Origin of the sequence: Candidatus Arthromitus sp. SFB-turkey (assembly GCF_001655775.1) — a bacterium.
In the GTDB taxonomy this organism is placed as follows: domain Bacteria; phylum Bacillota; class Clostridia; order Clostridiales; family Clostridiaceae; genus Dwaynesavagella; species Dwaynesavagella gallinarum.
The window spans coordinates 1-57,671 of the sequence record NZ_LXFF01000016.1; the positions used below are offsets into that span (position 1 = coordinate 1).

The window sequence follows — 57,671 nt, forward strand, 5'->3', positions numbered from 1 at the left end:
TGTTTTATGTAGTCCATGGTTATCGTAATTTTATTAATTTAAAACCATTTAATTTAGGAGTAGACTTTCTATAAGTAGTTTTTTTAAATAATTGTATTATTCTAAAATTAATTATTTTACACATTTATTTTCCTTTTTGATTTAATTTAATATAATACCAATCATTGAATAATTTAAAGGCTTCATCTGTATCTTTTATTGTTCTAGGACTCCAGTATGCTTGTTCGTTCCATTCAGATTTATTAATATTTTCATGTCCTTCATACGTAAAATATAAAGGGATATTTTTATTATGAATAATTGAAAATATTAGACCACCCAATATACAAAATACTTTATCTGATGAACATGCACTTCCTTCTGTTTTATATATGTACTGTTCGAAAAAGTGTTCATAAGTACCTTTAAAGAGATTTTCAATTATCATTAAATTTAGAGTAATATTTAAGGTAACACATATAAGTTTAGCAATTTTAGGCAGTAATAAAAATCTAAGAGATTCTATAAATGTATAATTTGATTTATATTGTTGTTTTAATTCTTCAAATTTTTGAATAATATCTTTATTAGAATTTAGAAATTCTTCACCTTCATTTGATGATTGGTCTAGGAGTAGGTCAATAACTTTTTCAAGTTCTTTTGTTATCTCTTTACTCATTTTAAATTTCCTTTCTATAACTATATTTCAGCATAATTTATAATCTTAAATTTTCTATAATATCGAACAAATTATTACTTGAATAAACTTTTGTTATTTCAGTAATAAAATTAGTTACAAACCATAAAGAGCCATATTTGTTTATGATAAATTCATCAAGTTGTTTGTTAAAATACTCTTTTAATCTTGGCATTCGTTCTATTTCTTCAATACTATAAAAACACCAGAAATCATATATGTTTAAATATTTTTTTATTTCATTTTCTATGTAGTTGATCCAATCGTTTTTAGAATATTTGTTTAGAAGTTCGATTGAAAAATTTAAATTAGGCGTTTTATAAAGAATACCTATATATTCATGACTACATGTGTTGAAAAAATCCTTTAATTCCCTAAAAGTAGTTATCATATCTATTATTCCTTTGTTGGAGAATTTAAGAGATAGTCTCTAATATCAAGAACAACAATACACGCCAATAAAATGGATATATAAATTCTGTTATATAAAAATTCAAGAAATGGATTATCTAAATATAATAATTCAGATATATCATTAACAAATTGATTAAAACTATCAAACGTTTCTGTATTTTCCTTATATTCTTTTATTATAGATTTAATTTTGTTAAATAATTTTTCAAATACAATTTCATCGCATTGTAAGTCTGATAATATCCAAGTATATTCATATGCAAACCTACATTCTTCAGCTTTACATTCAAACTCAAACATTCTTGATATTTCTCTGAATGTTGGCATAGAAATAAACATTGTTACCTCCTATGTAAAGTAATATATTAAGTATTTATTCAATCTAAAAATATCAAGATATTTTTATAATTTTAAATGTTTATTTGTAAAATCAATTTCTCTTTCTTTTAATTTTCTAAGTTGTTCTAAAAGTATAATACGTTCTTTTATATTTTTAAGAAATTGCTCCAAAATAGGGTATTCCTCTGTCTTTATATTTAAATATTCTTTATTTTTTTATCATTTAAATAAACAAGAGTAATGGTTAATTTATTAATTGTATTGAGTTTATTCATTCCTTTATTTAACATTTCTCGATTCATTTCTAAATTTATATCAATACTTCCAAGTTCTTTTTGTAATGATTTTAAAAATTTATGGTTAAACAATATAAATAAGTTCCTTTCTATTATTCTATTGACGTCAACAAAATGGTTCATATACAAATATATCAATATGGTTTTTAAGTGGAGTTAATTTATTAATTATTACTAATTTAATTATTTTCCAATTTAAGCCACCATTACCACAACATAATGCAGGTATTGCAATATTTTTAATATTTAATATTTTTGTAAGTTCGACTAATTTGTTTAAACCAGTTATTATATATTTTATATCAGATTTTTGTGTCCATTTATCTTTAGTAGGGAAGTTAATTATTGTTTTGTTATTTTCTTTATAACAATGTAATTTACCAATGGTTAAAGTTCCATTTTTACAAGCCCTTCTATAATCTTCGTACATTTTAGGGAATTTAAGTTTAAATTGATAAGCTAATCCTTTCCCCATAATACCTTCACAGTTTACAGCATTAACTAAATATTCAGCAGATGAATTTAATAAATTACCAGTGGTAAAGTGTATCATGTAAATACTCCTTTATGTATTTTGAAAACCATTTTGCTGATGTTGGCAAAATGGTTTTTATTTTTAGAATATGAAATATCATTTTCTTAGCGTTGGTAAAATGATATTAAACATAAGCAAATGATCTTGGTACAATATCTAAATTGAAATCTTTAAGGGATTTAGGAGTTTTATATATTTTGATATTTCCTAATTCGTAGGCTATAGCTACGTTTTTATCGCGATAGTAAACATCAAAATCTTCTTTAGACATTCCTGCAAACTTTTTAGTTATTTTCCATACATTTTCTGGAGTGTTTTTTATAATATTAAGTATTTTAGCTTCTCCGACTATTGCTTTTACTGGATGTTTTACATATAACAAAATTGTTTTGATTAATGCTTTACAATAAAATTTTCTGAAATCATATTTCTTCTTACCTTTAATTATAAGTTCTATATATTCAGGGTATATAGGTAAAATCATTTTAAACATTTTGTTCACTCCATATTTTATAAACTGTCTAAAATCAAATCTATAAACTTTATTTTTTCATTTATCTGTTGTATTTCATAATTGATTTTTTTTAGTTCATATTTTGATTTTGCTTTCTCTAATAGGGATTTATGGTTATTTAATCTATTTATTAAAGATTGTTTTTCTTAGGTTAAAATTGAAACTCTATTCATATGACCCTTTTAATAAATCAAATATTGAGATTTGTCCAGGACATTCTAAAACAACTGCATTGGTATCGTCATTATAAAAATTCATGGTAACCTCCTAATCAAATTTATTGACTAATAATTTTTCTAAATCATCGTAATCATATTCTCTTTGTTTAAAATTAAAAAATCTATCTTTAGGTTTATGTGATTCAAATACCTTAGAAAAGTATTTGAGTGGTGCATACATATATTTATCGCTGCAATATTTACAGGTTTTTATAAATTTGTCTTTTGATGTTTCATACATCTTTATGTAATATTTGATTTCATATTTTTTGAAGTTAATGTTATATGTATTGAGTAAATTAATTACAGCTTGTACATTTTCTTTATTTGAAAAATCATTGTTATTCAAAGATTTTCTATTATTTTCTACAGTATTCAACAAATTTCTTATTTTCGCGTGAATGTTAAGCATAGTAGTATTTAATTTCTTACTGAAATATGATACAATAGCAGTAGAAAGTTTAAGGATTTTGGCATTCTTGATATTGCTGCAAAATACTAGAGATTTACTTATAAGTTTTCTAGGCACGGTTTTTAGAACTACCGTTAATTGTCTATTATGGTAGTTTCTACGTTGGTTAGTTTTGGTAGTAAATTTTGTTAAAATGTCTATTAATCCTAAAGACTGAAGAGTTTTTTTATATCTGTAAATGCTAGTTAAACCCATGTTTAATTTTTCAGAAACATAAGTATCTGTGGCGATTACAAAGTTGTGATCTTTATATTTACCATCACTTATTTTCCAGTTTTTAAACTTGGACATTTTAGTTAGATTTACTAAATATTTGTAATAGCGTTTACATCCATTGGACATAAAATTAGATTTTATAGCCAAATTTAAAAAACTCACTTAGACAAGCTCCTTTCTTTAAGATTAAGTAAATATTGACGTGAAGTGAAAGGGTATTGAAATATTAATTTGTTTTAATGCTTTTGATATTTGAGTTATTGCCATTTAGATAGTGGTATTTAATTATATTTGATATTGGTGCTATAGATTGGTACTAATGCTAGGTAAACAAATTCAATCGCCTGGGAAACTTTTGAATTTGTTTTGGTTTTGTTTTAAGTATATCTAATCATTTCGGGATTGTCAATACAATGTTTAAGAAGGAGTTTGTTTTTATGGATAAGTTTAGAGTCAATTTAAAAAATAAAATAGATAAATATATTAAACTTAATGGAATTTCTTATGCTTATTTTAAAAAAAATACGGGTAGTATTTATAATGTAGTTGAAAAAGGCAGTACAAAATTTAAAACTCTCTTTCAAGCATCTAAAATTTTAGATGTAGATATAAGGAATTTATTAATGTTTGATAGTTATACATATGTTTTTAAAAATTCCTTTGAAACTTTTGAGGAATTTTTTGTGTTTTTAGGTAAAAAATTAAAAGAAATTAGATTAAGTAATAAATTAACATTAGTTAATGTATCAGATAAAATTAATATAAATTATAAAACAATATCAAGACATGAAAGTGCAAAAATAATAATGTCATTAGATACTTTCTATAAATATTTGGATGTGTTAGAAATTACACCAGAAGAATTTTTCTTAAAGAATGAGATATATGAGACTAAAGGAAATGATATAAAAAATCAAATAACTATTGATGATTTCAATAATAGAATTTATGAATTGGAGGAAATTAAAGGGAGAATTGTTGGAGGAAATATTGCTATAAATCCTAATACATTTCCAACATTACACGGATTTTTAAAGATATGTAAAAGCTTGGGAGTAAGTCCTAAGGATTTCTTTAATTTTGAAAAGAAAAATTTTGATTATGATTCAGTGGTTATTGATCTTAAGGAGTCTATTCAAAATATAAAACATATCCTTGAACCTAAAGGAAGTAAGATTCCAAGATATGTTAAATTGGATACAATTTTCCTTTTTTGCAATGAGCGTTCAATAAAAATTGCAGATTTTTTTGATGAACATTGCATTGAAGGATATTTAAGTCAATTGTTTTTGAGTATATCATAATCAAAATAAATATAGTCAACATTTTCATTAAAATGGAATTTAAATTTATAATTTGTGTTAAAATTGTCCAAAATTTGTTGAAAATTTTCTTTTGAGGGAGTATGTCCTTCTATATCTATAGGAAAAATTTTAAATCTTATTTTTTTAAGTGATGAATCTGAAATAAATAAATTAATTTGAAAAAATAAATTAAAATTTTCAAAAGACCCAGTGTGTAAAATGGGAATATTTTTTGAAGAAGAAATTGAAAAATTATCATCTAAAACTATAAATAAGCTTTTTTTATGTGAAATACTTTTTAATAAATTTTCATTTAAATTTGATTTATCTATTAAAACAATTGGTATGTAAAAATTGTTTTCTAAAATATGTAAATATTTATATATAGATAGAAGGTTTTTGTTATTTAAAAGTTTTGGTTTTAAATATGCAATTGAAAAATCATTGTATTTAAAAAATCTATATAAATTTTCATTTAAAGTTTGAAAATCTGGATTGTTATTAGAATTAGTTTCGTTTTCTATTATTAAAAAATCCTCACGTCTTAAAAATTTAAGAGAATTTTTTAAATCTTCATGGAATTCATTTTCTTTTAAATTTAAAATTGAAAAATTTGAAGAATTTAAAGTTTTATACATATTATCATTTGCACAATTTTCATCGAAAATAGTTATGAAATGTTCATTCATAAGCTCTGAAGTATTAGTTTTTGTAGTTGAGTTGTTAATATGTTTATTTTGTAGTACAATATGGTTTATATATTCTTTAGTATTTTCAATACAGAATGCTGCTTTGTATAGAAATTCCGAAAAATAGTTATCATAAGTACAAAGATAGTACCCTGTAAAAAGTGAAATTATTATTGATAGTTTAATTAAAAATTTCATGGTGAAATCCGCCTTGTAAGTAGTTTGTTTGAAAAGTTTGTATTTATTATTCTCAAACTAAACATTAAAAATGTAGTTAAATGAGGTTTTTTTATATGATGAAAAAATTTGAGGGCAATAGTGAGGAAATGCAGTTTGAACGATTTGAACGGTTCGAAAAGCTTTTGAAAAAAAATAAGAATAAGCCCAATTTTGAAGAAATGTCACCGTATGAGATAATTAACTACTTGAGAGAAGAAGATGTTAGAAAAAATTATAAGGTATTACCTTCGAATAGATTTTTTAAAAAGATGATGTTCTCTTCTTTTTTTGCAATATTTTTGGTATTTTTTTATGTGATTACAGGCAGTGGAGATATAGTTCAGAGAAATGTAGATGTGTTTGTAAATAAAATTGATAACAAGAAAGAAGTATTAAGTGCAATAAACAATTCTTTAGATTATATAATAGAAGGAGATTTTAGAACTTTAATCGACGCGTATAGATCAGACTCTAGTAATTCTTTTGAAAATCATTTTGAACTTGTTATTATGTTAAGTAGTATTAATAATTTTTCTCAGGCACAGGAAGAACTGTTAAAATTAAAAGGTAGGGTAGAGCAGATTACTCTTATAAGAAATGATGAAGAACATAAAAATAATGTTTATGGATTGCTAGATAATTTTCTTTTGTTAAATAATTTAGAGGAAGCAAAAAATATTTTAGATAAAAATAGGCAAAGTTTAGGAAATGATATATTATTCTTGGAAAGAGAAATAATATATTTTCTTTTGATGGAAAATAAAGAGGAAGCCATAAATATTTATTCTTCAATTATGCTTGATAATATTGAAGATGTGAATTCTATTTTATGTTACGCAAAATTAAGTGTAATTTTCAATAGATTTGATAGAGCTATAGAGGCTTTAGATAAAGTATTAAGTAAAGATATTAATAACATTAATGTGTTAAGTGTTATAGATATGATGGTTTCTTATGACCTTAATGAATTAAATAGGACTTTAGATTCGTATATTGAGCAAAGCGGAGGAAATGAGCGATTAAGATTATTAAGAGCAAAAGCTAATAGTAAAGATTTATCAAGAACGCAGATAAATATTGAAGATATAGATGAGTTTATGAAGAAATATCCAAATCAAAATTTGCCTAAAATCGTAAAATTAGAAATTTTGACTGATTCTTCTAGATTTGAAGAAGCTACAAGATTGTATAATGAACTTAAAAATATGCAGGATAAAACTTTTGATGTGTATTATGCTTTGGCAAAATATAGTTTAAGTGTGAATAATTTTAATGATGCTTTAAATTATGTTAAACAAAGTATTGAACTTAATAATAAGTTTTATGAAAGTTATGATGTTTTATTAAATATATTGCTTAGTCAAAATAAATCTTTAAACATAAATTATTTTTATTTAAAAATGAAATTACTTGATTTAATAAATACAAATATAGATAAAAATTTTGTAGTTAGGTATACAGATAGTTTAAATGATGGAAATAAAGCAATCGAAGTTTTAGAGTTTGCAAACAAAATTTCTATATTTGAATCTGATTTAAGGTATAAATTAGCAAAAATATATATAGATCAGAGAAGAGACAATGAGGCAAAAGAAAAACTTTATGAGGCAATAAGTTTAAATGAAAAATCTGTTTATTATAGAACACTTGGAGTTTTATTAGTTGGAATGGGAGAAGTTGAAGAGGGAATTAATAATATTAGAATGGCGTATTCAATAGATCCTGAAGATATTTTAAATCTAAATAATGCAGGTGCTTATTATGCAAATGTTGAAAAAGATATTCAAAGAGCTTTTTCAAATGTGAAAGCTGCTTATGAGGGACTTAATGAGAGTTATAGCGAATATGAAGCACTTATAATAAGAGAAAATTATTTTAAACTTGATTCTATATATGATGAAGCTTCAGGAACATCTACAAGTGAGGAGATTCCATTTATAGATTATTTATACTAATTTGTGTGAATTTGTGTGAAAACTTTAAGCTTATTTATAAAAAAAAGCTTAAAGTTTTTTTTTATTTAACATTATTAAATTCATTAAAGTGGTAATATAATTATTGTGTGTTATAGAGAAAATTTTTAAGGGGGAAATGTTTTGGAAATTTTATTAATTTTAAAGTCCGTAATTGTTGCAATTGTTGAGGGAATAACTGAATTTTTACCAGTATCATCAACAGGTCATATGATAATAGCAAGCGATATAATAAATTTTTCAGAAACTGCAGGTATTGACTTTGTGAATATGTATGAAGTTGTAATTCAATTGGGAGCTATACTTGCAATTATGGTTTTGTATAGGAAAAAAATTATAGATTCCATAATTCATTTAAGAGAGTACGGGTTTAAAATGTGGTTTTACATATTTATAGCATTTTTACCATCAGCTATTGTTGGTGTTTTAATAAATGATTTTATAAAGAGTAAATTGTTTAATTCATTTAGTGTTTCTATTGGGCTGATTGTTGGAGCTATTATTTTGCTTTTGGTTGAAAAATATTTTTCAAATAGAAACTTAGATAAGAAAACAAAAGATATTAAAGATATTAATTTAAAACAGGCAGTTGGTATAGGGTGTTTTCAAATATTATCTCTTTGGCCTGGAATGAGTAGGTCTTCTTCTACAATATCTGGGGCATGGGTATTTGGATGTTCAACAAAATTAGCAGCAGAGTTTTCATTTTTTTTAGCAATTCCAACTATGCTAGGAGCATCAGTTTATGAACTTTTAGGAATGGATTATACAAATTTTACTACAAATCATGGAATAGCTCTTGTTGTTGGGTTTTTAGTAGCATTTTTAGTGGCGATTTTAGTAGTAGATACATTTATAAAGTTTCTTAAAAAATATCCTATGAAATATTTTGCTTATTATAGAATATGTATTGCTATTTTATTAATAGTTTTAGTTGTTTTTAATATTATTAAGGTTTAGATAATAAATGAGTTACAATGTATTTACATGAATTAATGTTTGTGTTAGAATTGATGATAGTTGTACTCAAATATTGGGAGGATTACTATGAATCAGATTAAGAAAATTGCTTTACTTACAGGTGGAGGAGATTGTCCAGGACTTAATGCGGTTATAAGAGCGGTAACAAAGACGGCTATTTTAGAATATGGTTATGAGGTTATAGGATATAGATTTGGGTATAGGGGTTTATATAATAATGATTATATAAACTTGGACATAAATACGGTTGATAATATTTTACATAAAGGTGGAACAATCCTCTGGAGTTCTAATAAGGATAATCTTTTTGATTATATAGTTGAAGAAAACGGGAAAAAAGTAAAAAAAGATGTTTCAAATGTTGCTATAGAGAATCTTAAAAAAGAGAATGTTGATGCTATAGTTATAATTGGTGGAGATGGAACTTTAACATCAGCTAGAGATTTTTCACGTAGAGGTATTAATGTTATAGGTGTACCTAAGACTATAGATAATGATTTAGGTTCTACTGATTTTACATTTGGTTTTAATACAGCAATTGGTATAGTTACTGATTGTTTGGATAGACTTCATACAACAGCTGAATCACATCATAGAATATTGATTGCTGAAGTTATGGGGAGAAATGCAGGTTGGATTGCTCTTCACGCTGGAATTGCTGGAGATGCACATGTAATTTTGATTCCAGAGATACCATATAGTATAGATAAGATTGTTGATAAAATTAATGAAAGAAAGGCAAAGGGGTATAAGTATACTTTAATTGTTGTTTCTGAAGGAGCTAAGTCTATTACAGGTGAAACTGTTGTTGCAAAAGTTGTTGAAGATTCACCAGATCCAATAAGATTTGGAGGAATAGCAAATAAGATTGCTCATGATTTAGAAGGTAGGGTTTCGGACCAAGAAATAAGATCTACAATTCTTGGTCATATTCAAAGAGGTGGAAACACTTCTACGTATGATAGAGTTTTATCTACGAGGTATGGAGCAGCAGCAGCTAGACTTATTAGCGAAGGTAAATTCGGTAACATGGTTTGCTTAAAAGGTGACGAAATAAGTTGCGTTAGTCTTGAAGATGTAATTGGTAAGGAAAAGTATGTTGATCCTAATCATGAATTAGTTGAGATATCAAAGAAAATGGGAATTGGATTTGGAGATTAATATTGAACACCGTTTTTTACGGTGTTTTTTGCTATTAAAATAACTTGAATAAAAAAATATTTAATTGAGCAAAATAATATCAATTAAATAAAACGGAGTGTGTTTTTATGAATTTTATAAGAAAAATGTCAGTTTTTTTAGTTTTTGTATTATGTTTAGGAGTTATGACTTCTTGTTTAGGGTCAGGTTCTTCTAGTAAAAAGATATCTTTATCTACAGATGAAATATATGAAAAAGCTATAAGTGGAGTTGAACTTCCAAAGCTACAAAAACTTTCTTCAAGTGAGTTAGAAAGTTTATTTAATTTAAAATCATCTAATGTTGAAGAGTATACAGTTTGTATAAGTATGATGAATGTTCAGGCAAGTGAAATTGCTGTTTTCAAGTTTTCAAGCAAAGAACAAGAAAGTGCAATTGATAAAGCTATAGAGAAAAGATTAAAAGATTTAGATGCTACATGGGGAAGTTATTTACCAGCTCAACATGAACTTGTAAAAAATGTTAAAAAGTTTTCTCATGGTGATGTAAAGGGATATGTTATAGCAGAGGATGCTGATAAGATAATTTCTAACATTGATAAAGCAGTAAAATAAATTTGTATTTTAATAACGGCTTTTTTAAGTCGTTATTTTTTTATGTTGATTACAAAAATATTTTTTGAGATAATTTTTGGGATGAAATTTTTGAAAGAGGATAGTTAGGATGATTTTTAAAAATCTTTTAGATTATGGAATAGATGATTATTTTATTAATGAATCAAAAAAATATGAAAATATGAAAGTTGGTAGAGTTATTTCTCAATATAATGAATTATATAGAGTAGTTACAGAACATGGTGAAATGTTAGCTGAAGTTTCTGGAAAATTTAGATATAATACAGAAAAAGTTTTTGAGTATCCAGCTGTAGGGGATTTTGTTATGCTTGATTATGATGAAAATAATATGGCTGGAAATGGAATTATACATAAAGTTTTAACTCGTAAAAGTGTTTTTAAACGTAAAGGTGTTGGAGATAAAAATCAAACACAAATAGTGTCAACTAACATTGATATTGTGTTTATTTGTACTTCATTAAATAAAAATTATAATTTAAATAGAATAGAAAGATATGTTGCTATTGCTTGGGATAGTAATATTAAACCTGTGATAATATTAACTAAAAGTGATTTATGTGAAAATGTAAGTGAAATTTTATTTGAAGTTTCAAATAGTATACTTGGGGTAGATATAATTATAACATCTAGTTATGATAAAAGTTCTTATGATCAAATATTTAATTATTTAAAACCTGGAGTTACTGGTTGTTTTGTTGGATCATCTGGTGTTGGAAAATCAACTATAATTAATTATTTAATTGGAGAAAATTATTTTTTAACAAATGATATAAGTAACTATGATAAGGGAAAACATACAACAACAAGAAGAGAGCTTATAGTACTTTCAAAAGGTGGAATTGTAATTGATACTCCTGGAATGAGAGAGATTGGACTTGATTTAGTTGATGTAGATAAATCATTTTTTGATATTGAAGAGTTGGCTCTTAAATGTAAATTTAAAGATTGTACTCATACAAGTGAACCAGGGTGTTTTGTACAAGAACAAATAAAATTAGGAAATTTAGATAAGAGACGTTTGGAAAGCTATGAAAAATTAAAAAAGGAATCTTTATATGATGGATTATCTTTTAGAGAAATAGAAAACAAGAAGCTTGAAGTTATGTTTAAAGAATTTGGTGGAATAAAAAATGCCAGAAAATATTTAAAAAGTAAAAAGAAATAAAAAAAGGTATGCAATTTGCATACCGTTTATTTTTTAATATACTCCTTGAGAGATCATTGCATCTGCAACTTTTTTAAATCCTGCAATGTTTGCTCCAGCAAGGAAATTTTTATCAAGAGAAAATTCTTTTGAAGTTTCATAACAAACCTTAAAAATATTTATCATTATGTCTTTAAGTTTATTGTCAACTTCCTCAAATGTCCAAGAATATCTCATAGAGTTTTGAGACATTTCAAGACCAGACACTGCAACTCCTCCGGCGTTAGCTGCTTTTGATGGACCATATAAAACTCCATTTTCTAGAAACATTTTTATAGCTTCAGGAGTAGAAGGCATGTTAGCACCTTCACAAACGCAGAAACAACCATTATTAATTAATATTTTTGTTGAGGATTCATCTATTTCATTTTGTGTTGCACATGGAAGAGCAATATCGCATTTTTCTTCCCAAATTTTTGTGTATCCTTCAATGTATTTTGCGTTTTTATCGTATTCTAAGTAATCTTTGATTCTTCTTTTCTCAACTTCTTTAAGTTGTTTTATTATAGAAAGATTAATTCCATTTTCATTGTATATATATCCATTTGAATCACTCATAGCTATTACAGTAGCTCCAAGTTCTGTTGCTTTCTCAGCTGCATAAATTGCAACGTTACCTGATCCAGAAATTATAACTTTAGAGTTTTTAAAAGATTTTCCATAAGTATTCATCATTTCTTCTGCAAAATAACAAACACCGTATCCAGTTGCTTCAGTTCTGGCAAGACTTCCACCGTAATTTATTCCTTTTCCAGTTAAAACGCCTGCAAAATCATTTCTGATTTTTTTATATTGTCCAAATAAATATCCAATTTCTTTTCCAGAAACTCCAATATCTCCAGCAGGGACATCAATGTTTTCTCCAATATATTTGTATAATTCATTCATAAATGCTTGGCAGAATCTCATAATTTCCCCATCTGATTTTCCTTTAGGATCAAAATCAGATCCACCTTTTCCACCGCCTAGAGGAAGAGTTGTTAGAGAGTTTTTAAATATTTGTTCAAATCCTAAGAATTTAATTATAGATGAGTATACAGTTGGATGGAAACGAAGCCCCCCCTTATAAGGCCCTATTGCATTATTAAATTGTACTCTAAAACCTCTATTTACTTGAATTTTACCATTATCATCAACCCAAGTAACTCTAAATTGAATAAATCTATCAGGTTCAACAATTCTTTCAAGAATGTTATGTTCAATATATTCTGGATATTTTAAAAGTAGTGGTTCAAGAGAAAATAAAACTTCATAAACAGCTTGATGAAATTCAGGCTCTGAAGGATTTTTAGTTACCACTTTTTGATAAACAGATTCAATATAATTTTTGATATTATTCATTAATTCACTCTCCTAAAATCATAATTTATTTGAGAAATATCCATTACTTATTAAATTTAGTTTTATGGACTTTACAATAGCTAGATAGAGTGCTGTTGTGTCAAACCGTGCATCATGAAAATAAGAGTCTTCACTATTAAAAAATTTCTTTGTTGAATCCAATATGTTTTCTTCAGAAATTTTAAGATAAGTTAAAAGTTCTGATAATTTTGGTGATTTTAAAGTTCCAATAGAACTTTTTAGTTTTAATATGTTTTTAAAATAATTCATGGAACAAAATAAATTTTTAGGTTCAAACTCTATATTTATTCTTTCAAATTCTTTTTTTAAAAAACTAATATCAAAATTAATGTTATGTCCTAGTATAAAATCACTTTCCATCAAGTCTTTTTTAAAAAGTTTATAAATGTCTTTAAACTTTAAGTTTCCACTTAAAGTTTTTAATGTCTCTACGTCAAAACCGTGAACGTTGTATGCAGTTTCTGATATGTAATCAACTGAAAAGAAAAAATTTTTTGCTCGTACTTTTTCATCAGGTGAAACTGGATTTGTGTTATAAATTATGTATGTTAGTTGACATATTTGGCCAGGCGATCTATCACTAGTTTCTGTATCTAAAAATACAAGTTTCATTATTTGTTAATCCTCCTAAATAAAAATTCTAATATTTCAAGGCAAAGATTAAGAGTTTGATTATCTTTATCAAGTAGAGGATTAAATTCAACAAAATCCATTGAAACTATATTTATAGCTGATAAAAGTTTATCTAAAAAGCTTTTTATTTCATCTACATATAATCCATTTTTTACAGGAGTACCAGTACCAGGAACATATACTGGGTCAAATACGTCAATGTCAAAGGATAAATGAAAGTTATGTATTTTATTTTTTGATACATATTTTTTTAAAGTATTAATCATTAATTCGGGATTTAATAAATTAAAAGAATTTGTATCGTATATGTGCATTTCATTTTTTATTATAAAGTCTTTTTCACCATCATCAAGGGAGCGAACCCCAAATAAAAATACATTTCTAGGATCGATTTTATTTTTGAATAAAGATAGAAATTTTTCATCTCCATAACCTAAAGAACAAGCTAAAGGCATTCCGTGAGCATTACATGATGGTGATGTTGAAGGTGTATTTAAATCTCCATGAGCATCAATCCATATTACGCCAGTGTTTTTAAAGAAATTTGAAAATCCAGCTAGAGATCCAATTGAAATGGAATGGTCTCCACCTAAAACCAGTGGAAAATTATTTTCAGAGTAGCTTTTACAAATTTGTTCAGATAAAGCTGTAACTGAAGGAATTATTTTATCGAAATATTTTATATATTTATTTTCTTTAAATTTATCATCAAAATTTTGTTCAATTTCTATGTCTATAATTTTATTTATTTTATGATTACAATTTTTAAGAATAGATTCAAGATCATTGTCTATAAGCATCTTCGGTGCCAATTCAACGCCTTTTTTATCACATCCGTAAAATGTAGCCATGTTTATTATATCTAATTTCATTTCAGGTAAAAGTCCTCCAAAATTATTAAAATTAAAAAAATTAGTATAAAATAACAAAAATATTGGAAATATAATACATATTTTTATACTTAGTTAATTTTAAATAAGCTAATTATAACAAAAATTATTATCATAAGAAAGGAGAAAATAAAAAATGAACAAAGAGAGGAATCATTTACAAATAACAAAACCTATTTTAATATTTTGCATAATTTTAATATTGTTTATTTTAATGAGTTGTTCTAAGAGTGAAAACGATAAAGTTAGTTTAAATGTAAATAAAAACAATACAAGTCAAAAAACTTTAATAGATAAAGCTGTAACAAGTATTGATGAGCAAAATGAGGTTCAAGTACAAACTTTTGATAAAAATAATAATGAAGTAAGTAAATATTTTGAAAGTGATAATAGATTTGATGATTTATCTAATATTAAAAATACATATTATGGAAAATATAATTTGCACGGGGAAGAAGTATTTGGAAGTTTTGAAGTTACAAGAAATTCAGTGATATTTACTCCTGATGATGGTAATTCAAAAGAGATAATTCATTTTTCAGGTATAAGAAACATTGATAGAAGAGAGTATCCTAGTGGAAAAATAGATTTATTATTTCAATATGATGGGCATGAAAAGATAATTAAAAATGTTAGTGATGAAATGTTTAGTGATGTTTTATTATATACAACAAAATAAATTTTAAAAATATGAAGCTTTTTATTAATGAGAGCTTCATATTTTTTTTAATTATTTAAAAATTATAAATGTATTAAAAACACCTAAATATACCAAAATATATATACAAAAATTGATACGGAAGGAAAATTTTATATGAAATTCTTAAAATTTAAATACGCACTTATTCCTATAGTTGTATTGGTTTTTTCAACTATAATTCAAGTTCCAATAATTAATTTTGTTAAAGCTGAGTCTTCAAGATATATGCTTACAAATTATAGAGAGAACGTAAAGGAAGATATTTTAAAAGTTGTTGAAGCTAATGTTAAGTCAAAGTTAAAAGAATCTTTAAAAAGTGAGGTTATACAAGAACTTAGAACAGAACTTTTGGACGAAGTAATGGATAATTTGAGAATTGATTTAACAAAAGAGATTAGAGAAGGAAGACAGTGGATTGAATCTTCAGCTTCTAAAGTTAAAAGTGATAGATAAAAAATGTTTTGGAGGTAACTTAAATGTCTAATGAAAATAAAAACGATAAAAAAGATAAAAAAATTGATAAGAAAAATGACAAAAAAAGTTTCTTAAAAAGTGAATGGTCAAAATTTTTGTTTATATCTGTAGTATCTCTTTTAATTGCTATAGTTGGTATAAACAACAACATTGAAAGAGAGAAAGATAAAATATTTAAAGAAATGAAATCAAAAATTAAATTGGAAGTTGAAAAAGAATTGTATAAAGAGTTATATGATAAATTTAAGGAAACAGTTAGAAATGATTTAAAGAAAGAGTATAGAGATTTTGTAAAAATAGAGCTTAAAAAAAGTTTGAGAGATGATACTTTTAGAGCTCTGAAACATCAAATAGATAATGAAGGTATTGATTTATCTTATGAAATATTTGAATCAATAGAGTATAAACAAAATGGAGAAAATATTCACCATTGTGAAGTTGTTGTAAATAATTTGGATAAAGTTTTTAATGAGGAATTAGAGGGACTTTTTAAACAAATATTTGGAAATGAACAAGATAAAAAAGGTGTTTTATTAGTTTTTTCAGAAGAGCCTGAGGAAAATGGATATAGACCTGATTTTAGAATTGAAAAAGGTTTGAATGATCAAATTATGATTATGAAAGACAATAAATTCAGGGATTTAGCGGATAATAATGTGATTTCTTAAAATTTTAGGGAGGTAGGGTTATGAAAAAAGGAAAATTAATTATGTGTTCAGTAGTGGGTGCTATAGTATGTTCAGCGTTGTGTATTGGATATTCAAATAAAAGCACAAACATTGCAACAATAAAGACTGAAGAGTATATTGATAATTTTAATTTCAAAGAGCAAGATAATCAGAGTATGGAAATAAATGATTATTGGGAAAGTGCATCTGTGGAAGAAATTAAAAATTCTATTTTAGGGTACATAGATGACATGATGGAGTCTACAATTATTAAATTGGAAGATTTTAAGAAAGAGAATAATTTAAGTAAAATTAAATTATATGAAAATGAAATCAAACGTTTAAATACAATACTCGATAATGTTAAGTCAGCAGAAACAAAAGAAGAATTAAGGAAAGCTATGCAAGTAAGACACAAAGATAGCGTTTAAAAAAACATTAGCTAGTAATTATTATATGATAATAATTGTAAATATCATCTAAATTTTGTATAATGTTTTATGAAGGAGAGTGAAGATAAATGAAAAATTTAAAGAAAATTTTAATTGGAACTACATCTTTAGTATTTTCAGTAGCTGTTTTGATGCAATGTACATCTTCAGGGTCAAATACAACAAGTGGTAATAATAATACTACTACTCAGACGCAAAGTGTTTCATAAGATAATTCACAGGGGACTTCAGATAATGAGTCTTCTTATGTAAACTTATATGATGGACGAGCTGCTTTTCCAGATTCAGTACATAAATCTTGGCAAGATGGAACTTTAGATGAAGCTAGAGCAAGTGTACTTGAATATATTGATGGAATGATTGCAGGAATTCAAACTGATATAGAAAAATATGAGAAAGAGGCAAATACAGAAAAATTAAACATAGAAATGGGAAAACTTGAAAGAGTTGAGCAACTTAAAGAAAAAATTCTAGCTGCTAAAGAAAAATCTGAACTTAAAAATCTTATGCATGAAGAATTTAGATCTGGAACTTATAAAGATATATATGGGTCAGGTAATTAATGGAACTTTATCAAATTTTAGGTTGGCTTAATGTATGGGTGTTTGTACTTTTAGTAATAAAAGCACCCCTTAAAACTTTGAATAAAAAGCTTAAAAACAAACAATTAATGAAAATAAATTCATTACTTACAAAGTATCATAAATATTTAGGAATATTTATGATTGTTGTCGCGATTGCACATGCATATGTAATAGGTACATTGTTTAGGTTTAATTCAGGAACTTTAATTTTAATAGGTATAATAATTACAGCTATTGTAGGATTTTTAATTCGTGCTACACGTAAAAAAATATTTTTAACAATTCATAGAATTTTATCAATAGTTGTTTTGTTACTTATGATTAATCACATATATTTCTAAAATTTTAAGTGGTCACTTTATTTTTAGTGACCACTATTTTTATAAACATTTTTAAGAGAAATTTCTCCAGAATTAATTGATATGATTTCATTATCCGTTTTTAAAAGAAGATGTCCAAAATTATTAAATCCATAAACGGTTCCATTAATTTCATTTTCATTTAGTTTTATATATATTTTTTTGTTTAGAAGATAAGATTTATCTGTATATTCATGTAAAAAATTTTCAAAATTATTTGAAAGAAAGTAGTTGTAATATTTAAATAAATAATTTGTCAAACTATTTATAAAATAATTTTTAATTATAATTTTTGGTGTATTTAGTTTTAAACTTGTGGCTTTTTTTCTTAGTTCATTAGGAAAATCATTTTCATTGTGATAGAGATTTATTCCAATTCCTGCAATTATGAATTCCCCATATGTATTTGATATTGATTCACATAAAATTCCACATACTTTTTTGTGATTTATTAAAATATCATTAGGCCATTTTATATTTGAAGATATTGAATAATCTTCTAAAAGTTTTGTTATACCTAAGCATATAAAAAGTGTTAAGGTCTCATATTTTAAATTTTCAAATTCTTTTCTAAAAATGATTGAATAATAAAGTCCATTGTTTTTAGAAGATTCCCACGAATTTCCGAATCTACCACGTCCGTTTGTTTGTTCATTTGAAATTATTATTGTTCCAGTTTTAGGATTTGTGTTACAGAGATTTTTTGCATATTTGTTTGTAGAATCTATTGTTTCAAATTCATAGATAGGTGCGTCAAAAGCATTAATTAAATTCATTTAATTTCTCCTTGTTGATAAAATTAAAAGTATTATAAATTATTTCAAAAATTATTTCAAATCGTGTAAAAATTATACATTATGTGATAAAATATGAATTTGTATGACATGATTAGCTAAATTAATTTTATTAGTTGAGGTAGAAAAATGAGATTAAGGAGAAAACCGTGGGCTCGTCCAGAACTTTTGCAAAGTGAATTATTTATAGAGAATCCTAGAGAATTTAAAGGATCTTGGAATAAAGTTTTCAATAATAATAATGAAATTTGTTTAGAGCTAGGTTGCGGAAAAGGAAGGTTTATTTCAAATATTGCTCAGAAAAATAAAGATAAAAACTTTATAGCTATAGATTTAAAAGATGAAGTTTTAGTTTATGTAAAAAGAAAATGTGAAGAACTTAATCTTGAAAATGTTAGAATACTTTCTTTTGATATTAATTACATAAATGAAATTTTTGAAAAAGGTGAAGTTTCAGATATTTATTTAAATTTTTCAACTCCATGGCCAAAAACAAAACACAACAAAAGAAGATTAACTCATCCTAGATTTTTAAATAAATATTTAGAGATTATTAATTCTAATTCAAAAATAATGTTAAAAACAGATCATGAATTATTTTTTTTAGATTCAATTGAATATTTGAACGAAAATGGTTTTGATATTTTATATAAAACAATGGATTTACATAATGAAGAGATTGAAAATATAATGACTGAATATGAAGAGAAGTTTTTAAATAAGGGAATGAAGATAATGTATTTAACTGCAAAATTTAACGAAAGGAAAAAATAAAGATGGATTATAAAAAATTAATTAGTGATCTTATAGAAGAAGTTTTAAATATAAATGTTTATGATTCAATTGAAATACCTCCTGATAGCAATATGGGTGATTTTGCTTTTCCATGTTTTAAACTTGCAAAAGAATTAAGAAAGTCACCACAATCTATTGCGGAAGATTTAAAATCTAAATTATCTCATGAAAGTATTTCAAAGATTGAAGTTGTTGGAGCATATTTGAATTTTTTTATTGATAAGTCTAAATTTTCGAGAGATATATTATTTAAAGTTTTGAAAGGGAAGAGCCAATATGGATATTCAAATTATGGAGAGAATAAAACCATAATTGTTGAATATTCATCTCCGAACATTGCAAAACCATTTCACATAGGACATTTATTTACAACAGTTGTTGGAAATGCTTTGTATAGAATACATAAATCTCAAGGTTACAATGTAGTAGGTATTAATTATTTAGGAGATTGGGGAACTCAGTTTGGAAAGTTGATTTATGCTTATAAAAGATGGGTTAATTTGGATGAACTTGAAAAAAATCCAATTTCAGAATTGTTTAGGATATATGTTAAATTTCATGATGAAGTGGATAAAGACCCATCTCTTGAAGATGAGGGAAGAAAATATTTTAAAATGCTTGAAGAAGGCGATGAAGAATGTAGAAATCTCTGGAAAAAATTTAGAGATTTAAGTTTATGTGAGTTTGAGAAATTATATAAAGTTCTTGGAGTTAAATTTGATTCTTATGATGGAGAAGCATTTTTTTCAGATAAAATCGAAGATGTTGTAAATGAAATTGATTCTAAGGGATTGTTAGTTGAATCCTTAGGAGCTCGTGTTGTTAAACTTGATGATTATAATATGCCACCATGTATTATAAAAAAAGCTGATGGAGCTACTATTTATGCAACAAGAGATATTACAGCAGCAATATATAGAAAGAAGAAATATGATTTTTATAAAAATATATATGTTGTTGGAAATCCTCAAGCTCTTCATTTTAAGCAAGTTTTTAAAACTTTAGAATTAATGGGAAATGATTGGGCGAAAGATTGTGTGCATGTTGGATTTGGATTAGTTAAGTTTAAAGATAAAAAGCTTTCTTCAAGAAAAGGAGAAGTTATACTTTTAGAGGAACTTTTAAATATGTCTATAGAGAAAATAAAAACTGTTATAGATGAAAAGAATCCTAATCTTAAAAATAAAGAGGAAGTTTCTCAAAAAGTTGGTATTGGAGCTATTGTTTTTAATTATTTAAAAATGAATAGAGAAAGAGATATAATTTTTGATTTTGATGAGGTTCTTTCTTTTGAGGGAGAAACTGGTCCATATGTACAATATACTTTTGCTAGAGCGAAATCTATTTTAAGAAAAAGCGGTGTAGATATAGAAAATCTAGAATTTTTAAAATACTTGGAATTATTAGTAGATACTAATGAAATTTCTTTAATAAGAGTTTTAGGAGATTTTAATAATCAAATAAAATCTTCAATTAAATTTTTAGAGCCATCAATAATAACTCGATATGTTATAGAAGTTTCTAAGAATTTTAATAAATTTTATAATTCAAACAATATTTTGAATTTAAATGATGAGAATTTAAAAATTGCAAGACTTATTTTAGTTTATGCTACAACTATAGTTATAAAAAATGCTTTGTATTTAATTGGAATTGAAACTGTTGATGAAATGTAAAAGAGAATACATTAAGTATTCTCTTTTTTATCTATAATTAAATTGTCCTAATATATCTATTTCTTGATTTGTTTCTTTTTCAACTCCAGTAAATGTAATTTGATAAGTTCCTTTTTCTTCAAGTGGATATCTTAAATTAATTCTTATTATTGGTTGTAAAATGTCTATGAATTGAGGCACGATATTTATTAATTGTTTTCCAGATGGGGAAACAAGTGAGAATGGATGAAGATATTTAAATTGATAATTTGATGGAAGTAAAAAAGCAATTTGATTATTACCAAATACAAACATATTTTGTAGATAAATAGACTTTATATTTCTATTACATTCATAATTGAGATAATCTTGTTTTGAATTACATATTTTAGAGTTAGTAAATAAACTAGAGAAAATTATTAGTGATGAGATTAAAATTCGTATTAACAAAAAACCACCCCACAAACTTGTTTTATTGTAGGGTGGTTTTTTTATTCAACTCTTATACCTAAACTTCTAAATAATTGTTTTGGTTCTTCTTCATTTAACATTTTAGCTAATATTATTCTTAATGCAACATCTTGACTATTTACAGATTGAAGTGTTGTGTTAAACTCATTAATCCAAAAGTTAACACCGTTTAAATCTCCTGTTCTATTTACAATTATTGGGTATAAAGCACGAATTTTATCTTGAGCTGTAAGATGAACAGAATTAAATTCATGTGCATCTAAAATTCTATATATAAATTCAGGTCCACTTATTCGCTGGCTACGAAGTGAATCGTACCAATAATTAAATCCAGATTCATCAGCGTATCGTATTTTGTATCTATCAGTTTCATTAACGGGAGTTAAAGTTGAGATATAAACTCTTGCTAAATAATTTTTTAGTGGGTCATTAGATACCTGAGATGTAAAATCATCTAATTTTATATTTTGAGAAGTACCATCTGAAAATGTAACTGTTAAATATAAATTTCTATAAAGTTTGCTAGGTACAAGTCCGCTAAGATATATTCTTCCATTTGAATATGATGCCTTTATCTCAGGAATACTACAAGTAACATTAGTTATTGTTTTATTTTGAGGTGCTGAGTATGTGAAATTAATAGAATCACTTGCGTATGTTAAAGAGCTTGAAGAAACATTTATTTGTGCTGAATTTGAACCACCTTGATTAATAATATTACTTTCTCTAAATGTAATGGTTTGTTTATAAACATCTCCTGTTGTAGTATTTCTAAGTTCAACAACATATCTGTTCCCATCTATGAATTTTTTTCCTGTCTTAAGATCTCTAGTTATAGAGTCTGTCGTGAATTTTTCTCCATAAAAATTCTGACTAAAATTTTCATATAAAACATCATTATTATCATAGTAATCATAAATCTTTAAATTGAAATCATAGTTAGTATATCCAGGAAGAGTACTTAAATTTTTTAATGTGAAAGTAGAAAAACTGTTAAACAGTAAGTCTAAATTAAGGTTATAAAGAGTGTTTCTATTGTAAATAAAACTTGTATTAAAAGTTCTTGTTCCTGTATTGATTTCTATATTATAAACTTTACCAAATAATAATTGACTAGGAGGTTTTATAGAAATTTCTACAACTCTATTATTTCCAATTTGTTTTACAGATGAGGTTGATGTTATATTTGTACCGAGTTCATCTGTTATTTTAATTGAAGTGTGTAAATTAGATTGTAAAAATTTATCGACTATATCTAATCTAAGAATTAATTCTTGTTGATTATTAGTTGTTGGAACTAAACTTTGTATAATGTTAGTTAGTTCAACATTTGATGATGATGTACTTACTAAAAATTCTCCAGTAAAAGAGATTGTGTTTCCGTTAGAAGAACTTTTTATAAATGTGTAGGTATTTGTTCCATTTACAAGCTTATCTTTTGAAATATTAGTTGTGAAACTTCTTTTATCATTTGAAAGTGGAACACTAATTGAATCATTTATTATAAGCAAATCACTATCAGAAAAAGTTTCATTTGAAGGAAGAAGAGAGTTATTTGGTCTAAAGGTTAAAGAAACTTCATTATCAGTAGAAGAGTTTTTTATTACATCAAAAGCAAGAGATTGAGATGATGTTGATGAATTTGAAACGGTAAATGGAAACAATAACGATTTAGTTGGAGTATATACTTTTACATAAATTTGAGCATTATTTGATAAATTCCCAACATTTGAATTTGTTGTAAGTTGAGCTTGAAGTGTTGATGAAGAAATTCTTTTTTCATCAGTAATTCCTATTTCATTTCCAAAATCATCGTAATAAACAAATTTTATATAAGTATTTGGAGTATTAAATCCCGCATTTGTTAAATCATCACCAATTATAGGAACAGTTATTTGTGATCCTTGTTTTAAAACTAAGCTTGAAGCATTTACAAATTTCATAAAAGGAATAGATGTTTCTGTATTTGTAGCCGTACTTGGAACTTTGAAATTTAAAATTTGAGTACCAGTATTATTTTTTATTTCAACTCGAATAATTGTATCAGCAGTAATATTATTTAAAATTACATTTCCATTATTATCATAAGTTGGAACAAATCTAAATCCTAAATTATCTGCATTAAAAAAGTCAATGTTACTTGTGTTTATATTTCCAAAGTTTAAAGTTAGGTTAAGTGTATTGTCAGAATTTTTAGTTGATGTATAGGTAAAATTATTTGTAGAAGCTGAATTTATTTGAATGGAATTTGTTGTGTAAGTAAATGGAATTTTTATAGTTTTATTTTGATTTTCAGAATTTGTTAAGGTGTATTCTATATAATAAACTTTACCTAGTGATAATGGAGATGAACCTAGATTAAATATAAAATTTCTAGGATTAGTAATATTTTCAAGAGATCCGATTTGTCTATTGTTTTCATCTAGAATTCTAGCGCTTGATATAGTGTCTTGTATATTTAGTAGAGTAAAACGAGCATTTAATTTGTATATACCGTTTAAATTTGTAAGAGATATTATAGGATTTAGTGAAGTGACATAGACATCTTGATTTGATAGCTCAGGAAAATCAATATATACAGGAGAATGTAATTCTTTTGATGGTGAGGAACCTGAAATTTTATCATTAAAAATTAGTGAGTATATACCATCTGTTAAATTTTCATTTAAATAGAGTTTAAAATCTGAAGAGTTTTTAGTAAAAGTATATGATTTGTCTGTTAAGGAATTAAAAAGTTTTATACTACTAGTACTGTTATGCACAGAAGTATCTTTAAACTTTAAAGTTATAACTTTATCTTTGTAACTAATATCATAAGTTTCATTTGTTAAAGGGTATATAGTGCTTGATAATGCTTTAGGAGTTTCAGCCCCACCAGTTGATAAAAATAATGCTGAAGCAGTTACACCTAAGGATACAGAAGATATTATTTTCATCTTATTCATTAATAAGTTCCTCCGAATTTATATAAAAACTAAAATTTGTTCCAAAAGAGAAAAAAATAAAAATATTATTAATATTATGTTAATAATACAATGAAATAAATTTAAACTCAATATAGAATTATTAAAAAATTTTTTTTATGTAGATTTTATTAAGTATGTGTGCTATAATTCAAAAGATATATTTGCATGTAGTTTTATAAATTCGGATAAAATTTTTATTTCTTTAGTGTTATGTTGTTTTTATAATTGATGTATTTTTATAATTATTTGATTTTCATTTCTAATGTGTTTTATAGAGCATTTCTTTTTAGTTTCCATTTTGTTTTTATATGTTTAATTTTATTTTAGTTTTTAGAAAGGATTTTTAATGATTTCATTAAAGGATTTGGTTAATGTATTAGTTTCGCATTTTTTAAAATTTGGATCAAAGGTTTTAGACTCAGTTACAAGTTTAGTGATTATATATATCATTTATAAAATTAGTTGTAAAATTTTTAAAAGCATGTTTAGTAAAAAAGTTTTTAATGCGAGACTTGAAAAAGGTCATGCAAATACTATAGAATCTTTGATTTTAAGTATTATTAAGTATTCGTTTATAACGGTTGTTGTTTTGTTGTTTATTCAAAATTTTGTTGGCACTGTGGGAGTAACAATTACAAGTATTATTGGGGTAGCTCTTGGATTTGCATCTCAAAGTGTTATAAAAGATTTATTTAATGGAATTTTTATTACGTTTGAAAATCAATTTACGGTTGGAGATTATATCACAATAAATAAGGGGAGTGATAATTTTTCTGGAATTGTGGATAGTGTTCAAGCGAGAATTACAAAATTGAGAGATTTTAATGGTGATTATCACATAATTCCTAATGGATTTATAAATCAAGTTACTAATCATTCAAGAAAAGATTCGAGAGTTTTGGTTGATATTCAGGTTGATTCAACTCAAAAGTCTGATGATATTTTTAAGATTATAAATGTTGCACTAGAAAAATTTTCACATTCAGATATAACTGTAAAACCATATATTTATGGAATTGTTTCTATAAATGAAATTAGTACAACCTATAGAGTTGTTGGATACGCAAAACCACTTAGTCATTGGAAAATAGAAAATGAATTAAGAATGGTAATAATGGATGAACTTCTAGATAAAAATATAGTTTTACCAGTAACTAGACATTCTATTTTAAGAAATTAGGAGGTAAAGATGCGTTATGCTATATATAAATTAATATTTATTGTAGCAATATTTTTGTCTTTATTATCTTGTGAATCTTCTCATGTTAGTAATTTTAATTCAGGTTACTATGTTGGAGTTATATCTTTTAACAAAACAAAAAAGGTATCTTTTATAAATCAATATAATGAAGATGGGAAAGAGACAAATAAAATAAAGTTTTCTATTGAAGGTATGGGATATTTAGATGATTTTATACCTTCAGATGAAGATAATTTCTATGTTAAATCAAGTAACATATTATCTCGTAATGGGAAAAATTATTTAATAGAAGTTGATAAATTTACAAATAGATATTCAAAGATTGATTTGAATTTAGAAGATATTTATAAAATTTTTAATGATGATGATTATATATACATAACACATTCTATAAATAAATTAAGTAGGTATGATAAAGATAGAGGTAGAATAATAGATACAGTCAAATTAGATGATTACATAGTTAATAAATTTTATGTTGATGAGTCGAAAATTTATTTGTTTAGTCGTAGAGGGAAAGAAAGATCTTTTTTAAATATTCTAGATAAAGAGACTTTAGAATTAATTAAAAATTTTGATATAACACATTTTGGCCTTTATCAAAATGATATTTTTTATGATAATGGTAAGATATATTTTACTAATTATGATGTATCTTCAAATAGTGGTTCGGGTAAAATTGGTATTTATAATATTGAAACGCAAAAATTTACTTATATAAATGTTAATAGTAAAAATTTAGATAAGATACTTGTTTATAATGATAAAATGTATGTAACTATTAAAGGTGATGAAGAAGATATTTTAAAGGATGCAATAATTATTATTGATAAAAATTCTTTGAAAAGCCAGAAAAAAACTTTAGATTATAATGTAAGATTGTTTGATATAATTGACGATAAAATTTTCATTTTATCAGATAAATATCTTGATATTTATGATGCTGACGATTTTAGTTTATATAAAAGAATCAAATTATCTATTGATAGTGATAGTGTTGTTTCTGGAATCATTGTTTATGATTTTTAAAAATTGTAAAAGCGAATGCTTTTACTTTTTTTTTTTATTTTAAATTAGAAAATTAGTATGTAATTATAAATATTTACACAAGATAAATAAAACACTTTGAAATGGAAGTGCATGTTTATATGTTTTTATGTAAGTATGGTTACTTTTCAGATGATGGATATGAATATGTAATTACAAATCCTAAGACGCCTAAACCTTGGAGTAATGTTATAAGTAATGGAAATTATTCAATTTTAATAACTCAAACTGGTGGAGGATATTCTTGGGGGAAAAATTCTATTGAAAATAGAATTACTCGTTTTGTACAAGATTCAGTCAAGGATGATTTTGGAAAATATATTTATATACGGGATGATGATACAGGTGAAATTTGGGGTACTACTTATAAACCAACTGAAAAATGTGGAGATGATTATAAAGTCATTCATGGCCTTGGATATTCTATATTTATACATACTTATAATGAAATCGAATCTAATTTGAAAGTATTTTTATCCAAAGATGATAAAATGGAATTTTTTTATATAATTCTTAAAAATAAATCTAAAAGGTTTAGAAGATTAAGTGTATTTTTTTGTGCTGAATTGTATCTTTCAAATTTTCCAGAAGAAAATAGAGAGTTTGATAAGCTTTTTATGGAAACAGATTTTGATGAAAATTTAAATGTTCTTATTGGAAAGAAAAGTTTTTGGAGTGTAATTGATAAAAATGGAAACTGTAACAATAGAGAATATAAATATTTGTTTTTTATGGGTTCAACTGAGAAAATTATTTCTTATGAAACTTCAAGAGAAAAGTTTATTGGAATGTATAATTCATTTAAAAATCCAGAATCTTTAAAAAATATATTGTTATCAAATACTGTTGGTAAAAATTTAGATGCTATTTCTTGTATTCATAATCGTATTGAATTAAATTCTTATGAAAGCAAAAATTTTAGTTTTCATATGGGGATATGTGAGAGTTATGATGAAGTTTTAAATATTTCAAATAAGTATAAAAATATTTCTAATGTAGATGAGGAGTTTATAAGATTTAAAAATTTTGTAAGAGAGTTTATTGATGATGAAAAAATTAATACTCCAGATATTGGAATTAATTTTATGACAAATATTTGGTGTAAATACCAAACTATAATGTGTAGATTTTTTTCAAAAGCTTCTTATTATCAAAATAATAAGGGGATTGGATATAGAGACCATCTTCAAGATTCATTAATATTTTTAACTAGTAAAGAGGATATAATAAGAAATCAAATATTATATCAAGCTTCTATGCAATTTAAAAATGGAAAAGTTGTACACTTTTTTTTAGATGAGTCAAAATTTTTTATTGAGACTAATTCAAGTGATGATAATTTATGGCTTGTTTATATTTCTTTAATTTACATTAAAGAAAGTAATGATATTGATATTTTAGATTGTAAAGTAAAATATATTGATTTTAATGAGGAAGAAGAATTATATTTTCATTTGAAAAATTCTATTGAATATTCTTTAGGAAATATAAGTTCTAGAGGTTTATCTTTTATGTTAAACCATGATTGGAATGATGCTATAAGTAATTTTAATGGAGAAAGTATTTTTGTAAGTGAGTTTTTATATTTAGTTTTGAAAGAATTTATAGAAATTTGTGAAATAAAAAATGATTATGACTTTCTTAAAAAGATTGAAAATTATATGAGGATAATTAAAAATGGAGTAAATAATTTTGGTTTTTATAAATCTTGGTATTTAAGAGGGGTTTCTGATGATATTACTCTTGGTAGTGTTGATTGTGAATATGGTAAAATTTTTTTACTTCCACAAGCTTTTGCTATTATAAGTGGCATTATAGATGATGAAAATAAAATTAAGGTTATGGATGAAGTTTATAAACATTTAAATACAAAGTATGGATTAAAGATATTGACACCACCATATTCTAAAACAAATAAAAAAATAGGATATATAACTAGATATGCAGAAGGAACTAGAGAAAATGGATCGATTTATTATCATTCTTGTATGTGGGGAATTTTAGCATTTATAATGGTTAATAAAATTGATATAGCTAAAGAAATAATACATAATATTTTACCTCCTAATAAATCTAAAGAAATAGATTTATATAAAATTGAACCTTATGTTATGCCGTCAAGTGTTGATGGAGATTATTCAAAAAATTTTGGTATGGGAAATTGGAGTTTTAACACAGGGTCTAGTGTTTGGTTTCATAGAATAATCACAAATTTTATTATAGGTGTTAGAGGAACTTTAAAAGGCCTTTTAATAGATCCAAAACCTTTTAGTTTATGGAAGAAATTTTCAATATCTAGAAAATATAGAAATGCAAGATTTAACATAAAATTTGAAAATAATAATGGAAGAAACTTAGAAATATTTGTAGATGGGTATAAAATAGAAGGAAATTTAATTACAAATGTTGAAAGTGGTAGAGTTTATAATGTTAAAGTTGTAATAAAATAAGGATGAAAAAATTTTTTCATCCTTATTTTGTTTCATTATAATATTTATTAAAACTTTTTACCAAATTGATTTCTCTTTTGTAAAAATATGAAAATGCACTTTCAAGCGCTGATAATACAGTGATTATTTTTTCATATCGTGCATTTTCTCCCATATGTCCAATTCTTATAACCTTGTCTTTTAAAAAATCAAATGATCCACTTAAAAGTATGTTGTATTTTTCTTTCACGTAAGTTAATATGTCTGATGTTTTTATATTTTCTTCAAGAAGTATTGTAGAAACAGTTTCAGATGAACACGATTCAGGTAAAAATGATTGTATATTATTTTCTTTTAGAGCTTTTAATAATGAGGTTGAAATTTTTTTATGACGCATTAATACATTTTCAAGTCCTTCATTTAAGATATTGTTAATGGAAGTTTCTAGTCCATTTAAATCAGATATAGGCATTGTGTATGGGAACCATTTTTTTTCATAATAAGATAAATAATTTAAAAAATTCATGTAGTAAGTTGGAATTTTTGATTTTCTATTTTCTATGGTGTTTATTGCATCTTTAGATATACTTAAAAATGTGAGTCCTGGAGGAGTAGAAAAACATTTTTGTGATGCGCAAAGTGCAATATCAATTTTAGAATCATCAACATTAACAGGACTTCCACCTAAAGAAGCAACCATGTCTACAACTGTTAAAATATTATAGCTTTTTAATAATGTACATATTTCATGTATTGGATTTAACATTGATGAGGGAGTATCACAATGAACTAAAGTTGCGTATTTGAAATTATTATTTGATTGTAGAAAAGTTTTAAAATCTTCCATAGAAAATGGAGCATTATTAGGAGATTCAAATAAAGTAACATTTCCATCATATAGTTCAACTAAATCTTTGAATCCTTTTCCAAATACTCCATTACTTATTACTAAAACATTATCATTTTTTTCAGTAAGGCATGCACAACAAGCTTCAAGTCCGATTATACCTTCTCCAGATAATATTATTATATGGTTTTTAGTTTTGAATATTTTTTGTAAGTTTTCACAAATGGATTTGTATTGTTCGAAAAAATTTGGATCTAAATCTGGGTTTGTAAAATTCTTTGCTCTTGCAAGCATTACATTATTTGATGTATTAGTTGGTCCAGGTGAGTAAGTAAAATTCATCAGTAACATCCTTTCATTAAACAAATTAACACAATTAATAGAAAATTATTAACATATAAACATTTAGCATGTGGATAACTTTTGAAAATATAGTTTTTAAATTATATTTTTTGGAATAATTAATTAAAATATAAAATTATTCACAAAAAATTGTGTATAAACATCTAAAAATTGTGGAATAATTTAAAAATTAATTTTATAAGTGTTTTAATTCTAACAATTTAGGAGTTTCATGTAAATAAAAAGAGGTTGAAAAATGTTTATAATTTTTCAACCTTTTTTTTAGTTTTGTTTATAATTTCAATTTGATTTTGTTTTTTGCATTGATTACAATTTTTAGAACAGGATTTATTTTTGAATATTGATTTTAATATGTAGTAAACGCTGAAAATTAGCGAACAAAAAATAATTATTTTATCCATATAAATCACCAAATTATATTTAAAATATTAAAAACAAGAAATGAAACAGAGTATGCAAGTGCAAGTTGATATATTACAGATGTAAGCATAAGTTTTGTTCCGTATTCGTGTTTTATTGTTGATAATACTGATATACAAGGAGTATATAAAAGTACAAATACTAAAAATGAAATTGATGATACTGGAGTAAAGAAAGATGGTAATATAAAATCTAAATTAGATCCAAAAATAACACCCATTGAACTTATAATAACTTCTTTTGCCATTAATCCAGTTAATAAAGAAACACTTGCTTGCCAAAATCCAAATCCAAGAGGAATAAAAATAGGAGCAAAAATATTTCCTATTGAGAATAAAAAACTATTTTCAATTGATGTAAAACCTGAAAAATTAAAATTTGATAAGAACCAAATTATAATTGAAATTGAAAATATTAAAGTACCAATTTTTTTGAAGAAAGATGATATTTTGTTTAGAGATTCTTTTATCATGTATGATAAACTTGGAATTTTGTAATCTGGTATTTCTAATATAAAAATTTCAGAATTTTGTTCTTTAGAAAATAGATTCATTATTAAACCTATAATTATTGAAATTATTATTCCAAGAAGATATAAACTCATTATTACAAGTTCTCTATTGTTTTTAAAAAATATACTTGTAAAAAGAATATAAACAGGTAGTCTTGCGTTACAACTCATAAGAGGAAGTAAGAATATACATGTTTTTCTATCTTTTTCATTTTCAAATGTTCTAGTTGCCATAATAGCTGGAACTGTACATCCGAAACTCATAATTATTGGAAGAAATGCTTTTCCAGATAAACCAAAAATTCTCATAAATTTATCTATAATTGTTGCAGCACGAGCTATATAACCGCAACTTTCAAGAAATGTTAAACATATAAACATTGTTAGTATTATGGGTAAAAAAACTATAATAGATCCAATACCTCCAATAATTCCATCTAAGATAAATGATTTAAACAATTCAGATGAATTTGATAATAAATTTTCAATAAAGGGAGTTAATGTATTAGAAATAAAATTATCCAATATATCGGAAAGAGGACCACCAATCCAAGAAAAGGTTATTTTGAAAATTAGAAAGAATATAAGAATAAGAATCGGTACTGATAAAAATTTATTCATTAGTATTAAATCTAATTTTTCAGTAAAATTGTTGTTGTTTGATTTTGTTGTTTTTACACAAATATTTAATATAGAATCAATTTTTTTGTATATGTCTTTAGAGTTTGAAAAATTATAATCTGCATTTTTAGAAAATTTCATGGATTTAAAGTTTGTATTTTTTAAATAGTTTTCTAAATTTAAAGTACCTTGTTTTTTGTTTGCATTTATTAGAAAAACTGGACAATTTAATAAATCAGATAATTTTTTTGAATCTATATGGATATTATTTTTTTCAGCTATGTCAATCATGTTTAAAACTAGTATAATTGGAATATTAAATTGTTTTAATTGAAATGTTAGAAATAAGTTTCTATATAAGTTTGATGAATCTAAAATATTTAATATTATTGAAGGATTTTCATTTTTTATGTAGTCTAGTGCAATTTTTTCTTCAATAGATATGGAATCAAGAGAATAGATTCCAGGTAAATCCATAATTATGTTTTTAAAGATTTTTTTTCTAAGTGCAATTGTTGAATTATTAATTTTAATTACAATTGGATCGCCAAAAGGTGCTTTCTTATATATTTTAATTTCAGAATTTTCTAAAATTCCAAGAGAATTTAAACGTTTTTTTAATAAATTGTTTCCTAATATTGTTTTAACTTTATAAGTTTGTCCAACTAATACTTCTGAAGTTGAATTGAAAAATTTTCTCATAATGACTCCTAGAAATTAAATTAATGATAAATATGTTATGCTTAATGATAAAGAATATCAATAACAAAATTAAATATTTTAAAATTATATTGTTTTATTAGTACCTTGATTTTATAATAGTAATGTAATTTGTTAAAGAAATGAGCGGTAATTTTTATGAAGATATTAGAGCAATGTTATGATGTAGAAGAATTTGATTTAAGTGATGTTTTGAATGAAGAAGATGATCCAGAGGTATTTAAAAATGCTATTTATTTTGATTTAGAGCATTATGTTTATAAAAAACCTGTTTGTATTGGTATTTTTGGATGTTGTTATTATGATGAGAATTTAAATAAATTAATTATCACTCAATATATGATAGAAAATAAATATGAAGTACATACGTTGCTTTTAATGGCTAAAGATTATTTTCAAAAAATGTATTCAGAATTGAAGAAAAAATATATAGTTACATTTTCAGGAAATAATGACTTTACTGTTATAAATTATCTTTTTAATAAGTATAAAATAGATTTTGATATAAAAAATTATTTTAAGGAAATTGATTTACAGAAAGAATTTGCGAAAATTTCTAATAATAAAGAAAATATTGGACTTAAAAATCTTGAAAAAATTGCTGGTATCAATAGAAAAAATGAGTTAATGAGTGGAGTTACAATTGCAAAAACTTTTGCGAAGATTATTAAGGATAGAGATTATATAAATAGAGTTCCCGAAGAAAAAATTAATAAGATTTTAAATTATAATTTAGATGATGTCATTAATTTATTTTATATATGTGTGAAGTGGAAAAAAATAAAGAAGTTTGTTTTAGAAGGTAAGCATTTAGAAGATAAAGAAGACTCAGAAGATATTTCGTGAGTCTTCTTTTTGTTTAATTAAGTTTATTTATTGCAATTTTAATTCTTCTTAGAGTTTCATCTTTTTGGAAAAGATATGCAAGTTCTGAAGATCCTCCAGGACTTGAGATTTTTCCAGATAATGCGCATCTAATTGGCCATAATACGAATCCATTTTTGTAAGAATTTTCGCTTATATACGAATTTAGTAAAGAGTTTAAATTTTCTATAGAGTAATCATTTGTATTTTCAAAAATAGGAAGTATTTCTGTTAAAACTTTTTTTGAAGATTCAATTGTTGTTTTCATTTTTTTGTGTTCAAAAATTGATAAATCATAGTCAGGTAGTTCAATTAAAAAATCAATTATATCTGGAATTTGTGTAAAAATTTCAATTCTATTTTGAAGCATTTCTGACAGTAAATGTTTATCAATTTGTTTTGGTATATTTTCATAATATTTATATGCCATGTTATGGAATTTTTCTTTATCCATTTTTTTTATGTATTCAGAATTCATCCATTTAAGTTTTTTAATATCAAAAATTGATGATGATTTAGAAATGTTTTCATAATTGAAATTTTTAATAAGTTCTTCTAATGTAAAAAATTCTTCATTAGAATCAGGGCTCCAACCTAAAAGAGCAATATAATTAATTATTGCTTCACTTAAATATCCTTTTTCAATTAAATCATTATAAGAAGCATCTCCATTTCTTTTAGAAAGTTTCTCAGTTTCATTTTTCATTATGTGTGGGCAATGGATATATGTTGGAACTTCCCATGAAAAAGCTTCATACAATCTTTGATACTTAGGGGCAGAAGATAGATATTCTTTACCACGAACAATATGGGTTATGTTCATTAAATGATCATCTATTACATTTGCAAAATTGTATGTTGGCATTTTATCAGTTTTAAGTAAAATCATATCTTCAAGTTCAAAGTTTGGAACAGTAATTTCTCCATATAAAATATCATTGAAAGTTGTTGTTCCTTCAATTGGATTATTTTGTCTTATTACATATGGTTCTCCATTTTCAATTTTTTTCTTAATTTTTTCTTTAGTTAAATTCAAACAATGTTTATCGTATTTAAATACAGTATTATTTTTTAAAGCCTCTTCTCTTAATTTTGAAAGTCTATCATCTTTACAAAAACAGTAATATGCGTTTCCTTGTTCAACTAATTTTTCAGCATATTTTTCATATATATGTTTTCGTTCACTTTGAACATAAGGTCCAAAGTCTCCGCCAATATTAGGACCTTCATCGTAATTTAAACCTGTATCTTTTAAAACATCTAAAATAATATCAATTGCTCCGTGTACATAACGTTCAGTATCTGTGTCTTCTATTCTTAAAATAAATTTTCCATTTTGCTTTTTAGCAATTAAATATGTATATAAAGCTGTTCTTAAATTTCCTATGTGCATATATCCAGTTGGACTCGGAGCAAATCTAGTTCTAATCATAAAATACCTCCTTGAAATTTTATATAAATTATACACGAAAAATGGAATTACTAAAATATTAAAAAAAGGTATCTATAGTCAGTGAATCATTTTCAAAATTACAAGTTATAAGAATATTTCCTACTTCATCAGTTCTTAAAATTTTAGAATTTAAAGTATTAAGTATGTTTAATGTGTTTTTGCTTGGGTGACCGTATGAATTAGATCCAACACTTATTATAGAAACTAATGGATTTACTTTAGTTAAGAATTTTTCTACATTATTTTTATCATTATTGTAAGCTCCGTGATGAGGAACTTTTAAAATTTCACTTTTAAGATCTTGATTTAAAACATTAAGTTGTCCATTTTCTTCAATGTCTCCAGTGTAAAGTACATCAAAATCATTAATACTTAATTTGAATACAAGAGAAGAGTCGTTAAATTCTTCCGGAGTATTTTTAAATGATGATAAAAATTTTATATTAAAGTTGTTTGAGATTTTTAGGTTTGAAGGATTTTTTATGTAATTTATTGTAATATTTGAATTTTCTAGAAAATTTTCAATTTCATTAAAGGTTTCATCTCTTAGAGTGTCTGGTAGAATTAAATTTTTAATTTTAAAATTATCATAAATTTCGAAAAAACCAGATGAATGGTCAGAATGGTCGTGAGTTAGTATAAGGTAGTCTATATTTTTTATATTTTTTGATTTTAAAATTTTTATTACATCATTTGTAAAAATTTTTTCACCAGTATCAATTAAAATAGAAATATTATTGTAGGTTACAAAACTAGAATCTCCTTGATTTACATCAAAGAAAAATATTTTTGCAATATCATCTTTTGAGGAACATGAATTAAGAGAGAAAATAAAAATTAAAAATATAATTTTAAAAAAATTTTTCATAACTAAGACTCCAAAGATAATTATTATGCTTTTAAGGATTTTTTCATAATATAGATAAAATATTCGTAAAATAAAAATCATAATTAATTGAAAAAATTTTTTTTTCTTGTAATTTCTTATATGGAGTTAATATAATAAGACCAAGCGTTGAAATTATTTTAGATTTGAAAAGTGAGAGGATTAAACATATTGATTAAAAAATTAGTTTACTGGGCGTTAATGGCAAAGTTTTTTACTTATATGATAATTAATTTTAAAAAATTTAAACGTCTTAAAGAAAATGGAAATACGAAAGAATTTCATAAGTTAGGACGAACTTCTTTTAAATATTATTCTGATGCGATTTTTAAAAGTTCAAAATGTAATTTTAAAATTTTGGGAGAAGAGAATGTGAATTTTGATGAGACATATTTAATTGTGTCAAATCATTCGAGCATTGTAGATATTGCAGCGATTATAAGAAGTTTTCCGAAATATTTTGTATTTATTGCAAAAAAAGAATTATCCAACATACCAATTTTTGGAAGATGGTTTCAGGTAGGAGGATGTATCTTCTTAGATAGAGAAAATATTAGAGAGTCTGTTGAAATTTTAAATAGAGGAATTGAAACTTTAAAAGGTGGAATATCTATGTGTATTTTTCCAGAAGGTACAAGAAGTATAACAGGAGAAGTTGGAGAATTTAAAAAGGGTAGTTTTAGACTTGCGCTTAAGTCAAAAGTAAAAATTTTGCCAGTAGTTTTAAGTGGTACAAGGAGTGTCTATGAAGATAATAACAATAAAATAACTAAAGGCGATGTAATAGTTGCTTTTTTAGATCCAATTGACATTGAAAATTTAAGTTCTGAGGAGTGTTCAAATCTTCATAAGACAGTAAGAAATTTAATTGATGAGAAATATAAAGAACTTAATCAATTGAAGAGTAAAAACGACATAAAAAGTTTTGCTTAAATATGAAAGGACTAGATATATTGGGTAAGAGATTAGCTTATGGAAGTTTAACTATTAAATTTTACATTTATATGGCATTTAATTTGAGAAGATTAAAAAAATATAAGAAAGATAGTAATAGAGATAAATTTATGAAATTAGCAGAAAAGGCTGATAAATATTATGCAGATTCAATATTTAATAGTTCTAAAACAAGTTTTGAGGTAATAGGACAGGAGAAAATAGATATAGATCAAACTTATTTGTTAGTATCAAATCATTTGGGAATGGCTGATATTGCATCAATATTAAAAGCATTTCCAAAACACGTAGCTTTTGTATCTAAAAAAGAATTATCAAAAGTTCCAATTTTAAGTGAGTGGATGAGAACAAGTGGTTCTGTATTTATTGATAGAGAAAATACAAGAGATAGTATCGAAAAATTAAACAATGCCATTGAAAATTTAAAAAGTGGAATATGTATGTGTGTTTATCCAGAAGGAACTAGGAGTAAAACAGGAGAAATGGGGGAATTTAAAAAAGGAAGTTTTAAACTTGCTTTAAAATCAAATGCAAAAATTCTTCCTATAGCTTTAAGTGGGACAAGAAGTGTTTATGAAGATAATAGCAATAGGATAACTAAAGGAAGTGTAAGAGTTTGTTTTTTAGATCCTATTGATATTAATGAATTAACCAAAGAAGAAATTAAAAATATACACATTTTAGTTAGGGAAAAAATTAATGATAAATATAAAACTCTTATTTAAGTTTTAAAAAGGAGTGAAATTTATATTATGATAAGAGAATTTTCGCTTAGTAATGATAAAGTTATGATGAACTTTACTAAAAAATATTGTAATAATTTTGAGGATATACTTGAGAGTAATGGATTTAAAAATGTTTTGACTCATTATTTGAACAAAAAAATAGAAAGAAAAGATAATATTTTTAAATATTTTTTGAGAGGAATTGAAAATTTAGACGAGTTTATATCTTCACTTATAAAAATAATTGAGTTGTTAACAATTTTTGATAGACAAGAAGTAGTTGATATGAAAATTAAATACGCTCATATTCTTGAAGATAAATATAAATTTGATGCTTTAATTGAAGATTTTTATTCTTATTGGATAAAACTTGAAAGATATACAATTCTTACTCAAAACTCTGTAAGTGAAGGTATTATAAAGCTTGGGTTTGTCAGTGCAAATACTAGATTTACAAATCTTATTATGGAATTATATAGGAAGGTAAAAAACTCTGTTACAGCTAAGGAGCCACTTGTTTACAGGCAATTGAAATCTGGAAATAATGCTTCTATTGTTCTTAATAATTATAGTTGGGATTTTAAAAATTATGAAATCGTTAAGGATATTAAATTTATGGATACAATATCTTTGGAAACACCATTTATTTCTTATCCTAAAAAAAATACAAGAAGTGGTTCTTTTGAGGAAATTTTTGAGAATCCACTTTTAAATTGTGAAATTGAAAGTGAAAATTGGTTTTGTTATCCTGCAAAAGTTGGTGAACTTTTAGCATTTATTTATTTTCATAGAGACTTTATGGCAAACGGAATAGCTTTATCTAATCTGTTTGAAATGGCTCATAGAGATGAGTATATTGGAGTAAAGCCTGATATCGTTTATTTATATGGTGCGGAAGATATTACAATAGATAAAAATAAAGAACATAAAACTGTTTTTTATGATGATAAGGATAATGAAATTTTAGTTGGATTGGTTACTTATAGTAAAGAAGTTGATTATTTTGGATATTTGAAAAAGATGACTCTTACACTTCATAATATTTCTATGATTAAAAGAGGGTATTTACCAATTCATGGAGCAATGGTTTCTATTACTTTAAAAGATGGAACATCATCAAATATTGTTATTGTTGGTGATTCTGGAGCTGGTAAATCAGAATCATTAGAAGCTTTTAGAAGTTTAGGTGAAGAATATATTTCAGATATGACAATAATATTCGATGACATGGGTGTTTTGAAGATTGCACATGATGGTGTGTATGGATATGGAACGGAAATTGGAGCTTTTGTAAGATTGGATGATTTAGATCAAGGATATGCCTTCAAAGAAATAGATAGAAGTATATTTATGAATCCAGATAAAACTAATGCGAGACTTGTGATGCCTGTTTCAAATTATCGTGATATTATTATGGGAAATAAAGTAGATTTATTTTTATATGCAAATAATTATGAAAAGGCAGAAAATGGAACTATAAAATTATATTCTAAAAATCAACTTCAAGATGTAATAAAAGTTTTTAGAGATGGAAATAGATTTGCAAAAGGAACAACACATGAAAAAGGATTAGTTTCTTCATATTTTGCAAATCCATTTGGTCCTATGCAAAAGAAAGATGAAACAGATATATTACTTGATAAATATTTTAAAAAGATGTTTGAGTTTGATGTTAAAATCGGTGAAATAAAAACTTGTCTTGGAATTGATGGAATGGAAAAAGATGGTCCTAAAAATGCTGCTCTGAATTTATTTGATATGATAAAAAATAAACCAAATTAAAGAATGTTATGTTCTTTAATTTGGTTATTACATAGTTAATCAGAAATATTTTCTAAAAGAAATTTAATAGAATATATACCGCATATACCAACTAATGAAAATATTATTCTACTTGTAAGTGTTAATTGTCCGAAAAGATATGAAATGAAATCAAATTTAAAGAAACCAATTGATCCCCAATTAAGTGCACCAACAATTACAAGTAATAGAGCTATGCTATTTAAAAATTTCATAATTGTGAACTCCTTCCTTATTAAAAAATTTTACTTAATACTAATTTAGTATTCTCTAAACTAAATTTAAATATTAAGTAAATGGATGGAATTTCAGTTTAAAATTATATTTCTGTTTATTTTTTGACTCAATGATATAAATGCATTTGTTCTATGAATTCCTTTAATTTTATTTATATGATTAATTAAAATGTCTTGGAGATGTGTAATATTTCTACATATAACTTTTATAAATATTTCGAAATCGCCAGTCGTTAAATGTAATTCTACTATTTCGTTTATTTTTTGCATTTCTTTTATTATTTCAGGGAGAGACGATGCACCATTGGTAAATATTCCAACAAAACAACAAACATCAAAACCAAGTTTGGGTAAATCGAGAAGTAAATTGTATCCGAGTAGTATACCTAAATCTTCCATTTTTTTTATTCTAACGTGTATAGTGCCACCACTAACATGACACATTCTTGCTATTTCAAGATAAGGTGTTTTACAATCTTTTATTAAAATATCTAAGATATCTAAGTCTAATTTATCTAAGTTATTGAAAATTTGTGAGTTCAAATAGTTCCACTCCTTTTAATAGCTTATTGTATTTAATTATAGGAGGTTATCAAATGAATAATTTTTTAAGCATTATTTTGTTTGTGTTTATATCTCTTATTAGCTATAATTTGTTGAAAATATTTGTTTTATCAAATATAAAAGTTAATAAGTTGATAATATTGATTTTGTTTTTATTAGTAATTGGAGCTTCATTTTTTGTTAATCTTCCATTATTTGTAATGTATATAATTCAGTGGTTGTATTTTATATTGATTTTGTGGTTTATTGATATTTTTATGGATGAGCGTCGTGAAAAAATTAAGAATAAAAACAAAAAGGTTATACAAAATAGACCAAAACCAAAGCCAAATAGAGCTAAAATGAATAAGAAAGTTTAATAAATTTTATTTAATTGTTTATATAAATTGGTGAAGTAAGTGCAAATAGACCATTTTTAGAGATTATTTTAAAAATGAGGAATTTATTTGCACTATTTTTTATTTCAAAATTATAGGAAATATTTTTCAAATTATATAAATCCTGATTCTTAATAATTTGATTTTGATTGTTTATTAAAACAAATTTTTGATTTAGAAAATCAGAATTATTTATTTCAATATTAATTTTTAAAGGTTTGTTTTTTGAAGAGGTGACATTAAAATTTAAATAATATTTATCTGAATTAGAAATATAAAAATTGCCATTTTTAATTTCTGTAATTATGTGTTGTTTTAATTTTGAAAAATCGAACATTGAATTATTAATATTTTTTATAAATATAAATCCATTATTTGTGTATATAGGTGTTAGCTTTAGATTTTTGTTTAATAAAGTTATGTAGTTATCTGTTGATTTTAAAAAATTATCTGAGTGAAGTGTAAAATATTTTTTGATATTTTCATTTTCTATGTGATAATAGTTGTTATTAGAAAGAATTAATGTTGGATTATTTAAATAGCACCATAAGTAAAAGTTTTGTAATTTAAATATTTCGCCTCTAAAGATACTTTTTGAGAGAAGGATTCTAATAGGCCCTATTACTGAACGGCATTTAAAACAAAGTATACCTATTGTGTTTTTATATTTTTTTTCAAATGAGCTTATTTTTTCTTGTATATAAAATAATTTTGAAAGTTGTTTTTTATTATTAGAAATATTTTTAAATAAATCATTATTAGTATATTCAATTATTATAAAATTTAATTTATTTTTATTAGCATTTTTTAAAATAGTATATGGATCTTCATCATTAGTTGGTATATAATACATTCCCTTAAGGAAAGTTTTAGACATATTAAATCCTTTAAGATTGTTTTAATTTAATATATTTTTAAATTACTGAAATTATACTTTATTTAATATTTGATTTCATTAAAATAAATATTTAAAATTAAGTAATTACTTTAAAAAGATTGTCTATATTATAAATTAGTTTTTTAATATTGATTATTTTATAATATTTTTTTTTAAAAATTTAAAAAAAAAAAAAAAAAATTTTTTTTTTTTTTTTTTTTTTTTTTTTTTTTTTTTAAATTTATTTATGTATTTACATGGGATTTTTATATAAAAATTTAATAATAGGAGGAGTAATGTTTATATTTTTTAAAGAAAACATTTCATGTGAGTGTATTGAAAGAAATATTGAATTTGTTTCAAAATTTAATTATATAAATTTTGATTTTGGAAAAGAAAAAAGAGGTATTTACCTGTTACAAGATGTTTCAAAAGAAATTATTCAAGAGAAAATATCTGGAATAGATAAAATAATTGAAATTAATAAACCGTACAAGTTTGTGAGCAGGGAATTTAAAAATGAAGATACGGTTATAAATGTAGGGGATTTTAAAATTGGTGGCGGAAATTTTCAAAAAATTGGAGGGCCATGTTCTTTTGAAAATGAAAATATTTTTAGAAATATAGCTGCGACTTTAAAAAATTTTGGTGTTAATATTATAAGAGGAGGAGCATTTAAACCTAGGACTTCTCCTTATTTTTTTCAAGGAATTGGAGAAAATGCATTAAAAGTTATGAGAAAAGTTGCAGATGAGCTTAATGTTAAAATTGTTAGTGAAATAGTTTCTATAGACCATATTGATTTATTTAATGAGTATGTTGATATAATCCAAGTTGGTACACGTAATATGCAAAATTATGAATTGTTAAAACATTTAGGGAAACTTAAAAAACCAATTTTACTTAAAAGAGGATTGTCTGCTACTGTAGAAGAGTTTTTACTTAGTGCAGAGTACATAGTTTCAAATGGTAATATGAATGTAATTCTTTGTGAGCGAGGAATTAGAACATTTGAGAAAATGACAAGAAATACTTTAGATGTATCTGTGATTCCTCTTGTGAAAAAAATTTCTCATCTTCCGATTATAGTTGATCCTAGTCATGCCTCAGGAAGTTATGATTTAGTTGAGCCATTAGCTTTAGCAGGAGTTTCAGCTGGATGTGATGGAATTATGGTTGAAGTTCATGACGAGCCAGAAAAAGCACTGTCTGATGGGAATCAATCTATAAAATTTAAGCGTTTTAAAGAGATGAGTTGTAAAATTGATAAAATAAGAGAAGTTTTATTTTAGTTTTTTGGAGGGATAAAACTTTGAATAGAAGATTGAAAAGAATTAAATCAGAAATTGAAATTTTAGGAGATAAATCTATATCACATAGAGCTCTTATGATTGCTTCTATATCAAAAGGTATAACTAAAATTAGTAATTTTTTGTTTAGTCATGATTCTATAAGTACATTAAATTGTTTGAAGAATTTAGGAGTTAAAATTGAGGTAAATAAAGAAAATGTTTTGGTATATGGAAATGGATTATATTCTTTTAAATTCTATGATGGAGTTTTAGACGCTAGAAATTCAGGAACTACAATGAGGCTTTTGAGTGGAATTTTAAGTGGATATAAATTTAAATCGATAATTGATGGAGATATTTCCTTAAGAAAAAGACCTATGGATAGAATAATAAAACCTCTTTCCCTTATGGGAGCTAACATATTTGCAAAAAATAGTGAAAGGTTTGCACCTATTTATATAGAAGGAAATGATTTAAAATCAATTTGTTATAAAATGGAGGTTGACAGTGCTCAGGTTAAATCTTCTATTTTATTTGCAGGACTATATGCAGATTCAGTAACCAAAATATTTGAAAATATAAAGACTCGTGATCATACTGAAAGAATGTTAAAATATTTTGGTTCAAATATTAGTTTTGAAGATGGAGTTATATGTATTGAAAAAGGCGAATTAATTGCTAGTGATATTTTTATTCCAGGAGATATTTCTTCTGCAAGTTTTTTTATGGTATTGGCTGCTGGAATTGATGGGTCAGAAGTTTTGATTAAAAATGTTGGAATAAATGAAACTAGAACAGGTATAATTGATGTTTTAAAATGTATGGGTGTAAATGTTGAGTTATTGAATGTTCGTGAAAATTGTTATGAAAAAATGTGTGATATAAAAGTTTATGGTACATCCAGATTAAGACCAATTTCAATAAGTGGAGATATTATACCGAGGCTTATTGATGAAATTCCTATAATATGTGTTTTGTGTTCTTTGGTAAATGGAGAGAGCAGTATAGAAGATGTTGAGGAATTAAGATATAAAGAAAGTGATAGAATCACTAGCATTGTTAAAGAATTTAGAAAATTAAATATAGATATTTGTGAAACTAAAAATGGAATTAGAATACACGGTGGAAGAAAAATTAAAGGGGCAAAAGTAAATAGTTATAATGATCATAGAATTGCAATGTCTTTAACTATTTTGGCTTATTTAAGTGGAGAAGATATTGTAATTGAAAATAAAGATTGTGTTGATATTTCTTTTCCTATGTTTTATGAAAAGTTGAATGAAATTTTTAAATAAGTAGAGGTGGTTTTAATTTTAAGATACTTTACAGCTGGTGAGTCTCATGGTAAGGGTTTAATTGGAGTGATTGAAGGATTTCCTTCAAATGTACATATAAATGTTGACGAAATTAATAAAATTCTAAAAATGCGTCAAAATTCATATGGACGTGGAGACCGTATGAAAATTGAAAGTGATGAAATTGAATTTATATCAGGCATAAGAAATTCTAAAACTATAGGTTCTCCCATTTCGTTTATTATACGTAATAGAGATTACAAAAATTGGGAAAAATTCATGGATCCTATAAGTTGTAATGTTGATGAAAAAAAAGTTTTAAAACCAAGACCTGGACATGGTGATTTATCAGGAATTATTAAATATGATTTTGAGGATTGCCGTAATGTTTTAGAGAGAAGTAGTGCCAGAGAAACAGCCGTTAGAGTTTCAATAGGAGTTATTTGTGCTCAGTTTTTAAAGAATTTTGGTATTGAAAGCGCATCTCATGTTATAAGGATAGGAAATATTTATAATGATAAAAAATATCATTTTAATCAAATAAAGGAAAGTTATAAGCATGAATTGAGATGTTTAGATGAGACTATACGTAAAAAAATGATAAAGCTTATTGATTATGCGAAAAAAAATGGAGATACATTGGGAGGTGCATATGAGATAAGAATTAAAAATGTACCTGTTGGACTTGGAAGTTATGTTCAGTATGATCGTAAGTTGGATGCTTTGTTAGCTGGAGCATTAATTAGCATAAATTCAATGAAGGCAATTGAGTTTGGAGATGGATTAGAAACATGTTGTAAAGAAGGTTCTATATCACATGATGAAATAGTTTATGAAAATGGAAAATATAAAAGGAATTCTAATATGGCTGGTGGGATAGAAGGTGGAATGAGTAATGGAGAGGAAATAATTATAAGGTGTTATCACAAACCTATACCAACGTTATATGCTCCGTTAAAAACTGTAAATATTTGTACGAAGCAAGAAGATTTTGCAAGTGTTGAAAGAAGTGATTGTACTGTAATTCCATCAGCTTCAATTATTGGTGAAAGTGTTGCTCTTACAGTTATATGTCAGGAGTTTTTGAAAAAATTTTCAGGGGATAGTTTGAGGGAAGTGATTAATAATTGGAAAAATTCGTTCTCAATTTGAGCAATTGTAAATGTGATATAATTATTGGACAAGATATTTTAGGGAATTTAAAATCAACAATAGAAAACAATAAATGTTTTTTTGTTATAGATAAGTTCATTTATGAAAAATTTTATGATATTTACTTCAAAGAGATTTTATGTAATGTAAGTTTAGAGGATATATACTTATTTGAATGTAATGAAAAAAATAAAGATATAGATAATGCGTTATTGATAATTAAAAAATTAAATTTTAGGAATCATTTAAGAAATTCAGTTTTAATAGGAATTGGTGGAGGAATTATAGGGGATATTGTTGGATTTGTTTCTTCTGTATATATGAGAGGAATTAAATTTATTAATGTTCCGACTACATTTCTTGCACAAATAGATAGCTCTATTGGTGGGAAAAATGCTTTAAATATTAAAGAGTGTAAAAATTTAATTGGTACATTTTATCATCCAAAAGAAATTATTATAGATACTAAATTTTTAAATACAATTTCAAAAAGGGAATTGGTTTCAGGGTTGGCTGAAGCTATAAAATATGGTATAGTCTTTGAATATGAATTTTTAGACTATATAAAAAATAATTTAGATAATATTTTAAATTTAGATGTTGATGTTATGAAAAAAGTAGTATTAAAGAGTTGTAAATTTAAAACTAATATTGTAGAGCAAGATGAATATGATTTTTCTTTAAGAAAAATTCTTAATTATGGTCACACGATAGGACATGCTTTAGAAAGTGTAACTAATTATAGTTTGTATACTCATGGCGAAGCTGTTTTTGTAGGAATGTTTTATGAAACATGTATAGCATATGAAATTGGAATTATTGATGAAGAATATTTTAATTATATAATGGACATTTTGAAAAAATTTAGAGTAAGCATTGATGTAAGTTTATTTAGTAGTGATTTATTTTATGAGGCATTGCTTAGAGATAAAAAGAATAAATCTGAAAAAATAAGTTTTATTCTTCCGACTGGTTGTTCAAAAGTTTTGGAATATATGTTTTCACTTGATGAAGTTAAGAAGATTAATTATTCTAGACATTGTTTTTAAATATGATGGAGGATTTATGTTAAGGAAAAAAATTTATAAAATATTATCTGGAGCTCTTTTATGTTTGGTTTTGAATATGGCTGTTGTAAAGGCGGATACTTTATATAATTCTGTGGATGATTTTGTATCTAAAACTTATGAAATATTCTTAGATAGAGATGTTTCTGATGATGTTGGTGTTGAATATTGGAGTTATTTGATAAGAAATCATGAAAAATCGTTGTATGATTATATGATATCTATTTTATCAGGAGAAGAATTTTTATCTAGAGAAATAACTGACGAAAGTTTTTTGGAAATGATATATACTGTTTTGTTAAATAGAGCGCCTTCTGAAGAAGAGAAAAATTATTGGCTTGGTAAATTAAATGAACAAAATGAACAGTTAAATGATATTAAAAAAGCTAGAGTTGAAATATGCAAAATTATGTTTAAAGAAGCGTTTTTCAATGAATTTGCTGATAGCTTAAAAGTTACATCAGATTTTGAGAATTTAAATAATTTTGGAGTTAAAGAATTACGAGAAGATTATGGGCATGATAAAATAGAATATATAAATAGTTTTTATAAAGGATTTTCAGAACTTGAAAAAGAGTTGCATGATCAATATGTACAAGTGGAAAATAAAGAACAATTTTTAGAATATATATATGGTATTTTACCGATATTTATTAAGGATAATATTGATAATAAATATGAAGAATTAAAAAATGTATCAGGTGATAGTGTTGAAAGGTTGGTGCATTCTTTTGATTACGAAATAGTATTTCCATATGATAGAGATAAGGCAGTTTATATATCTACATTTTTGCAGATGAATGAAGGAGAAAATTTAAATTTCGTTACTTTTGGATTGAGCGTTACAAGTAGAGGACTTGGAAAAGTTATAAATAAGGCAGAGATTATTTTAGGAAATGAATCTATAGATTTAGAAGTAAAATATAGTGATCAAAGTAAATATGATTCAAAGGGGATTTCGGTTCATGAATTTGAATTTAAAATAAATTCAATTGATGATTTAAAACTTTTAGATAAAATGCTCAGTTCTGATTTATCAAAATTAAGATTTACATTCGATGATTCTCAAACTTATATTTATAATTTGTATGAGAAAGATAGAGTGAGAAATACTTTGAGATTTATGTATAGTGTGTATGCTCAAATTATTGCTTCATATTTATTTGAAACGAAAGATGTTTTTGATACGGTTGTTGTTAAAAGTTTAGAATAGATAGTTAGATGTGGTTTAAAAATAGTTGATTTTAAACCACATTTTATTTTTTAAATAAAATTTATTTCAAAAATATTTTATAAAGAAAATTATTTTGAAAACGAAAAGTAATATATAGCTTAACGAATATTTTTAATAAAATTATATGATATATTTAGTAAGGGAGATTGGTTATGAATGAGATTTAATAGCGAAGATAATTTTTCAAAAATAACTTTAGGAGAATCGTATAACAAGAACTATAAATTTCTTTTTAAAGATAATGATAAGAATGATAATCATGGAGTGTATTTATTTAATAATATTCCAGTTTTTAAATATAAAAAATTGATTCTTAGATACAATAAAATGCCAAGCGAAGATCAAATTAAACTTGAAATTCAAAATTTTATGGATAAAGTTAATATTAATAATAAGTTTAAGGTTTTTAATATTAAGAGTAATGTATTTAAGAATTGTGATGGATTAACTGAATATGTGGTTAATGTTGCTTTTATAAATTTTAATTTGAAATAGTAAATATTTTATTGAATAGGTCGAGTTTGTATCGACCTATTTATTTTTTATGGATATTAATAATAAAACAAAGAATACAACTTAAAATATGTTTTAAATGGAAAAAATTACAAAATAAAACGTTTGCGAAAAGTATTTATTAATTATAAGATGTTGCATGTAATATTTGAATTTAAAAGAGAGGCTAATTTGAATGAAGAAGACTTTTTTAAGAAAATTAATGTCAGGTATTTTAATGTTAACGTTAACTTTTGGTATTGGTGCTTCAGCTACTCAAAAAAATTATAAAATTTCAGATTTTCCAAAAATGTTTTAGATGCACAATCTCGTTTAACAAATACACCTTATGGATATTATCAAGTTAGTAATTTTACAACTTTTATGGATAATGGTTCTTGGCATGGTTATGGTTTACCATCGCTTGATGATAAAACAAATTTAGGAGGGTTTGCAGGACCTACGATTTTATTTGAAAGTGTTTCTGAAAGTATTGCTTTAAATTTATCTGATTGTTTTAATAAAATTAAATTAATAAAAAATGATAAAGAAGTGGATTTATCATTGGCAAAACCTACATTGACCTATTATCCAGGGAAATTAACGCAAACTTATGAGTTTAGAGATGATTTTAAACTCACTTTAGAATTAATTTTTGTTACAGATAGGACATCATTAATTAAGACTCAAATTTTAAATTTAAATGATGAGAGTTCAAAATTTAAAATTTATTGGGAAGGAAGCATATTTGATTCTTTTGTACACAATAAAAAAACGTATACAATAAATCCAAGTTTAGATGAAATAGATAATGGCATTATTGTAAATTTTAATGGAGAAAATCAAGGATTGTCGGAAAATACAAAACAAAATAAGTTTTTCACAATTTATGATAAAAAAGTAGAGAGTAAAATTTCTGATGATAAAAAATCGTATATAACGGAGATAAAAGATGAAGTTGTAATTGAAAAAGGAGTACCGTATACGATTTATAGAACAGAAAGTTTTGTATTTAATAATGAAGAGTTTGAAAATGAAAAATCTAAAATTAATAATATAAAAAATGATCCTGAAAAACATTTTTCATCAAATGAATTAAGATGGCAATCTTATATAGATAAAACTTTGATTAATAATGATGTTAGTAAGGCATACCAAAATACTGCTATAAAATCTATTATGACCTTAATTATAAATTGGAGAAGTCCAGCTGGAGATATTAAACACTCTGGAATTACACCGTCTGTGTCTTATCGATGGTTTAATGGATTGTGGGCTTGGGATTCGTGGAAAAATGCTGTGGCAGTTGCAGAGTTTGATAGTGAATTGGCAAAAGATTCTATTAGAACGATGTTTGATTATCAAATAAAGAGTACAGATGAGGAGCGTCCTCAAGATGAAGGAGCTATAATTGATGCAATTTATTATCAAAAGGAAAGTTTTAATGAGAGAAATTCTAAGCCACCTTTAGCCGCTTGGGCAGTATATAACGTATATGAAAATGATAAAGATATAGAATTTGTAAGAGAAATGTATCCTAAACTTCAAGCTTATCATGAGTGGTGGTATAGAAATAGAGATACAGATAAAAATGGTATAGCTGAATACGGTGCTATGGTTCATGAAGCTCATTATAAATATGATGAAAATGGAAATGTTATAAAGGATAAAAATAATAATCCTGTTATAAATGAAGATGCAATTATTGAAGCTGCTGCTTGGGAAAGTGGAATGGATAATGCAATAAGATTTGATAAAGAAGGAATTGAACAAGGTGATGTTGGAGTAAAAGTTTTTGAAAATACAGGTGAAAATGGAAATGTAGTTGGGTATTCAATAAACCAAGAATCTGTTGATTTAAATGCGTATTTGTACGCAGAAAAAGCATTTTTGAAATCTTTAGCAGAGATTTTAGGTAAAAAGGAAGATGCTATTCGTTATGAAAAAGAAGCTAAAGAAATAGCAGATTATGTAAATAAATATATGTTTGATGAAGAAACGGGATTTTATTATGATTTACAAATTAATAGTACAGGTGATGAAAAGAAATTATTAGTTAATAGAGGAAAAGGAACAGAAGGATATATTCCATTATGGGCCAAGATGTCTCCTAAAAATAAGGCAAAAAAAGTTGTGGAAAATATTATGGATACAGAAAAATTTAATTTAAAAGTTCCATTTCCTACAGCATCAAAAGATAATAAATTTTTTGATCCTAATAGATATTGGAGAGGACCTGTATGGCTTGATCAAGCTTTATATGGAGTTGAAGCTTTAGAAAATTATGGTTACAAAGAAGAAGCGAAAGAGTTGGCATATAAATTATTTGATAATGCAGAAGGTGTCATAACATCTGGGGTTATAAATGAAAATTATAATCCAATTACTGGAGAAGCTTTGCATGCTAAAAATTTTAGTTGGAGTGCTGCAGCATATTATTTGTTATATAAAAACACTTTAAGTGGAGGGGTAAATACATCACAAAAGAGTATTTCAATTCTAAAATAAATAATTTTAAAGTACGTATTTTATTGATACGTACTTTTTATTTTTATGGTAATAAAGAGAATATTTAAAATCATATAAATTTTTATATATTTTAAATAGATAGGGGTATTAGATTGTGGAATATGATGATAATAAATTAGTACTTAAAAAAAATAATTTTAAATTTAATTTATTACTACTCAAAATTGTATTGTTAATTTTATCATTTATAATGGGAAGTGTATTGATTTTATTTGTTTTAAAATATTTAAATAATATAACTATTTTAAATACATTTTTGATTTTATTGTATATATATTTTTTTCAATTAGTAGTTGAAATTATAAAATATTTTATTGTATATATTGAAAATAAAAATTTGTATAACAATGTTTTAAAATTGAATAAGGTATTTAATTGTAAATTTTTAATGATTAATTTTTGTACGTTTATGCTTGGAAGTTTAGTTATTTTATCATGTTTATTATTTGGATTATTTTTTAGTATTTTTAAAGTTTTATCCATATTATTTATGGGAATATGTTTAGGAGTAATTTATTTATTTTATACAATTGAACTTTTTAAAATAATTGATTACAATTTTAAAAAATATAGTTTTGAAAAATTAAAAAATAATTCACGTGATTTTTCAATTTTATCTTTGATAAATGGATTATGTATAGTTTTAATAAGTAATCTTTTTTATTTATTTAATTATTTGTATGCTTTAGTTTTTGTATTTGTTGTACTAGTAAATTTGATTTTATTTAATATAAATCAGAAATATTTAAGAAAAAAAATTTAGTGCTTATTTATTATGTGGGGGTATTTTATGGAAAATAATATTAAGTTAATTTGTTTAGATTTGGATGGAACGACACTTAAAGATATTTCAAATATTTCAGAAAAAAATATAGACTATATAAGACAAGCTTATAATAAAGGAATTAAGATTGCGTTAACTACAGGTAGATTATTTGTTCATGGAATGTATTTTTCAAAAGTTTTAAATATTCCAACATATATTATAAGTAACAATGGAACTTATGTTTATGATGTGGATAAAAATTTAATAATATACTCAAGTTTTTTTGGTGTAGATAATTTAGTAAAAATACATAAATTTGTAAAAGAAAAATATTTTAATGTACATTATTCTACAATAGATACTATTTATTCTAATAATGTACTTAAAGATTACGATGATGAAGATAAAAAAGGTGAATATGCAATGAAAGAAGTTGTTATTGAAAGCGAAGAGTCTTGGGAAGACTTATTTAAAAATTATGGAAGTAATATATGTAAAGTGGTTGTTTCGAGCGATGAAATTGAAAAACTTGAAGATATGTTGATTAAAGTGAGAGAAATAGGTGATTTTGAAGTAGAATATTCTTGGGTTAATACAGTTGAAATATTGAAAAAAGGCGAAGGAAAAGGAACAGGAATTAGAAATTTAAAGAAATATTTGAATTTAAAAACGGAAAATGTCATGTGTATAGGAGATAGTGAGAATGACGTTTCCATGTTTAAAGAGTGTGGATATAAAGTAGCTATGAAAAATGGTATTGATAAACTTAAAGATATGGCAGATTTTATAACATTGGATGTTTCAGAAGATGGAGTTGCATATGCAATTAAAAAATTATTAGAATCTTGTTAGTAAGTTTTTGTAAAAAATCATATTTTTTTTGTGTGCGGTTTAACTTTATTTATAAAAAACAATTATGTATAATATTTGTAACATGGTAAAAATTGGGATTTAGGGGGGTAACTATGTTACATATACTTAATACTTTAGAGAGAGAGTTTTCAAAAAGATTTATCGAATCTTTAAATTTTGGGATTGAAAATATTGAGAATGAATATTTTTTACGAGTTCTTGAGGTTAATAAGTCAGATGATTGTGATGATATAAATAATATAACTTTTGAAGATCATAATTTGAGATTTGAAGATAGGATTTTTAGATTTTTTGAAGATATTTTCAAGTTGAATAATAATTCTGTATTCGTTGGGAATTTTAATATAAATACAATTGAGAATATGAAAATTTTATATATGTTAAGAGATTTGGATTATAGAGATTCTATAAAACTTATAAATATTTTACGTTCTCATATAAGAGAAGAAGAGGCATATAAAGTTAATGATTTTGATGTTTTCAAAATGTTTTTGACTTTATGTACTAGAGAAATTCATTTTCCAAGTTTTTATTTTAATAAATTAGATATAATGGTTTTTACACATTATGATTTATCAACTTTAATGTTTTTTAAAGATGAAAATTATATTCACACATATATGCAACTTGCTAAAGTGAATGATCTTAATTTAAGAGAAAAAGAGACTCAAATAAAAATAAAACCTCTTATAGAAGTTTTGTAGGAGTAGCATTGTTTAATGCTACTCTTTTGTTTTTTAAATTATTTGTATTTAATATTGCAATTTGATATTTATGAGGGTAAAATAAAATTGTTTTTAATTCATACTAAAAAGGTATAAATTATTTATTTTGTAGATTAAAAGGAGTTCATTTTATGAATTTATTAGATATAAAAAATTTAATTGTAAGTGTAAATGAAAAGAGAGTTTTAAATAATGTAAATCTTTCTGTTAATAAAGGAGAAGTACATATTATACTTGGACCAAATGGTAGTGGAAAATCGTCGCTTTCTATGAGTATTTTGGGAAATCCAAAATATAAAATCGAAAGTGGAGAGATTTTTTTTGAAGGGGAAAAAATAAATGATTTAAAACCTGATGAAAGAGCTAGAAAAGGTATGTTTTTATGTTTTCAACAAGTTCAAGAGATAGAAGGATTAGTTTATAAAGATTATTTAAGAGAACTTAAAACAAAAGTTAAAAATGAAAAACCCGATTTAATGTTTAATATGAATTTAGGGAAAAAATTTGGAGAAGTTGGATTAAATGAATCTCACATGATGAGATATTTAAATGAAGGTTTTTCTGGTGGAGAAAAGAAAAAGAGTGAACTTTTACAAATGAAATTTTTAAATCCTAAGTTAATTATTTTGGATGAAATTGATTCAGGACTTGATATAGATGCGATTCGTTCTGTTTGTGCATCTCTTAAAGAGTTATTAACAGAAGATAAAGCAGTAATTATTATAACTCATAGAGAGGAAGTAATACGTGAATTAAATGTTACTCATGTTCATGTTTTAAGAAATGGGGAAAATATAAAAACGGGAAATATAGAGTTATTTAATGAAATTAATAAAAAAGGATATTCAGATATTTTGAAGGGAAATGATTAGTAATGAGAATAGATGATATAGATAGAAGCAGGTATGATTTTAAGGAGGAAAACTATGAAGAATTTATAAGTAATAGAGGTTTATCGCCTGAAATTATTTTAGAAATTTCTAAGAAAAAAGATGAGCCTAAATGGATGACGGATTTTAGATTAAAATCTCTTGAAATTTATAATAGTATTCCTCTTCCTGTTTGGGGACCTAACATTGATGAATTAAATATTGAAAATATTGTTTCTTATGTTAAACCAAAAAGTAGTTTTTCAGATGACTGGGAAAAAACTCCAGAATATATAAAAGATACATTTGATAAATTAGGGATTTTAAATGCTGAGAAAGAAAGTTTAGCTGGGGTAGAAGCTCAGTATGATTCGGAAGTTGTATACCATAATGTTCGAGAAGATTTAAAAGCTCAAGGTGTAATATATATGCACATGGAACTTGCGTTAAAAGAACATGAAGAACTTGTAAAAAAATATTTTATGAAACTTGTACCACCAAATGATCATAAATTTGCGGCGCTTCATGGAGCAGTGTGGTCAGGAGGTTCTTTTATATATATACCTAAAGGAGTTAAAGTTGAAATTCCTCTTCAATCTTATTTTAGATTGAACGCTAAAGGTGCTGGTCAATTTGAACATACTTTAATCGTTGTTGATGAGGGAGCTTATTTGAGTTTCATTGAGGGATGTTCTGCACCTAAACATAATGTATATAATTTGCATGCTGGATGTGTTGAGTTATTTGTAAAAGAAAATGCAACTCTAAGATATTCAACAATTGAAAATTGGTCTAAGAATATGTTTAATTTAAATACTAAGCGTTCTATGGTTGAGAAAAATGGAAGAATAGAGTGGGTGTCAGGTTCATTTGGATCAAAAGTTTCTATGCTTTATCCAATGAGTATTTTAAGAGGAGAAAATGCAACGTGTGATTTTTTAGGAATTTCTTTTGCGTCAGAAGGGCAATGTTTAGACACTGGAGCTAAAGTTGTTCATGCTGCACCAAATACTTATTCTAATATTTGTTCAAAGTCTATTGCTAAGTCTGGAGGAGTTGGAAATTATAGAGGGATGGTAACTTTTAAGAAAAATGCACAAGGATCTAAAACTAATATTACGTGCGATTCTCTTATATTAGATGATGAATCTTCATCAGATACTATTCCGTATGTTGAAATAAATTGTGAAAATGTAGACGTTGGACATGAAGCGAGAATTGGAAATATAAGTGATGAAAAAATATTTTATCTTCAAGCTAGAGGACTTAGTGAAGAAGATGCAAAGGCTCTTATTGTTAGAGGATTTGCTGAGGAAATTTCTAAGGAATTACCACTTGAGTATGCGGTTGAGATGAATAATCTTATAAATGTTGAGATGCAGGGGTTATAATATGGATAAGGAAATTCAAAAAATTAGAGTTAATGAATCGGTTGTAAATACTTACAGTTATCTTAAAGGAAATTATAATGAAGATGAGTTTGTTTCTTCCTTAAAAAATGATTCAAAATTTGAAATAATTAATGATGATGAAACTCATTTTAATTTTGATAAGACTTTAAGTAATGATGAAATAGATTCAATTTGTGAAAAAATAAATGCTGGTGTAAATGAAAAAATCGTAAAAGATTTTTACAATGGTAAATTTATAAATATAAGATTCAAAAATAAATCAACTTTAAATATAAAAAATTTATTGGAAGAAAATTTATCAACTGCAGTTTTTAATGTTGAATGTGATACATATGATTCGCATTTATATTTTTATAGTGAAATTTTAGGTAGTGGTGATCAATTTAATTATCTTTATAACATAGACGTAAAAAATAATTCTAAAGTAACATTGGTGATTTTTTCAAATTCAAAATCTAAAGGATTTATAAATCTTTTAGGTAACTGTGAAAGTAATTGTAATATAGAGGTTTTATTTATAAATGTAAATAAAAATAATGTTTATACTAACTGTAAGATTTATTTAAACGGTGAAAAGTCATGTAGTAATGTTGAGGTTTGTTATATTTGTTCTGAAAATCATAAATTTGATTACAATATAACTTCATCTATGATTGGAAAAGAAAGTATTTCTAATATTAATGGTAAAGGTGTTTTACTTGATAATGGTGAAAAAATTTTTAGAGGTACAGTTGATTTCCAAAAAGGGTGTTTAAATGCAGAAGGTTGTGAAAATGAAGAGGTAATTATTTTGAGTAAGAATGTTAAAAATCAATCATTACCGCTTTTATTGTGTAAGGAAAAAAATGTTAAAGGTTCCCATGGCTTTACAGCAAATTCAATTGATGAAGATAAAATATTTTATCTTTTAAGTCGAGGTTTTAATGAAAAGGAAGCTAAAGGACTTATTTTGAGAGGTAAATTTTTAAATTTGTTAAAAGAAGTTAAAAATGAAGAGATTGTAGATAAATTTATGAATCTTTTAATGGAGGCAATTTAAGTGGATGTTTATAAAATTAGGGAAGATTTCCCAGGTCTTTTAGCAAAAAATGATAAAAATATTCTGATTACTTATTTTGATAATGCTGCAACTAGTTTAAAACCTAAATGTGTTCTTGATTCTGCCTTTGATGTTTATGTGAATTCTTTTGGAAATGCTAATAGAGGTTCTCATACTATGGGAGTAAGAGCTTCTTTGATTATGGATAAAACACGGGAAACTGTAAAAAAATTTATTGGAGCGAAAGATAAAAGAAATATAATTTTTACAAAAGGTGCAACGGAAGCTTTAAATATAATTGTATTTTCATATGCAATGAAGAATTTAAAAGAGGGTGATGAGATTTTAATTGGGATAGATTCTCATCATGCTAATTTAGTTCCTTGGAAGGTAATGTGTAAAGATAAAGGAATTAAGTTAAACTATTTTTATGTTAATGAAAATGGTGAAATTTTAATTGATGATTTTATAGAGAAGTTAAATAGAGAACCTAAATTAGTTTCATTTACTCCAGTAACTAATACTTTTGGAGTTGTGCATGATTATAAAAAAATTATAAAAATGTGCAAAAATATTAATGCAAAAGTTATAATTGATGCCTCTCAATCAATGACTCATATTAAATTTAATGTATATGAAGATGAGATTGATTTTTTAGTTTTTTCTGGTCATAAAATTTTATCACCGCAAGGAGTAGGAGTTTTATACGTTAGTGATAAAATTATAAATAATATGAATCCATTTTTATATGGAGGAGATATGATTGATTACGTTTTTGAAGATGAGGTAACTTTTAAAAATTATTTTGAAGCATTTGAAGGTGGAACTCAAAATGTATCATCAATTTCAGGATTAAATTGTGCTATAGAATACATAAATAGTATAGGACTTGATGAAATAATAAATTATGAAGATGAATTAAAAAAGTATTTTTTAAATAAGAGTAAAGAAATTGAAGATTTTATATTATACGGACCAAATAATTTAGAAAATAGGGTTTGTGTTTTTTCGTTTAATATAAAAGATGTTCATTCTCATGATGTTTCTACGATTTTAGATTCTTTTGGAATTGCAGTTAGATCAGGACATCATTGTGCTCAACCCTTTATGAGAAGATTGGGTTTAAATTCTACAACTAGAGCGAGTTTATATTTTTATAATACTAAAGATGAAATTGATTACTTTTTTGAAAAAGTTGGGAATATAAGAAATATTTTAAAATTTTGAGGTGATAGAAATGAATCTCGAAGAATTGTATAAAGATACAATTTTGTATCACGGTAGAAATACAGAAAATAAAAGAGAAGTATCTCCTTGTGATGTGAAAAAACGAGGAGTAAATCATAGTTGTGGAGATGAAATAACTATTTCACTTCGAGTTCGTGATGGAATTATTGATGATG

General features: G+C 24.9%; 60 protein-coding genes (1 of these 60 running past the window's edge). 39 read left to right on the forward strand and 21 right to left on the reverse strand.

Annotation, left to right across the window (positions count from 1 at the left end; translation table 11 throughout):
• Positions 1–124: 124 nt before the first annotated feature.
• The 7 genes from A6P36_RS02655 to A6P36_RS02680 form a co-directional block, all read right to left on the reverse strand.
• A complete protein-coding gene (locus A6P36_RS02655; RefSeq protein ID WP_066760723.1) occupies positions 125–658 on the reverse strand; it encodes a hypothetical protein in 534 nt (177 codons plus the stop codon).
• A gap of 37 nt (positions 659–695) precedes the next feature.
• A complete protein-coding gene (locus A6P36_RS02660) occupies positions 696–1,067 on the reverse strand; it encodes a hypothetical protein (protein WP_066760724.1) in 372 nt (123 codons plus the stop codon).
• A gap of 5 nt (positions 1,068–1,072) precedes the next feature.
• Positions 1,073–1,429: a hypothetical protein gene (locus tag A6P36_RS02665; RefSeq protein ID WP_066760727.1), complete on the reverse strand. Its 357-nt coding sequence runs from the start codon at positions 1,427–1,429 to the stop codon at positions 1,073–1,075.
• A 197-nt stretch (positions 1,430–1,626) separates the two neighbouring features.
• The gene (locus tag A6P36_RS08250; RefSeq protein ID WP_207644322.1) at positions 1,627–1,797 is read right to left on the reverse strand and encodes a hypothetical protein; all 171 of its coding nucleotides are present in this window, start codon (positions 1,795–1,797) and stop codon (positions 1,627–1,629) included.
• Between the two features lie 34 nt (positions 1,798–1,831).
• The gene (locus A6P36_RS02670; protein ID WP_066760729.1) at positions 1,832–2,278 is read right to left on the reverse strand and encodes a macro domain-containing protein; all 447 of its coding nucleotides are present in this window, start codon (positions 2,276–2,278) and stop codon (positions 1,832–1,834) included.
• 106 nt (positions 2,279–2,384) lie between these two features.
• Positions 2,385–2,753 carry a hypothetical protein gene (locus A6P36_RS02675; protein ID WP_066760731.1) on the reverse strand — a complete coding sequence of 123 codons (369 nt, stop codon included), beginning with the start codon at positions 2,751–2,753 and terminating at the stop codon, positions 2,385–2,387.
• A gap of 288 nt (positions 2,754–3,041) precedes the next feature.
• Positions 3,042–3,842, reverse strand: a complete 801-nt coding sequence (locus tag A6P36_RS02680) for a hypothetical protein (protein WP_066760733.1) — start codon at positions 3,840–3,842, stop codon at positions 3,042–3,044.
• A gap of 275 nt (positions 3,843–4,117) precedes the next feature.
• Here A6P36_RS02680 and A6P36_RS02685 point away from each other — a divergent pair, with 275 nt between their 5' ends.
• A complete protein-coding gene (locus tag A6P36_RS02685) occupies positions 4,118–4,984 on the forward strand; it encodes a helix-turn-helix domain-containing protein (protein WP_066760735.1) in 867 nt (288 codons plus the stop codon).
• On the opposite strand, the gene A6P36_RS02690 is transcribed toward A6P36_RS02685, so the two are convergent.
• The gene (locus A6P36_RS02690; RefSeq protein WP_066760737.1) at positions 4,960–5,871 is read right to left on the reverse strand and encodes a hypothetical protein; all 912 of its coding nucleotides are present in this window, start codon (positions 5,869–5,871) and stop codon (positions 4,960–4,962) included. The genes A6P36_RS02685 and A6P36_RS02690 overlap by 25 nt on opposite strands.
• A 95-nt stretch (positions 5,872–5,966) precedes the next feature.
• Between A6P36_RS02690 and A6P36_RS02695 the strand changes: the two genes are divergently transcribed.
• From A6P36_RS02695 to rsgA, 5 genes are all read left to right on the forward strand, one after another.
• Positions 5,967–7,847, forward strand: a complete 1,881-nt coding sequence (locus A6P36_RS02695; protein ID WP_066760739.1) for a tetratricopeptide repeat protein — start codon at positions 5,967–5,969, stop codon at positions 7,845–7,847.
• A gap of 141 nt (positions 7,848–7,988) precedes the next feature.
• Positions 7,989–8,825 carry an undecaprenyl-diphosphate phosphatase gene (locus A6P36_RS02700; protein ID WP_066760741.1) on the forward strand — a complete coding sequence of 279 codons (837 nt, stop codon included), beginning with the start codon at positions 7,989–7,991 and terminating at the stop codon, positions 8,823–8,825.
• Positions 8,826–8,912: 87 nt separating this feature from the next.
• Positions 8,913–10,007 (forward strand): 6-phosphofructokinase, encoded by a 1,095-nt coding sequence (locus tag A6P36_RS02705; protein ID WP_066760743.1) that lies wholly within the window; start codon positions 8,913–8,915, stop codon positions 10,005–10,007.
• A 107-nt stretch (positions 10,008–10,114) separates the two neighbouring features.
• Positions 10,115–10,600, forward strand: a complete 486-nt coding sequence (locus A6P36_RS02710; protein ID WP_066760745.1) for a DUF4358 domain-containing protein — start codon at positions 10,115–10,117, stop codon at positions 10,598–10,600.
• 109 nt (positions 10,601–10,709) lie between these two features.
• The gene (gene rsgA, locus A6P36_RS02715) at positions 10,710–11,786 is read left to right on the forward strand and encodes a ribosome small subunit-dependent GTPase A (RefSeq protein WP_066760747.1); all 1,077 of its coding nucleotides are present in this window, start codon (positions 10,710–10,712) and stop codon (positions 11,784–11,786) included.
• Between the two features lie 33 nt (positions 11,787–11,819).
• On the opposite strand, the gene gdhA is transcribed toward rsgA, so the two are convergent.
• From gdhA to A6P36_RS02730, 3 genes are read right to left on the reverse strand one after another with little or no spacing between them, the layout of a single operon-like run.
• Positions 11,820–13,166, reverse strand: a complete 1,347-nt coding sequence (gene gdhA, locus A6P36_RS02720; RefSeq protein ID WP_066760751.1) for an NADP-specific glutamate dehydrogenase — start codon at positions 13,164–13,166, stop codon at positions 11,820–11,822.
• Positions 13,167–13,184: 18 nt separating this feature from the next.
• Positions 13,185–13,799 (reverse strand): 3'-5' exonuclease, encoded by a 615-nt coding sequence (locus A6P36_RS02725; RefSeq protein WP_066760753.1) that lies wholly within the window; start codon positions 13,797–13,799, stop codon positions 13,185–13,187.
• The gene (locus tag A6P36_RS02730; protein WP_066760755.1) at positions 13,799–14,692 is read right to left on the reverse strand and encodes an arginase; all 894 of its coding nucleotides are present in this window, start codon (positions 14,690–14,692) and stop codon (positions 13,799–13,801) included. The genes A6P36_RS02725 and A6P36_RS02730 overlap by 1 nt, the downstream gene beginning before the upstream one ends.
• Positions 14,693–14,846: 154 nt before the next feature.
• Between A6P36_RS02730 and A6P36_RS02735 the strand changes: the two genes are divergently transcribed.
• From A6P36_RS02735 to A6P36_RS02760, 7 genes are all read left to right on the forward strand, one after another.
• Positions 14,847–15,389, forward strand: a complete 543-nt coding sequence (locus tag A6P36_RS02735; protein ID WP_066760760.1) for a hypothetical protein — start codon at positions 14,847–14,849, stop codon at positions 15,387–15,389.
• A gap of 135 nt (positions 15,390–15,524) precedes the next feature.
• On the forward strand, positions 15,525–15,863 hold the full coding sequence (locus A6P36_RS02740; RefSeq protein WP_066760761.1) for a hypothetical protein: 339 nt from the start codon (positions 15,525–15,527) through the stop codon (positions 15,861–15,863).
• A gap of 23 nt (positions 15,864–15,886) precedes the next feature.
• Positions 15,887–16,552 (forward strand): hypothetical protein, encoded by a 666-nt coding sequence (locus A6P36_RS02745; RefSeq protein WP_066760762.1) that lies wholly within the window; start codon positions 15,887–15,889, stop codon positions 16,550–16,552.
• 20 nt (positions 16,553–16,572) lie between these two features.
• Positions 16,573–16,983, forward strand: a complete 411-nt coding sequence (locus tag A6P36_RS02750; protein ID WP_066760763.1) for a peptidylprolyl isomerase — start codon at positions 16,573–16,575, stop codon at positions 16,981–16,983.
• Between the two features lie 89 nt (positions 16,984–17,072).
• Positions 17,073–17,213, forward strand: coding sequence for a hypothetical protein (locus tag A6P36_RS08060; protein WP_156507963.1), 141 nt, complete (start codon positions 17,073–17,075; stop codon positions 17,211–17,213).
• Between the two features lie 147 nt (positions 17,214–17,360).
• Positions 17,361–17,567 carry a hypothetical protein gene (locus tag A6P36_RS02755; protein ID WP_066760765.1) on the forward strand — a complete coding sequence of 69 codons (207 nt, stop codon included), beginning with the start codon at positions 17,361–17,363 and terminating at the stop codon, positions 17,565–17,567.
• Positions 17,567–17,929: a hypothetical protein gene (locus A6P36_RS02760; RefSeq protein WP_066760767.1), complete on the forward strand. Its 363-nt coding sequence runs from the start codon at positions 17,567–17,569 to the stop codon at positions 17,927–17,929. Before A6P36_RS02755 ends, A6P36_RS02760 begins: the two co-directional genes overlap by 1 nt.
• A gap of 23 nt (positions 17,930–17,952) precedes the next feature.
• Here the strand turns inward: A6P36_RS02760 and A6P36_RS02765 are convergent, their stop codons facing one another.
• Positions 17,953–18,723, reverse strand: coding sequence for a biotin--[acetyl-CoA-carboxylase] ligase (locus tag A6P36_RS02765; RefSeq protein WP_066760772.1), 771 nt, complete (start codon positions 18,721–18,723; stop codon positions 17,953–17,955).
• Between the two features lie 147 nt (positions 18,724–18,870).
• Between A6P36_RS02765 and trmB the strand changes: the two genes are divergently transcribed.
• Entirely contained in the window at positions 18,871–19,515 is a 645-nt protein-coding gene (trmB, locus tag A6P36_RS02770) for a tRNA (guanosine(46)-N7)-methyltransferase TrmB (RefSeq protein WP_066760774.1), read from the forward strand.
• Positions 19,516–19,517: 2 nt separating this feature from the next.
• Positions 19,518–21,212: an arginine--tRNA ligase gene (gene argS / locus A6P36_RS02775; protein WP_066760776.1), complete on the forward strand. Its 1,695-nt coding sequence runs from the start codon at positions 19,518–19,520 to the stop codon at positions 21,210–21,212.
• Between the two features lie 27 nt (positions 21,213–21,239).
• Here argS and A6P36_RS02780 read toward each other — a convergent pair whose 3' ends face one another.
• Positions 21,240–21,641, reverse strand: a complete 402-nt coding sequence (locus A6P36_RS02780) for a hypothetical protein (protein WP_066760778.1) — start codon at positions 21,639–21,641, stop codon at positions 21,240–21,242.
• Positions 21,642–21,682: 41 nt separating this feature from the next.
• Entirely contained in the window at positions 21,683–24,607 is a 2,925-nt protein-coding gene (locus A6P36_RS02785) for a hypothetical protein (RefSeq protein WP_066760780.1), read from the reverse strand.
• A 367-nt stretch (positions 24,608–24,974) separates the two neighbouring features.
• Between A6P36_RS02785 and A6P36_RS02790 the strand changes: the two genes are divergently transcribed.
• The 3 genes from A6P36_RS02790 (at position 24,975) to A6P36_RS02800 (ending at position 29,326) form a co-directional block, all read left to right on the forward strand.
• Complete coding sequence (locus tag A6P36_RS02790; protein WP_066760781.1) at positions 24,975–25,808, forward strand: mechanosensitive ion channel family protein; 834 nt, start codon at positions 24,975–24,977, stop codon at positions 25,806–25,808.
• A 9-nt stretch (positions 25,809–25,817) separates the two neighbouring features.
• Positions 25,818–26,858: a hypothetical protein gene (locus A6P36_RS02795; protein ID WP_066760783.1), complete on the forward strand. Its 1,041-nt coding sequence runs from the start codon at positions 25,818–25,820 to the stop codon at positions 26,856–26,858.
• Positions 26,859–26,977: 119 nt separating this feature from the next.
• The gene (locus A6P36_RS02800) at positions 26,978–29,326 is read left to right on the forward strand and encodes a GH36-type glycosyl hydrolase domain-containing protein (protein ID WP_066760785.1); all 2,349 of its coding nucleotides are present in this window, start codon (positions 26,978–26,980) and stop codon (positions 29,324–29,326) included.
• Positions 29,327–29,348: 22 nt separating this feature from the next.
• On the opposite strand, the gene A6P36_RS02805 is transcribed toward A6P36_RS02800, so the two are convergent.
• A complete protein-coding gene (locus A6P36_RS02805) occupies positions 29,349–30,494 on the reverse strand; it encodes a pyridoxal-phosphate-dependent aminotransferase family protein (protein WP_066760792.1) in 1,146 nt (381 codons plus the stop codon).
• A gap of 427 nt (positions 30,495–30,921) precedes the next feature.
• Positions 30,922–32,769: a ferrous iron transport protein B gene (gene feoB, locus A6P36_RS02810; RefSeq protein ID WP_082917574.1), complete on the reverse strand. Its 1,848-nt coding sequence runs from the start codon at positions 32,767–32,769 to the stop codon at positions 30,922–30,924.
• A gap of 156 nt (positions 32,770–32,925) precedes the next feature.
• On the opposite strand from feoB, the gene A6P36_RS02815 reads away from it, so the two are divergent.
• Positions 32,926–33,633: a ribonuclease H-like domain-containing protein gene (locus A6P36_RS02815; RefSeq protein ID WP_066760793.1), complete on the forward strand. Its 708-nt coding sequence runs from the start codon at positions 32,926–32,928 to the stop codon at positions 33,631–33,633.
• Positions 33,634–33,646: 13 nt separating this feature from the next.
• Here A6P36_RS02815 and gltX read toward each other — a convergent pair whose 3' ends face one another.
• Entirely contained in the window at positions 33,647–35,083 is a 1,437-nt protein-coding gene (gene gltX, locus A6P36_RS02820) for a glutamate--tRNA ligase (RefSeq protein WP_066760794.1), read from the reverse strand.
• 58 nt (positions 35,084–35,141) lie between these two features.
• Entirely contained in the window at positions 35,142–35,972 is an 831-nt protein-coding gene (locus A6P36_RS02825; RefSeq protein ID WP_066760795.1) for a ComEC/Rec2 family competence protein, read from the reverse strand.
• A 189-nt stretch (positions 35,973–36,161) separates the two neighbouring features.
• On the opposite strand from A6P36_RS02825, the gene A6P36_RS02830 reads away from it, so the two are divergent.
• The 3 genes from A6P36_RS02830 to A6P36_RS02840 are packed head-to-tail and all read left to right on the forward strand — an operon-like array spanning position 36,162 to position 39,451.
• Positions 36,162–36,923, forward strand: a complete 762-nt coding sequence (locus A6P36_RS02830; RefSeq protein ID WP_066760798.1) for a lysophospholipid acyltransferase family protein — start codon at positions 36,162–36,164, stop codon at positions 36,921–36,923.
• A 20-nt stretch (positions 36,924–36,943) separates the two neighbouring features.
• Positions 36,944–37,669 (forward strand): lysophospholipid acyltransferase family protein, encoded by a 726-nt coding sequence (locus A6P36_RS02835; protein ID WP_066760951.1) that lies wholly within the window; start codon positions 36,944–36,946, stop codon positions 37,667–37,669.
• Between the two features lie 27 nt (positions 37,670–37,696).
• The gene (locus A6P36_RS02840; protein ID WP_066760799.1) at positions 37,697–39,451 is read left to right on the forward strand and encodes a phosphoenolpyruvate carboxykinase; all 1,755 of its coding nucleotides are present in this window, start codon (positions 37,697–37,699) and stop codon (positions 39,449–39,451) included.
• Positions 39,452–39,486: 35 nt separating this feature from the next.
• Here the strand turns inward: A6P36_RS02840 and A6P36_RS02845 are convergent, their stop codons facing one another.
• Positions 39,487–39,684, reverse strand: a complete 198-nt coding sequence (locus tag A6P36_RS02845) for a DUF378 domain-containing protein (RefSeq protein WP_066760800.1) — start codon at positions 39,682–39,684, stop codon at positions 39,487–39,489.
• Positions 39,685–39,777: 93 nt separating this feature from the next.
• Positions 39,778–40,248, reverse strand: coding sequence for an Lrp/AsnC ligand binding domain-containing protein (locus A6P36_RS02850; protein WP_066760801.1), 471 nt, complete (start codon positions 40,246–40,248; stop codon positions 39,778–39,780).
• Between the two features lie 53 nt (positions 40,249–40,301).
• Here A6P36_RS02850 and A6P36_RS02855 point away from each other — a divergent pair, with 53 nt between their 5' ends.
• A complete protein-coding gene (locus A6P36_RS02855; protein ID WP_066760803.1) occupies positions 40,302–40,628 on the forward strand; it encodes a hypothetical protein in 327 nt (108 codons plus the stop codon).
• A gap of 10 nt (positions 40,629–40,638) precedes the next feature.
• On the opposite strand, the gene A6P36_RS02860 is transcribed toward A6P36_RS02855, so the two are convergent.
• Positions 40,639–41,523 carry a hypothetical protein gene (locus A6P36_RS02860; protein ID WP_066760806.1) on the reverse strand — a complete coding sequence of 295 codons (885 nt, stop codon included), beginning with the start codon at positions 41,521–41,523 and terminating at the stop codon, positions 40,639–40,641.
• 296 nt (positions 41,524–41,819) lie between these two features.
• Here A6P36_RS02860 and aroF point away from each other — a divergent pair, with 296 nt between their 5' ends.
• The 16 genes from aroF to sufU all read left to right on the forward strand — a co-directional run.
• The gene (aroF, locus tag A6P36_RS02865; RefSeq protein WP_066760808.1) at positions 41,820–42,815 is read left to right on the forward strand and encodes a 3-deoxy-7-phosphoheptulonate synthase; all 996 of its coding nucleotides are present in this window, start codon (positions 41,820–41,822) and stop codon (positions 42,813–42,815) included.
• Positions 42,816–42,835: 20 nt separating this feature from the next.
• Entirely contained in the window at positions 42,836–44,110 is a 1,275-nt protein-coding gene (gene aroA, locus A6P36_RS02870) for a 3-phosphoshikimate 1-carboxyvinyltransferase (RefSeq protein WP_066760810.1), read from the forward strand.
• Positions 44,111–44,116: 6 nt separating this feature from the next.
• Positions 44,117–45,262, forward strand: coding sequence for a chorismate synthase (gene aroC / locus A6P36_RS02875; RefSeq protein ID WP_242861633.1), 1,146 nt, complete (start codon positions 44,117–44,119; stop codon positions 45,260–45,262).
• A complete protein-coding gene (gene aroB, locus A6P36_RS02880; protein WP_066760812.1) occupies positions 45,238–46,311 on the forward strand; it encodes a 3-dehydroquinate synthase in 1,074 nt (357 codons plus the stop codon). The genes aroC and aroB overlap by 25 nt, the downstream gene beginning before the upstream one ends.
• Positions 46,312–46,327: 16 nt before the next feature.
• Entirely contained in the window at positions 46,328–47,542 is a 1,215-nt protein-coding gene (locus tag A6P36_RS02885) for a DUF4214 domain-containing protein (protein ID WP_066760955.1), read from the forward strand.
• Between the two features lie 177 nt (positions 47,543–47,719).
• Positions 47,720–48,058, forward strand: a complete 339-nt coding sequence (locus A6P36_RS02890) for a hypothetical protein (protein WP_066760814.1) — start codon at positions 47,720–47,722, stop codon at positions 48,056–48,058.
• 193 nt (positions 48,059–48,251) lie between these two features.
• Positions 48,252–48,374: a hypothetical protein gene (locus A6P36_RS08450; RefSeq protein WP_255363890.1), complete on the forward strand. Its 123-nt coding sequence runs from the start codon at positions 48,252–48,254 to the stop codon at positions 48,372–48,374.
• Between the two features lie 65 nt (positions 48,375–48,439).
• Positions 48,440–50,563, forward strand: a complete 2,124-nt coding sequence (locus A6P36_RS02895; RefSeq protein ID WP_197487212.1) for an MGH1-like glycoside hydrolase domain-containing protein — start codon at positions 48,440–48,442, stop codon at positions 50,561–50,563.
• Between the two features lie 115 nt (positions 50,564–50,678).
• The gene (locus tag A6P36_RS02900; protein ID WP_066760816.1) at positions 50,679–51,347 is read left to right on the forward strand and encodes a hypothetical protein; all 669 of its coding nucleotides are present in this window, start codon (positions 50,679–50,681) and stop codon (positions 51,345–51,347) included.
• 27 nt (positions 51,348–51,374) lie between these two features.
• A complete protein-coding gene (locus A6P36_RS02905) occupies positions 51,375–52,202 on the forward strand; it encodes a Cof-type HAD-IIB family hydrolase (protein ID WP_066760817.1) in 828 nt (275 codons plus the stop codon).
• Between the two features lie 113 nt (positions 52,203–52,315).
• Positions 52,316–52,927 carry a hypothetical protein gene (locus A6P36_RS02910; RefSeq protein ID WP_066760818.1) on the forward strand — a complete coding sequence of 204 codons (612 nt, stop codon included), beginning with the start codon at positions 52,316–52,318 and terminating at the stop codon, positions 52,925–52,927.
• A 152-nt stretch (positions 52,928–53,079) separates the two neighbouring features.
• Complete coding sequence (gene sufC / locus A6P36_RS02915; RefSeq protein ID WP_066760819.1) at positions 53,080–53,820, forward strand: Fe-S cluster assembly ATPase SufC; 741 nt, start codon at positions 53,080–53,082, stop codon at positions 53,818–53,820.
• Positions 53,821–53,822: 2 nt separating this feature from the next.
• Positions 53,823–55,208 carry a Fe-S cluster assembly protein SufB gene (sufB, locus tag A6P36_RS02920; RefSeq protein WP_066760820.1) on the forward strand — a complete coding sequence of 462 codons (1,386 nt, stop codon included), beginning with the start codon at positions 53,823–53,825 and terminating at the stop codon, positions 55,206–55,208.
• A gap of 1 nt (position 55,209) precedes the next feature.
• A complete protein-coding gene (locus tag A6P36_RS02925; protein ID WP_066760822.1) occupies positions 55,210–56,268 on the forward strand; it encodes a SufB/SufD family protein in 1,059 nt (352 codons plus the stop codon).
• Entirely contained in the window at positions 56,269–57,495 is a 1,227-nt protein-coding gene (locus A6P36_RS02930; protein WP_066760824.1) for an aminotransferase class V-fold PLP-dependent enzyme, read from the forward strand.
• 10 nt (positions 57,496–57,505) lie between these two features.
• Positions 57,506–57,671: the beginning of a Fe-S cluster assembly sulfur transfer protein SufU gene (sufU, locus tag A6P36_RS02935; protein WP_066760827.1), read on the forward strand. The gene runs 251 nt beyond the window's last position; the window shows 166 of its 417 coding nt (coding positions 1–166); the start codon lies at positions 57,506–57,508; its stop codon lies off the right edge, out of view.

Excerpts from the sequence above, each read along its gene's own strand:
- A6P36_RS02655 (WP_066760723.1), bottom strand. The coding sequence starts at position 658 with ATGAGTAAAGAGATAACAAAAGAACTTGAAAAAGTTATTGACCTACTC.
- A6P36_RS02660 (WP_066760724.1), bottom strand. The coding sequence starts at position 1,067 with ATGATAACTACTTTTAGGGAATTAAAGGATTTTTTCAACACATGTAGT.
- A6P36_RS02665 (WP_066760727.1), bottom strand. The coding sequence starts at position 1,429 with ATGTTTATTTCTATGCCAACATTCAGAGAAATATCAAGAATGTTTGAG.
- A6P36_RS02670 (WP_066760729.1), bottom strand. The coding sequence starts at position 2,278 with ATGATACACTTTACCACTGGTAATTTATTAAATTCATCTGCTGAATAT.
- A6P36_RS02675 (WP_066760731.1), bottom strand. The coding sequence starts at position 2,753 with ATGTTTAAAATGATTTTACCTATATACCCTGAATATATAGAACTTATA.
- A6P36_RS02685 (WP_066760735.1), top strand. The coding sequence starts at position 4,118 with ATGGATAAGTTTAGAGTCAATTTAAAAAATAAAATAGATAAATATATT.
- A6P36_RS02690 (WP_066760737.1), bottom strand. The coding sequence starts at position 5,871 with ATGAAATTTTTAATTAAACTATCAATAATAATTTCACTTTTTACAGGG.
- A6P36_RS02695 (WP_066760739.1), top strand. The coding sequence starts at position 5,967 with ATGATGAAAAAATTTGAGGGCAATAGTGAGGAAATGCAGTTTGAACGA.
- A6P36_RS02705 (WP_066760743.1), top strand. The coding sequence starts at position 8,913 with ATGAATCAGATTAAGAAAATTGCTTTACTTACAGGTGGAGGAGATTGT.
- A6P36_RS02710 (WP_066760745.1), top strand. The coding sequence starts at position 10,115 with ATGAATTTTATAAGAAAAATGTCAGTTTTTTTAGTTTTTGTATTATGT.
- rsgA (WP_066760747.1), top strand. The coding sequence starts at position 10,710 with ATGATTTTTAAAAATCTTTTAGATTATGGAATAGATGATTATTTTATT.
- gdhA (WP_066760751.1), bottom strand. The coding sequence starts at position 13,166 with ATGAATAATATCAAAAATTATATTGAATCTGTTTATCAAAAAGTGGTA.
- A6P36_RS02725 (WP_066760753.1), bottom strand. The coding sequence starts at position 13,799 with ATGAAACTTGTATTTTTAGATACAGAAACTAGTGATAGATCGCCTGGC.
- A6P36_RS02730 (WP_066760755.1), bottom strand. The coding sequence starts at position 14,692 with ATGAAATTAGATATAATAAACATGGCTACATTTTACGGATGTGATAAA.
- A6P36_RS02735 (WP_066760760.1), top strand. The coding sequence starts at position 14,847 with ATGAACAAAGAGAGGAATCATTTACAAATAACAAAACCTATTTTAATA.
- A6P36_RS02740 (WP_066760761.1), top strand. The coding sequence starts at position 15,525 with ATGAAATTCTTAAAATTTAAATACGCACTTATTCCTATAGTTGTATTG.
- A6P36_RS02745 (WP_066760762.1), top strand. The coding sequence starts at position 15,887 with ATGTCTAATGAAAATAAAAACGATAAAAAAGATAAAAAAATTGATAAG.
- A6P36_RS02750 (WP_066760763.1), top strand. The coding sequence starts at position 16,573 with ATGAAAAAAGGAAAATTAATTATGTGTTCAGTAGTGGGTGCTATAGTA.
- A6P36_RS08060 (WP_156507963.1), top strand. The coding sequence starts at position 17,073 with ATGAAAAATTTAAAGAAAATTTTAATTGGAACTACATCTTTAGTATTT.
- A6P36_RS02755 (WP_066760765.1), top strand. The coding sequence starts at position 17,361 with ATGATTGCAGGAATTCAAACTGATATAGAAAAATATGAGAAAGAGGCA.
- A6P36_RS02760 (WP_066760767.1), top strand. The coding sequence starts at position 17,567 with ATGGAACTTTATCAAATTTTAGGTTGGCTTAATGTATGGGTGTTTGTA.
- A6P36_RS02765 (WP_066760772.1), bottom strand. The coding sequence starts at position 18,723 with ATGAATTTAATTAATGCTTTTGACGCACCTATCTATGAATTTGAAACA.
- trmB (WP_066760774.1), top strand. The coding sequence starts at position 18,871 with ATGAGATTAAGGAGAAAACCGTGGGCTCGTCCAGAACTTTTGCAAAGT.
- argS (WP_066760776.1), top strand. The coding sequence starts at position 19,518 with ATGGATTATAAAAAATTAATTAGTGATCTTATAGAAGAAGTTTTAAAT.
- A6P36_RS02785 (WP_066760780.1), bottom strand. The coding sequence starts at position 24,607 with ATGAATAAGATGAAAATAATATCTTCTGTATCCTTAGGTGTAACTGCT.
- A6P36_RS02790 (WP_066760781.1), top strand. The coding sequence starts at position 24,975 with ATGATTTCATTAAAGGATTTGGTTAATGTATTAGTTTCGCATTTTTTA.
- A6P36_RS02795 (WP_066760783.1), top strand. The coding sequence starts at position 25,818 with ATGCGTTATGCTATATATAAATTAATATTTATTGTAGCAATATTTTTG.
- A6P36_RS02800 (WP_066760785.1), top strand. The coding sequence starts at position 26,978 with ATGTTTTTATGTAAGTATGGTTACTTTTCAGATGATGGATATGAATAT.
- A6P36_RS02805 (WP_066760792.1), bottom strand. The coding sequence starts at position 30,494 with ATGAATTTTACTTACTCACCTGGACCAACTAATACATCAAATAATGTA.
- feoB (WP_082917574.1), bottom strand. The coding sequence starts at position 32,769 with ATGAGAAAATTTTTCAATTCAACTTCAGAAGTATTAGTTGGACAAACT.
- A6P36_RS02815 (WP_066760793.1), top strand. The coding sequence starts at position 32,926 with ATGAAGATATTAGAGCAATGTTATGATGTAGAAGAATTTGATTTAAGT.
- gltX (WP_066760794.1), bottom strand. The coding sequence starts at position 35,083 with ATGATTAGAACTAGATTTGCTCCGAGTCCAACTGGATATATGCACATA.
- A6P36_RS02825 (WP_066760795.1), bottom strand. The coding sequence starts at position 35,972 with ATGAAAAATTTTTTTAAAATTATATTTTTAATTTTTATTTTCTCTCTT.
- A6P36_RS02840 (WP_066760799.1), top strand. The coding sequence starts at position 37,697 with ATGATAAGAGAATTTTCGCTTAGTAATGATAAAGTTATGATGAACTTT.
- A6P36_RS02845 (WP_066760800.1), bottom strand. The coding sequence starts at position 39,684 with ATGAAATTTTTAAATAGCATAGCTCTATTACTTGTAATTGTTGGTGCA.
- A6P36_RS02855 (WP_066760803.1), top strand. The coding sequence starts at position 40,302 with ATGAATAATTTTTTAAGCATTATTTTGTTTGTGTTTATATCTCTTATT.
- A6P36_RS02860 (WP_066760806.1), bottom strand. The coding sequence starts at position 41,523 with ATGTCTAAAACTTTCCTTAAGGGAATGTATTATATACCAACTAATGAT.
- aroF (WP_066760808.1), top strand. The coding sequence starts at position 41,820 with ATGTTTATATTTTTTAAAGAAAACATTTCATGTGAGTGTATTGAAAGA.
- A6P36_RS02885 (WP_066760955.1), top strand. The coding sequence starts at position 46,328 with ATGTTAAGGAAAAAAATTTATAAAATATTATCTGGAGCTCTTTTATGT.
- A6P36_RS02890 (WP_066760814.1), top strand. The coding sequence starts at position 47,720 with ATGAGATTTAATAGCGAAGATAATTTTTCAAAAATAACTTTAGGAGAA.
- A6P36_RS08450 (WP_255363890.1), top strand. The coding sequence starts at position 48,252 with ATGAAGAAGACTTTTTTAAGAAAATTAATGTCAGGTATTTTAATGTTA.
- A6P36_RS02895 (WP_197487212.1), top strand. The coding sequence starts at position 48,440 with ATGGATAATGGTTCTTGGCATGGTTATGGTTTACCATCGCTTGATGAT.
- A6P36_RS02905 (WP_066760817.1), top strand. The coding sequence starts at position 51,375 with ATGGAAAATAATATTAAGTTAATTTGTTTAGATTTGGATGGAACGACA.
- A6P36_RS02910 (WP_066760818.1), top strand. The coding sequence starts at position 52,316 with ATGTTACATATACTTAATACTTTAGAGAGAGAGTTTTCAAAAAGATTT.
- sufC (WP_066760819.1), top strand. The coding sequence starts at position 53,080 with ATGAATTTATTAGATATAAAAAATTTAATTGTAAGTGTAAATGAAAAG.
- sufB (WP_066760820.1), top strand. The coding sequence starts at position 53,823 with ATGAGAATAGATGATATAGATAGAAGCAGGTATGATTTTAAGGAGGAA.
- A6P36_RS02925 (WP_066760822.1), top strand. The coding sequence starts at position 55,210 with ATGGATAAGGAAATTCAAAAAATTAGAGTTAATGAATCGGTTGTAAAT.